50 protein-coding genes and 9 pseudogenes are annotated in these 50,486 nt (G+C 69.0%); 22 read left to right on the top strand and 37 right to left on the bottom strand.

The genetic code is table 11. The annotated features are described in order from the left end of the window. Positions 1–258, bottom strand: a pseudogene (locus AMK16_RS37690) (hypothetical protein); the annotation flags it as partial. Between the two features lie 169 nt (positions 259–427). Between AMK16_RS37690 and AMK16_RS27550 the strand changes: the two are divergent. Next, positions 428–778: pseudogene (locus tag AMK16_RS27550) on the top strand (transposase); the annotation flags it as partial. Positions 779–794: 16 nt separating this feature from the next. Here AMK16_RS27550 and AMK16_RS27545 read toward each other — a convergent pair. The 9 genes and pseudogenes from AMK16_RS27545 to AMK16_RS27510 all read right to left on the bottom strand — a co-directional run. Beyond that, a pseudogene (locus AMK16_RS27545) lies at positions 795–1,741 on the bottom strand (IS110 family transposase); the annotation flags it as partial. 190 nt (positions 1,742–1,931) lie between these two features. Beyond that, a complete protein-coding gene (locus tag AMK16_RS37685) occupies positions 1,932–2,255 on the bottom strand; it encodes a response regulator transcription factor (RefSeq protein WP_073920005.1) in 324 nt (107 codons plus the stop codon). 119 nt (positions 2,256–2,374) lie between these two features. Further along, complete coding sequence (locus AMK16_RS27535; protein ID WP_073920004.1) at positions 2,375–2,782, bottom strand: hypothetical protein; 408 nt, start codon at positions 2,780–2,782, stop codon at positions 2,375–2,377. 274 nt (positions 2,783–3,056) lie between these two features. Further along, entirely contained in the window at positions 3,057–3,425 is a 369-nt protein-coding gene (locus tag AMK16_RS27530; protein WP_073920003.1) for a fic family toxin-antitoxin system, toxin component, read from the bottom strand. A gap of 2 nt (positions 3,426–3,427) precedes the next feature. After that, positions 3,428–3,697: a hypothetical protein gene (locus AMK16_RS27525; protein WP_242438934.1), complete on the bottom strand. Its 270-nt coding sequence runs from the start codon at positions 3,695–3,697 to the stop codon at positions 3,428–3,430. Positions 3,698–3,942: 245 nt separating this feature from the next. Further along, entirely contained in the window at positions 3,943–4,548 is a 606-nt protein-coding gene (locus tag AMK16_RS27520; RefSeq protein ID WP_073920052.1) for a hypothetical protein, read from the bottom strand. A 229-nt stretch (positions 4,549–4,777) separates the two neighbouring features. Further along, positions 4,778–4,918: a hypothetical protein gene (locus AMK16_RS36345; protein ID WP_158071251.1), complete on the bottom strand. Its 141-nt coding sequence runs from the start codon at positions 4,916–4,918 to the stop codon at positions 4,778–4,780. A 132-nt stretch (positions 4,919–5,050) separates the two neighbouring features. Beyond that, a pseudogene (locus tag AMK16_RS35370) lies at positions 5,051–5,648 on the bottom strand (PP2C family protein-serine/threonine phosphatase); the annotation flags it as partial. A 10-nt stretch (positions 5,649–5,658) separates the two neighbouring features. After that, complete coding sequence (locus AMK16_RS27510) at positions 5,659–6,501, bottom strand: alpha/beta fold hydrolase (protein ID WP_073920001.1); 843 nt, start codon at positions 6,499–6,501, stop codon at positions 5,659–5,661. A gap of 58 nt (positions 6,502–6,559) precedes the next feature. On the opposite strand from AMK16_RS27510, the pseudogene AMK16_RS27505 reads away from it, so the two are divergent. After that, positions 6,560–7,049 (top strand): annotated as a pseudogene (locus tag AMK16_RS27505) (MarR family winged helix-turn-helix transcriptional regulator). A 497-nt stretch (positions 7,050–7,546) separates the two neighbouring features. On the opposite strand, the gene AMK16_RS38390 reads toward AMK16_RS27505, so the two are convergent. Continuing rightward, complete coding sequence (locus AMK16_RS38390; protein WP_242438951.1) at positions 7,547–7,843, bottom strand: hypothetical protein; 297 nt, start codon at positions 7,841–7,843, stop codon at positions 7,547–7,549. A 134-nt stretch (positions 7,844–7,977) separates the two neighbouring features. Between AMK16_RS38390 and AMK16_RS35970 the strand changes: the two genes are divergently transcribed. After that, complete coding sequence (locus AMK16_RS35970; RefSeq protein WP_143196895.1) at positions 7,978–8,160, top strand: hypothetical protein; 183 nt, start codon at positions 7,978–7,980, stop codon at positions 8,158–8,160. A gap of 45 nt (positions 8,161–8,205) precedes the next feature. Here AMK16_RS35970 and AMK16_RS27490 read toward each other — a convergent pair whose 3' ends face one another. Further along, positions 8,206–8,457 carry a hypothetical protein gene (locus tag AMK16_RS27490; protein ID WP_073919999.1) on the bottom strand — a complete coding sequence of 84 codons (252 nt, stop codon included), beginning with the start codon at positions 8,455–8,457 and terminating at the stop codon, positions 8,206–8,208. A gap of 1,478 nt (positions 8,458–9,935) precedes the next feature. Between AMK16_RS27490 and AMK16_RS27485 the strand changes: the two genes are divergently transcribed. Continuing rightward, entirely contained in the window at positions 9,936–10,604 is a 669-nt protein-coding gene (locus tag AMK16_RS27485) for an NADPH-dependent FMN reductase (protein ID WP_073919998.1), read from the top strand. An 82-nt stretch (positions 10,605–10,686) separates the two neighbouring features. Here AMK16_RS27485 and AMK16_RS27480 read toward each other — a convergent pair whose 3' ends face one another. The 5 genes from AMK16_RS27480 to AMK16_RS27460 form a co-directional block, all read right to left on the bottom strand. Further along, entirely contained in the window at positions 10,687–11,832 is a 1,146-nt protein-coding gene (locus AMK16_RS27480; protein WP_107417263.1) for a low temperature requirement protein A, read from the bottom strand. Between the two features lie 327 nt (positions 11,833–12,159). Then, a complete protein-coding gene (locus AMK16_RS27475) occupies positions 12,160–13,038 on the bottom strand; it encodes an alpha/beta fold hydrolase (RefSeq protein WP_073919996.1) in 879 nt (292 codons plus the stop codon). A gap of 113 nt (positions 13,039–13,151) precedes the next feature. Beyond that, positions 13,152–13,763, bottom strand: a complete 612-nt coding sequence (locus AMK16_RS27470; RefSeq protein WP_073919995.1) for an isochorismatase family protein — start codon at positions 13,761–13,763, stop codon at positions 13,152–13,154. Between the two features lie 195 nt (positions 13,764–13,958). Continuing rightward, positions 13,959–14,369 carry an ester cyclase gene (locus AMK16_RS27465; RefSeq protein WP_073919994.1) on the bottom strand — a complete coding sequence of 137 codons (411 nt, stop codon included), beginning with the start codon at positions 14,367–14,369 and terminating at the stop codon, positions 13,959–13,961. Positions 14,370–14,464: 95 nt separating this feature from the next. Continuing rightward, on the bottom strand, positions 14,465–15,427 hold the full coding sequence (locus AMK16_RS27460) for an NADP-dependent oxidoreductase (protein ID WP_073919993.1): 963 nt from the start codon (positions 15,425–15,427) through the stop codon (positions 14,465–14,467). Positions 15,428–15,591: 164 nt separating this feature from the next. On the opposite strand from AMK16_RS27460, the gene AMK16_RS27455 reads away from it, so the two are divergent. Further along, positions 15,592–16,101 (top strand): MarR family winged helix-turn-helix transcriptional regulator, encoded by a 510-nt coding sequence (locus AMK16_RS27455; RefSeq protein WP_073919992.1) that lies wholly within the window; start codon positions 15,592–15,594, stop codon positions 16,099–16,101. Positions 16,102–16,431: 330 nt separating this feature from the next. Here AMK16_RS27455 and AMK16_RS27450 read toward each other — a convergent pair whose 3' ends face one another. Then, positions 16,432–17,247 (bottom strand): TIGR02391 family protein, encoded by an 816-nt coding sequence (locus AMK16_RS27450; RefSeq protein WP_073919991.1) that lies wholly within the window; start codon positions 17,245–17,247, stop codon positions 16,432–16,434. A gap of 68 nt (positions 17,248–17,315) precedes the next feature. On the opposite strand from AMK16_RS27450, the gene AMK16_RS27445 reads away from it, so the two are divergent. Then, positions 17,316–17,609: a hypothetical protein gene (locus tag AMK16_RS27445; protein ID WP_143196894.1), complete on the top strand. Its 294-nt coding sequence runs from the start codon at positions 17,316–17,318 to the stop codon at positions 17,607–17,609. Then, positions 17,566–17,934, top strand: a complete 369-nt coding sequence (locus tag AMK16_RS38190; protein WP_338014485.1) for a DUF6233 domain-containing protein — start codon at positions 17,566–17,568, stop codon at positions 17,932–17,934. The genes AMK16_RS27445 and AMK16_RS38190 overlap by 44 nt, the downstream gene beginning before the upstream one ends. A 346-nt stretch (positions 17,935–18,280) precedes the next feature. On the opposite strand, the pseudogene AMK16_RS38605 reads toward AMK16_RS38190, so the two are convergent. Then, positions 18,281–19,263 (bottom strand): annotated as a pseudogene (locus tag AMK16_RS38605) (IS5 family transposase). A 142-nt stretch (positions 19,264–19,405) separates the two neighbouring features. Between AMK16_RS38605 and AMK16_RS27425 the strand changes: the two are divergent. Further along, positions 19,406–19,804 (top strand): transposase, encoded by a 399-nt coding sequence (locus AMK16_RS27425; protein WP_443333611.1) that lies wholly within the window; start codon positions 19,406–19,408, stop codon positions 19,802–19,804. Here the strand turns inward: AMK16_RS27425 and AMK16_RS36765 are convergent. Next, entirely contained in the window at positions 19,704–19,916 is a 213-nt protein-coding gene (locus AMK16_RS36765) for a hypothetical protein (RefSeq protein ID WP_199885611.1), read from the bottom strand. The genes AMK16_RS27425 and AMK16_RS36765 overlap by 101 nt on opposite strands. Between AMK16_RS36765 and AMK16_RS37665 the strand changes: the two are divergent. Then, positions 19,887–20,069: pseudogene (locus AMK16_RS37665) on the top strand (TnsA-like heteromeric transposase endonuclease subunit); the annotation flags it as partial. The gene AMK16_RS36765 and the pseudogene AMK16_RS37665 sit on opposite strands and share 30 nt — an antisense overlap. A 137-nt stretch (positions 20,070–20,206) precedes the next feature. After that, the gene (locus AMK16_RS27415) at positions 20,207–20,677 is read left to right on the top strand and encodes a ricin-type beta-trefoil lectin domain protein (protein WP_107417261.1); all 471 of its coding nucleotides are present in this window, start codon (positions 20,207–20,209) and stop codon (positions 20,675–20,677) included. 142 nt (positions 20,678–20,819) lie between these two features. On the opposite strand, the pseudogene AMK16_RS27410 reads toward AMK16_RS27415, so the two are convergent. Next, a pseudogene (locus AMK16_RS27410) lies at positions 20,820–21,472 on the bottom strand (IS630 family transposase); the annotation flags it as partial. Positions 21,473–21,518: 46 nt separating this feature from the next. On the opposite strand from AMK16_RS27410, the gene AMK16_RS38600 reads away from it, so the two are divergent. Both AMK16_RS38600 and AMK16_RS38595 read left to right on the top strand, forming a co-directional pair. Further along, positions 21,519–21,902 (top strand): IS5 family transposase, encoded by a 384-nt coding sequence (locus AMK16_RS38600; RefSeq protein ID WP_073919987.1) that lies wholly within the window; start codon positions 21,519–21,521, stop codon positions 21,900–21,902. Between the two features lie 97 nt (positions 21,903–21,999). Then, positions 22,000–22,347, top strand: coding sequence for a transposase (locus AMK16_RS38595; protein WP_443333610.1), 348 nt, complete (start codon positions 22,000–22,002; stop codon positions 22,345–22,347). A gap of 345 nt (positions 22,348–22,692) precedes the next feature. On the opposite strand, the gene AMK16_RS27395 is transcribed toward AMK16_RS38595, so the two are convergent. From AMK16_RS27395 to AMK16_RS27380, 4 genes are all read right to left on the bottom strand, one after another. Further along, positions 22,693–24,228 (bottom strand): FG-GAP-like repeat-containing protein, encoded by a 1,536-nt coding sequence (locus AMK16_RS27395; RefSeq protein WP_073919986.1) that lies wholly within the window; start codon positions 24,226–24,228, stop codon positions 22,693–22,695. Between the two features lie 66 nt (positions 24,229–24,294). Beyond that, a complete protein-coding gene (locus AMK16_RS27390; protein ID WP_073919985.1) occupies positions 24,295–25,854 on the bottom strand; it encodes an FG-GAP-like repeat-containing protein in 1,560 nt (519 codons plus the stop codon). Between the two features lie 137 nt (positions 25,855–25,991). Then, complete coding sequence (locus tag AMK16_RS27385) at positions 25,992–27,566, bottom strand: FG-GAP-like repeat-containing protein (protein WP_073919984.1); 1,575 nt, start codon at positions 27,564–27,566, stop codon at positions 25,992–25,994. Positions 27,567–27,733: 167 nt separating this feature from the next. Then, a complete protein-coding gene (locus AMK16_RS27380) occupies positions 27,734–31,132 on the bottom strand; it encodes an ALF repeat-containing protein (RefSeq protein WP_073919983.1) in 3,399 nt (1,132 codons plus the stop codon). A gap of 660 nt (positions 31,133–31,792) precedes the next feature. On the opposite strand from AMK16_RS27380, the gene AMK16_RS27375 reads away from it, so the two are divergent. Further along, positions 31,793–32,188, top strand: coding sequence for a hypothetical protein (locus AMK16_RS27375; RefSeq protein ID WP_079191754.1), 396 nt, complete (start codon positions 31,793–31,795; stop codon positions 32,186–32,188). A 757-nt stretch (positions 32,189–32,945) separates the two neighbouring features. Here AMK16_RS27375 and AMK16_RS27370 read toward each other — a convergent pair. The 4 genes and pseudogenes from AMK16_RS27370 to AMK16_RS34475 form a co-directional block, all read right to left on the bottom strand. Continuing rightward, positions 32,946–34,202 carry a DUF6545 domain-containing protein gene (locus AMK16_RS27370; RefSeq protein ID WP_073919981.1) on the bottom strand — a complete coding sequence of 419 codons (1,257 nt, stop codon included), beginning with the start codon at positions 34,200–34,202 and terminating at the stop codon, positions 32,946–32,948. Continuing rightward, a complete protein-coding gene (locus tag AMK16_RS27365) occupies positions 34,199–34,591 on the bottom strand; it encodes a toxin-antitoxin system, toxin component (protein WP_242438932.1) in 393 nt (130 codons plus the stop codon). The genes AMK16_RS27370 and AMK16_RS27365 overlap by 4 nt, the downstream gene beginning before the upstream one ends. A gap of 276 nt (positions 34,592–34,867) precedes the next feature. Further along, positions 34,868–35,590 (bottom strand): hypothetical protein, encoded by a 723-nt coding sequence (locus AMK16_RS27360; RefSeq protein ID WP_073919980.1) that lies wholly within the window; start codon positions 35,588–35,590, stop codon positions 34,868–34,870. Between the two features lie 215 nt (positions 35,591–35,805). Next, positions 35,806–36,485: pseudogene (locus AMK16_RS34475) on the bottom strand (IS5 family transposase). A gap of 18 nt (positions 36,486–36,503) precedes the next feature. Here AMK16_RS34475 and AMK16_RS37660 point away from each other — a divergent pair. Both AMK16_RS37660 and AMK16_RS36340 read left to right on the top strand, forming a co-directional pair. After that, positions 36,504–36,830 (top strand): transposase, encoded by a 327-nt coding sequence (locus AMK16_RS37660; RefSeq protein WP_242438931.1) that lies wholly within the window; start codon positions 36,504–36,506, stop codon positions 36,828–36,830. After that, a complete protein-coding gene (locus AMK16_RS36340; protein ID WP_158071250.1) occupies positions 36,827–37,183 on the top strand; it encodes a transposase in 357 nt (118 codons plus the stop codon). The genes AMK16_RS37660 and AMK16_RS36340 overlap by 4 nt, the downstream gene beginning before the upstream one ends. A 289-nt stretch (positions 37,184–37,472) precedes the next feature. Here AMK16_RS36340 and AMK16_RS27335 read toward each other — a convergent pair whose 3' ends face one another. Continuing rightward, positions 37,473–37,973, bottom strand: a complete 501-nt coding sequence (locus AMK16_RS27335) for a GNAT family N-acetyltransferase (protein WP_073919979.1) — start codon at positions 37,971–37,973, stop codon at positions 37,473–37,475. Between the two features lie 134 nt (positions 37,974–38,107). On the opposite strand from AMK16_RS27335, the gene AMK16_RS35965 reads away from it, so the two are divergent. The 3 genes from AMK16_RS35965 to AMK16_RS27325 all read left to right on the top strand — a co-directional run bounded on the left by AMK16_RS35965 (position 38,108) and on the right by AMK16_RS27325 (position 39,575). Further along, positions 38,108–38,371, top strand: a complete 264-nt coding sequence (locus AMK16_RS35965; RefSeq protein ID WP_143196893.1) for a hypothetical protein — start codon at positions 38,108–38,110, stop codon at positions 38,369–38,371. A gap of 74 nt (positions 38,372–38,445) precedes the next feature. Further along, a complete protein-coding gene (locus AMK16_RS27330) occupies positions 38,446–38,943 on the top strand; it encodes a hypothetical protein (RefSeq protein ID WP_073919978.1) in 498 nt (165 codons plus the stop codon). Between the two features lie 413 nt (positions 38,944–39,356). After that, positions 39,357–39,575, top strand: a complete 219-nt coding sequence (locus AMK16_RS27325; RefSeq protein ID WP_079191752.1) for a Helicase associated domain protein — start codon at positions 39,357–39,359, stop codon at positions 39,573–39,575. A 102-nt stretch (positions 39,576–39,677) separates the two neighbouring features. Here the strand turns inward: AMK16_RS27325 and AMK16_RS27320 are convergent, their stop codons facing one another. The 3 genes from AMK16_RS27320 to AMK16_RS36760 all read right to left on the bottom strand — a co-directional run bounded on the left by AMK16_RS27320 (position 39,678) and on the right by AMK16_RS36760 (position 42,516). Beyond that, positions 39,678–40,676, bottom strand: coding sequence for a DUF4238 domain-containing protein (locus tag AMK16_RS27320; RefSeq protein ID WP_158071249.1), 999 nt, complete (start codon positions 40,674–40,676; stop codon positions 39,678–39,680). Between the two features lie 230 nt (positions 40,677–40,906). Next, positions 40,907–41,410: a Pycsar system effector family protein gene (locus tag AMK16_RS27315; protein WP_079191750.1), complete on the bottom strand. Its 504-nt coding sequence runs from the start codon at positions 41,408–41,410 to the stop codon at positions 40,907–40,909. Further along, on the bottom strand, positions 41,407–42,516 hold the full coding sequence (locus AMK16_RS36760) for a hypothetical protein (protein WP_199885600.1): 1,110 nt from the start codon (positions 42,514–42,516) through the stop codon (positions 41,407–41,409). Before AMK16_RS36760 ends, AMK16_RS27315 begins: the two co-directional genes overlap by 4 nt. Before the next feature lie 655 nt (positions 42,517–43,171). Here AMK16_RS36760 and AMK16_RS27305 point away from each other — a divergent pair. Continuing rightward, positions 43,172–43,402, top strand: coding sequence for a hypothetical protein (locus tag AMK16_RS27305; RefSeq protein ID WP_073919975.1), 231 nt, complete (start codon positions 43,172–43,174; stop codon positions 43,400–43,402). Here the strand turns inward: AMK16_RS27305 and AMK16_RS27300 are convergent, their stop codons facing one another. The 4 genes from AMK16_RS27300 to AMK16_RS27285 form a co-directional block, all read right to left on the bottom strand. Then, positions 43,403–43,642: a hypothetical protein gene (locus tag AMK16_RS27300; RefSeq protein ID WP_143196892.1), complete on the bottom strand. Its 240-nt coding sequence runs from the start codon at positions 43,640–43,642 to the stop codon at positions 43,403–43,405. A gap of 141 nt (positions 43,643–43,783) precedes the next feature. Further along, positions 43,784–44,215 (bottom strand): hypothetical protein, encoded by a 432-nt coding sequence (locus tag AMK16_RS27295; protein WP_143196891.1) that lies wholly within the window; start codon positions 44,213–44,215, stop codon positions 43,784–43,786. 470 nt (positions 44,216–44,685) lie between these two features. Next, the gene (locus AMK16_RS27290; RefSeq protein WP_242438930.1) at positions 44,686–45,759 is read right to left on the bottom strand and encodes a CPBP family intramembrane glutamic endopeptidase; all 1,074 of its coding nucleotides are present in this window, start codon (positions 45,757–45,759) and stop codon (positions 44,686–44,688) included. Between the two features lie 748 nt (positions 45,760–46,507). Next, positions 46,508–47,386: a hypothetical protein gene (locus AMK16_RS27285; protein WP_143196889.1), complete on the bottom strand. Its 879-nt coding sequence runs from the start codon at positions 47,384–47,386 to the stop codon at positions 46,508–46,510. A gap of 129 nt (positions 47,387–47,515) precedes the next feature. Between AMK16_RS27285 and AMK16_RS35960 the strand changes: the two genes are divergently transcribed. The 3 genes from AMK16_RS35960 (at position 47,516) to AMK16_RS27270 (ending at position 50,219) form a co-directional block, all read left to right on the top strand. After that, positions 47,516–47,824: a hypothetical protein gene (locus tag AMK16_RS35960; RefSeq protein ID WP_143196888.1), complete on the top strand. Its 309-nt coding sequence runs from the start codon at positions 47,516–47,518 to the stop codon at positions 47,822–47,824. 4 nt (positions 47,825–47,828) lie between these two features. Next, a complete protein-coding gene (locus AMK16_RS27275) occupies positions 47,829–49,496 on the top strand; it encodes a trypsin-like serine peptidase (protein WP_079191749.1) in 1,668 nt (555 codons plus the stop codon). A 216-nt stretch (positions 49,497–49,712) separates the two neighbouring features. Further along, positions 49,713–50,219 (top strand): hypothetical protein, encoded by a 507-nt coding sequence (locus tag AMK16_RS27270; protein ID WP_143196887.1) that lies wholly within the window; start codon positions 49,713–49,715, stop codon positions 50,217–50,219. Positions 50,220–50,486: the final 267 nt, after the last annotated feature.

The raw sequence follows: 50,486 nt of genomic DNA, 5'->3' as shown, positions 1-50,486 counted from the left end.
GTCCATGATGTCGCGCAGGTCATGCTCGGGCGGCCGGCCGAAGTCCAGAGCCCGGCCACGCCGCTCGAATCGCCACGCGGCCAGGACCGGCTCGATCAACTCCCAGCGGGCATCGGACAGATCACTCGGGTACGGACGTCGCTTCGCCATGCTTCCGGCGTACCGCCGCGAACCGAGTGCGCCCAGGCGCACAGCCGCGATGCCGGAAGCACGCAGGCCGTCAAGGCCGAACATCATGGGATGAAACAGGAACAACACCCACCTATCCCACCCGTCACCCCACCCGCCCCACAGGCAACAACTACATCCGAGGCCACTACCGCACCGTAATCGAACATCTTGAAAACCGCCCCAAAAGCGACCAATGCAGATGAAAACGACCTCTTAGAAGTCGTTTCTTATGGCGCGATCGTTCGTTGAACGGTGCATGACGGATCTGGTTGAGCGCCTGGTGCCAGATGAGTTGTGGGTGTTGTTCCGGCGGGTGGTGCCGCCAACAGAGGTGATACGTCCGCAGGGTGGGGGCCGGCGCCGGCCGGGTGACCGCGAGGCCCTGGCTGCGATCATCTTCGTAGCGACCTCGGGCTGCACGTGGAGGCAGCTTCCGCCGGTGTTCGGCCCGAGCTGGCAGACGGTCTACCGGCGCTTCGCCCAGTGGAGCCGGGCCCGCGTCTGGGCGAGGCTCCACCGCGTCATCCTCGACGAACTCGGCGCCGGCGGCGAGCTCGACTGGTCGCGGTGCTCGATCGACTCCGTCAGCATGCGGGCCGCAAAAGGTGCCTCTATGGTTTTCGTCAAGCTGTAGCGGGTGTGGGTGGTTGGTAGAAGGTGCCGTCGCGGAGCATGGCGAAGAGGACGTCGATGCGGCGTCGGGCGAGCGCGATGAGGGCCGGGATGTGGTGCTTTCCTTCGCGGCGTTTGCGGTCGTAGTAGGTGCGTGACTCGGGTTGGGAGAGCGAGGCGAACGCGGCGAGGTAGAAGGCTCTCTTGAGCTGTTTGTTGCCTCGCCGGGAAGGATGTTCGCCGCGGATGGACGTGCCGGAGTTCCGGGTCACGGGTGCGAGGCCGGCGTAGGCGGCGAGGTGGCCGGCGGTGGCGAAGCCGGATCCGTCGCCGACGTCGATGAGGATGCGGGCGGCGGTCCTGATCCCGATGCCGGGCATTGAGGTCAGGACGTGGGAAAGAGGGTGGGCCTCCAACAGTTCCTCGATCCGGGCGGCGAGGACTTTGCGCTGGTCAAGGACGGACTGGAGCGAGCTGGCGAGGCTGGGGACGATCAGCGCGGCAGCTTCGGTGCCCGGGACGACGACGGTCTGTTCGTCGAGTGCGGTGAAGATGTCCTCGATCAGCCGCTCGGCCATTCGCGGTGCCTTGGGACGTATCAGGGTCACCAGGCGGCGGCGTCCGGCTTTGCGGATCCGGGCCGGGGAGCCGAACTGGTCCAGCAGTTTGAGCACGGCCGGGTGCTGGATCCGTGGGCCCAGGACGCGTTCCAGGGAGGGGTGGATCTGGGTGAGGAGGCCGCGGAGCCGGTTGGCGATCCGGGTGGACTCGCCCGCGAGGTCGTCGTCGAACCCGGCGATCATCGCGAGCTCGGCAACCGTCTCGTCCGCGGGATCGATCGTCCGCAGGGTGTGGGGCATCGCTCTGGCGGCGTCCGCGATGATGAACGCGTCGCGGGCGTCGGTTTTCGCCTCGCCGGGGTAGAGATCGGCGATTCCCGGCGCGCAGCGCTGCCGGGCCGGGAACTGATTCGGCGGCCTGCGCCAGCATCGGCTCCACCGGTGGACTGAGCACCATCCCCGGCACCTCCCTCACGGTCTCCCTGACTGAAGCCTCCCCCTCTAACCCAACCCCCGGTGGCGCCCCTGTGCAGAAGGAGCCGTGACTCGCATCCGGCGGGTCACGCCGACTGGCCGGATGCGGCAGAGTCAGCTGCCCTGCTGGGCAGCCCAGGCCGCGATATTGGCGCGGGAGGCGAAGCCGAGCTTGGTGAGGATGTGCTCGACGTGCCCTTCGACCGTGCGCGGGGAGAGCACCAGCTCCGCCGCGATCTGCTTGTTGGACTTTCCCTGCGCCACCAGCGCCGCGACTTGGCGTTCGCGAGTGGTCAGCGGACTGGGCTCGTCCTGCTTTGTGTCCGGCTGGGGCGAGGCGTCGGTGCCGAGTGCGTAGTCGAGTGCTTCGTCGAGTTCGAAGGACAGGCCGCGGGCCACGGCGGCCTCGTACGGCGCCTCGCCGAGTGCTTCTCTCATCTGCGAGATGCCAGCGTCGATGACGGCTGTTTCGTCCTGAGCGGAGATGTAGGAGACGGCGAAGGCGCGGCGGATCCGCTCAAGCGCTCCGACAGTAGTACTTGGTAGCGGGCGCGGTGTCACACGGTCCACGGCTCCAGGACACTCCACGTGCCCTCGACCGCCTCGAAGACCCATTCCGAGCCTTCGAAGACCTCCTGCCCGCTCCCCGGACGAAGGCTACCGAAACGCTCAGCACACAGGTCGACCTGCATCAGCCCGTCGAACCGGGTGAACTGCGGGGGATCGTAGAGCACCCCCGCAGGAGAGCCCTGGCTCTCGTCGATCCGAAATCGCTTCACGTCGACCAGGTCCAGGCACATCGGCTCCCACCGCAGGGCCTCGTCCACCACCCGAACGTCGATCACAAGTCTGACGGCCCGCCCCCGCGGATTCCATCCGAACTCCTGGTCAAGGATCACCCGGCGGACACAGGAGTCACCGAACTCGTAGCGTGCCAGCAGTGCCGCGATCCCGTCATCGGTCAACTCGTACGGCCCAAGTCTTCGAGACGGTACCGGTGCTCTGAGATCCACTCTGCTCCTTGTCGAGGTGCCCATAGTAGGAGGAACACCCGCAGCCCCCAGCCAGGCGGGCACCTGGGGAATTACGCGAACGTCCACAGCGCCCTCGAAGAAGAGACTTGCTCCGAAGAGGTACGCGAGGCGGCGGGCGAGATGCGTGTCTGCCTCGGATCACGCCTCGCCTGCCCGCCGACACCACCGGGACCGCGCCGGCCTGGGGGTGCGGCCCGGTCTGCCGTCAGCTCCAGGTGCGCAGGAGTTCGGTGATGCGGGCGGTGGTGGTACGGGGTTCGTACAGCTCGTGGGCGAGGGCGGTGAGCTGTTCGCGGTTGGGGTCGGCGGGGATGCCGCTGGCGTTGAGGTACATCACGGCGGTCGCGCAGGCGACGGTGAGGTTGGAGCGTTCCAGCCAGCGGCAGCGGCCGAGCGTGTGGACGAGGGCGGCGGCGCGGGCCTGCGGGTTGTCGTAGACGGGCTGTTCGAGGAGTTCGGCGCGGTGGCGGGCCACCGCGGCGATCGGGACGCCGAGGTCCTCTGGTGCGGGGTCGCGGTGGCCGGCGCGTTCGGCGACTTCCAGGATCCAGGTCAGGTCGACGTGCAGGGACATGCTCACGCAGCGGCGCCCCGGCCGTCACCCGAAGCCGTAGGGGTGCGCTGCGCGTCCAGCTGCTCTTCAAGGTCCTGGAGGAAGGCCCCGTGAGTGTCCAGGAGGCGCTGGGCGGCGGCCATACCGGCGGCGCGGGCGCCGGTGGTGTCCTCGGTGATCAGGCGCTGCACGTACTGGTTGAAGTCCAGGCCGCGGGCCGCTGCCGCGCCCTTCCCGGCTTCCAGCACATCGGGCTCCAGCCGAAGCTGCGTCTGCTTCTTCCCACCACTCATCCCAGCAAGGTAGCAGGGTGGTAGCAGGCGCGACAGAGCCCAACAACGGGCACCGGCCCGCAGTGCGCACCGGCAGCTCTGCACTCGGCCGCGGCTGCAGCCGCCCCACGCGCCAGGACGGCCACCCCGGCGACAGCGTGGCCGCCGCCGGCCGTACCGCGCCCTGCTACGGCGTCAGGGTGAACTCCACCAGCGTGCGCCGCAGCCAGCCGCGATCTCCAGCAGCCGGTCCCTTCGACGAGGGCTCAGGAGTACGGGCTCCACCGGCCGAAGCGGGCCATCAAAAGGATCGCGGCCTGCTCGTCCACTCCGAGCGCGGCTGCGGCCTGGGCAGTGGTCAGGCCGGCGCGGGTGCCACGGGCAGCCCAGTACCCGACTCGCTCGGCGGTGACCTCCAACCGGCGGGCTGCGCGCACCGCGGCCGCCGGGGACGTCCTGGTCAGCCGGTCGATCTCCTCCTCCAGCCGCTCCAGCAGCACGGTCACCGACTCCGGCAGCGGAATGGCACAGGCCTCGACCCGGGCGGTGTGGCCGTCCCAGTCCCGCTCACAGGCATCCGCCTGCTCATCGCCCGCCTCCTCCAGTCCTTCGCCCGCGATCGATACCCTGTCGAGACGGTGCTCCGGACCCGTCCAGCCACAGGAGCACACCGCGCGCAGTGCGGCCGCCTGGGGAATGCGCGGGGAGCTCCCGTCGTAGATGCTCCACCGCGTCACCGACCGGCCGGCCGAACCCGAGCCCGTGTCGAAATACACCGGGGCAGGGACGCTTCCATCGGCCAGAAGCACTCCGACCCGGCCCTCATGCGAGGTGCCGAACTCCTCCGTCGTCCACTTGTCCTGATCGACCACGACACCCTCCCCGTCACCCGTCACCCGGCTGCCGGGCGGGTTCCGGCCGGACCCGCCCCGCCTCCGACCATGCCGCAGCCCACCCCGGTGCGGGACCGAAGCCGCGCACGGGCGACCCAACTCCCCAGACTGTTGGCTTCCCAAGACGCCCGTCTGACCGCAGATTCCACGGCCGTGCGCGCCTGCGGCCCCGGTGAGAGGGTGCGGGCGGCTTCGATGCCGTCAGCCGTCAGCCGTCAGCGGTGACGTCCAGGAGCCGGGCGAGCTGAGCGGGCAGCGGGCCGGCCAGGACCAGGCGGCGGGTAGCCCGCAGGAGCAGCATCGAGGAGTCGGCGAAGCGGCTCCGCTGACGTCCAGGATGATCCAGCACTGACCGGCATGGGTACCCGCCCCAAACCCGTTCGTAGCGTCGAAGGGCGGGGGCCGGAGTAGCCGTCCCGGCGGGAAGGAGTACCGGCCATGGGCGAGATCAGTGTGGGCAGGGAGCGCCTGGACCGGCTGCTCACCGGCAGCCGGAGCACGTACGGGGCCCCGTCTCAGGAGGCGTTCGCGGAGCTCGCGCGTACGCACCGGTGCCGGTCCGCCGCGGAGGTCCTGCCCTTTCGGGGGTCCTCTTGCGCCCGATCTGGTCGCCCTCGGACCGCCCATTCAAATCCCCCGAGGGGCCTGAGGCGAGCATGTGCACGCGTGCCACCACCGCCTCCGCCGGCAGGCCGGCGCACTCGGCAAGTGCCCGCTGAAGCCGGGACTCGCCGAACATGGTGTCGCTCAGCGGTCCCCCGCGGGCTTCGGTGATCCCGTCCGTGTTCAGGACGCACGTCACCCAGCAAGTGTCAGCTCGGCGGTTTCGGCGGTGACGATCGGCAGGGCCCCGACGAGCGTGCCGCGGTCGCGGTCCCCTCGACCGTTCCATCGGTATGCACGGTGAGCGGCGCGAAGTGGCCGGCGCTGGTCAGCCGCAGCTTCACCGTGCTGCCCTCGCAGGCTGCGGAGGCCAGGAGCATGGTCGCGAAGTGTGCGTGGTGGGAGTTGAGGAGCGCGGTGTTGCGGAGATTCAGCATGCGCTGGTGGTCATCCGCCATCGGCAGCAGGCCGTGAAGTCGCGACGGCCTACGCGGCCCGCGGCCCCGGCAGCCCGAGTCCGTTCAGGAAGGCGCCCAGTTCGGCGTTGAAGCGGGCCGGGTCTTCCATGTTCGGGTAGTGCGCTGCGCCGGGGACCGAGACGCTCCGGCCGCCCGGGAGGGGCCGCAGCAGGCGGGCGGCCATGTCGTGGTGATCGGCGGCGTCGAGGGCGCCGTTGACGGCCAGTGCCGGTACGGCGATTCCGGCGGCGCGCCGCCAGGTGTCCGCGACGGGCACCCGGAGGTCGGGCTCGTCACCGGTGTGCTTGGCGAGCGTCCCGAAGACCATCTCCCGCAGGCGGCGGACCACGTCGGGGTCAACCTCGTCGAGTGTGCGGTGCGGACCGGAGGTCAGGCGCATGAAGGCATCCACCCAGCCGGGCAGGTCCCCGGCGGCCAGGGCGTCCTGCTGAGCGGCCAACGCGTCCAGTATCCAGGGGCTCTGGAACACCGGCTCACTCGTGCCCGCCCCGCTGACGACGAGCGCGCGGACCAGCCGGGGGTGTTCCAGCGCGGTGTCGACCGCGGTGGCACCGCCCATGGAGACGCCGACCAGGACGGCCGGTCCGGCGTCGATCGCCCGGAGGAGACCGGCGAGGTCGTCGGCGGGGCGGAACGGGCCGGTGGCGTTCGCGGAGGCTCCGTGTCCCCGGGCATCGGGGGCGATCACCCGGTAGGCCGGGCTGAAGGCGCTGATTTGTTCCTCCCACATCCGGTGGTCGAGGAACCCTCCGTGCAGGAGGACCAGGGCCGGGCCCGTGCCCTCCTCCCGGTAGGCGAGGGGGCCGTCGGTGCTCTGCCACGTTCGGAGTAATGCGGCTGCGTCGTTCATGGCGACCAAGGTGCCATCCACTCCCCCATATTGACAACCCAGGTGTCATTCTTGGTGGATGACAGACGATCCGACGCCTCGTCCCGCACCGCCCTCCCCCCAGGACGCGCTCGCCGAGCGCCTCACCGATGCCTTCGACCTCGTCGGTCCCCTCTACCGCCGGGTCCACCGCAAGGTGGAGGATGCGGCCCCCGTCGAGGGCGTGCCGGTCGGGGTGCGTGCGGTGCTCGACCTGCTCCGCACCCGGGGACCGATGACGGTCCCGGCCATGGGCCGGGCCCAGGCGCTCAGCCGGCAGTTCGTGCAGCGCATGGTGAACGAGGCGGCGGAGCGCGGGCTGGTGCAGACCGTTCCCAACCCGGCGCACCGCCGGTCCCCTCTCATCCGCCCGACGGAGGCGGGCCGGTCGGTTCATCCAGGCGGTACGCGCCCGCGAGCACGAGCTACTGCGGCGGATCGACCCGGCGCTGACCGAGGCCGACGTCGACGCCTGCGTGCGCGTCCTGGGCGCGGTGCTCGTGCTCTTCGACGACGTCGAGGTGGACTAGCGCAGGCCCCGCAGCCCCTCACGGGCCACCCGCGCACCCGGCGCCAGTGCGTCGCCAAGGGCAACTATGCCCATCTCGCCCAGGCCCTGGCCGGTGACAACCAGAACCCCCTAGCTGTTTTCGATCGCCTCCTCGACCGCGTGATCAACGGGATCGCACCGGGAGCCTGACGACGTACTCAACCCGCCCGAAACACCGCAAGATGCGGGGGGCCAGGACGGCTACCGGAGAGCAGCAGGCCGTCGGCAGCGATCCGGTCCCGGGCCGGCAGCGGCCACCGGGCGGCCCGTACCCGGTCCGTCCACGCCCGCAGGCCCTACCGTCCGGGCGTGGGAGCCTTCGCCGTCACCGCGCACGCCCCGCGCCTCCGGCCGGGGCGTCCTGCTGCCGGTGAGCGGGGATCGCGGCTTCCGCCGGGCCAGCGCCGCGACCAGGTCTCCCATGGTGGCCGGCTCGCTCGCCGACCCTGTGTCGGCTGTGCTCCGCAGGGCGTTCGTTCAGACTCCGGTCGCGGATCTGGCGCTGTAGGTCGCGGTGCATATGGACGCAAGCAAGTAGCTCCAGGATTGTTCGGGCAACACTTCCGTCATCGACAGGCGCTGGGGAAGCGTGACCGCGGTGGCGGCCAGTCCGTGGTCGCGCAGCTGGGACAGGGCGGCCGCGGTGGGCAGCTCCCGCAGGTCGTAGGCGGCCGCGGCGGCCGCGCAGGCGTCGCTGGGGGCGATCCATCCGTCGGCCGTCGCCAGCGGGTAGCGGTAACCGGCCGGCGGGCGGGGGTCCTGGCCCCGGGCCACCCGCCTCAGGGCGGGGCCGGTCAGGGTGTCGGCCGCCCCGAGCAGGGAGTTCAGTCAGGTCGCGCCGTGGTGGTTCATGAGGGAGTGATGCGTGCCAGCAGGGTGCGGAGGGCAGCGGTGCGGGGGTGCGCCCGGTGCAAGTACCGTTCGCACCCGGCCAGCGCCCGGCCCGCCTCGCCACGGGCCTCGTCGCCGCGCCTGAGGGCGTGGTGGGCGGCTACCCGGTGGAGTTCCAGGTGCCCGACGGCGTGCGGGGGCGGCTCGGGGCCCGCCTCCGACGCCTCCGCCAGCGCCTCCTCGTGGCGGCCCAGACTTGACAGCTCGCCGCCCTCGCGGCACGCGCCCACGGCCGCCAGGACCCGTCACCCCTGCCCGAGTTCGAGACGCTGATCGCAGAGGCCGAAAGGACCTTCGACCTCCACCACAGCCTGCTGGACCTGCCGCCCACGTCTCTGTCCGGCACGGTCGACGGAAGTGTCGGCGCTGATCTCCGCGACCAGGTCGGGCCGGACCAGGGCGGTGTCGAGGACGTCGCGAGTGCCCCAGGCCGAAGAGAACGTCGCACCGGTCCATGGATGGCCGGTGCCGGCCGGAGTGAGATGCTCGGCGAGCATGCGGACCGCGTCGGGCGCAGCGGGACGGTGCGGCCGACGGGACGGAAGCATCCGGTCCGACAGCCTTCCCCGGCCAGGCGGGCGTGGGCGCGGAGAGATGTAGACGCCGCCTCGGTACGAGCCGTCCAGCGCCCGTGTCGGGCAGGTGCTTTTTAGAGCATGCCGAGTCCCCTGCCGTCCGGTGACGCCCATCACGCAGCCCAGCCTTGACCGCCTATCGTTACCGATATATCGTTGACCTATCGCGATAGCTTCGCGAGCTATTCATTAACGAAAGGTGGTACGCATCATGCGTCCCGAATTCACACCCCAGAACACGCACCAGTGCGGCCCCGGCGTCACCGGCCCGGCCCGCGCACACCACGACCATGACCGCGGCGAGAACCTGCACGGGCGCCGCATACGGTCCAAGGGCGCCTTCGGCGCCTGTGCCCGACCTGAACAGCACGACCGTCCCGGTCCGCGAACCCCGCGCTTCAGCGGCGGACGGCCGTACGAGCAAGGATCCGCAGCTCCGCCCGAGGTTCGGGGCGAGGCCGATGAGCAGTCCCGATGCGGGCGTTCCTTCGCAGGCGCTCCTGCCGAGCACGGCGCAGACGCACAGCGGCCCGGCGATGGCTTCGGTCCTCGAGGGCGCCGAGGTGGCGGCCGCGGTCCGATGTCGCCCACCGGGCGCGGCAGGCGTGCCGGGCGGCCCTGCCAGACGGGCCATGACAGGAGCTTCCCGGGGCAGGGCCGGGCACGTCGCCGGCCCTGCGCTCGGCGGGAAGCCGTCCAGAGCGTGGCGAGCGGTCAGCGTGGCCGCGGTGGTCGCGCCACGCACCAGACCGGCCGAGGGCCGTGGGCGCGGCGAGATGCCGGTTCTTGCGAGCATGCGCCGTCTTCGTTCGGCGGGGCTGCGCGCAAGCGTGGTAGCGGGCCCTTCGCCGGTCTCTTCGGACCGGGCGGGCGCGGCCCGGCCGCGGCAGGCGGCTGCTTCGGTCGGCGCGGCCCGCGTCGCCACGGTGACGCAGGTCCGCTGTGCGCGGATCGGTGCACCGTGGGGTCGAACCGTCGCGTCGGGCGGGGCCGCGCGCGGCAGGCCGCCGGCGCGGTAGGCCCGGACCAGGGCCCCATCCAGGGCGGCTTGATGTCCTGGACCGAGGGCAGGCCGGATCGTGGTCCCTTCAGAAGCGTCGGCCGTGGACCGCGGCGTCGAGAGGGTTGCGCCCGCTAGCGACAGCCGCAGCCTCGCCTCTCCTTTCAGTGCCGCACCGAGCTCTGTCGGTGCGGCACTGCCATGTGTGAAGGCTGTCCCGACGAGAACGTCACCGGCGGCGTTGCGAGGAAACGGGTTTGATCGGAGCTCACTCGACGGGGACGCGCAGCACACGAACACTTCGCAAAAGCGGATGAAAGTGCACGTCCGGTGTCAGGATGCCGCGGGGTGCAACGTTCAAGCCCCGAGCCGGGTTCGTACGTCGAAGGAGAGTCGTCCCATGACCGCTGTATCGCCGCAGGACAGGCCCGAGCCTTTGCGGATCCTGGTGCTGAGCGCCTCCCTGCGCGCGGAGTCCTTGAACACCAGGCTGGCTCTGCTGGCCGAGCGGCTCATCACCGGCTCTGGTGCCGTCGTGGACCGCGCGTCCCTGCGCGACTTCCCTCTGCCGCCCTACGACGGCGATGTCGAGGACGCCGACGGCGTACCGGCCACGGCGGCCGATCTGGGCCGGCGCATCGCCGAGGCGCAGGCGTTCCTGATCGCCGCCCCGGAGTACAACGCTTCCATTCCTGGCGCCCTGAAGAATGCGCTGGACTGGGTCTCGCGGCTGCGGCCGCAGCCCTTCAAGGACCGGCACGCCCTTCTGCTGTCGGCCTCGCCGTCCCTGGTCGGCGGCAACCGGGGGCTGTGGGCGCTGCGGGTGCCGTTGGAGCACCTGGGTACCCGCGTCTACCCGGACATGTTCAGTCTCGCTGCCGCCCACCAGGGCTTCACCGACACCGGCGACCTCACCGATACCGGGCTGCAGGACCGGCTCGCCGAAACCCTGCAGACGTTCCTGGGACTGGTTGAGGCCGACACCCGCTACGTCTGCCTGGAACGCCGCTGGTACGAGTTCCTGGGCGACCGCACCGGAGCCCCGGTCACTCAGCGCGCCGAAGACTGACCTCCAGGCGCACCCTGCCACCCCGCATCCCCCGACGCGGTGTGCTGATGCGGGCCGCACCCCTGCCGGGGTACGCCCGTGATTACAGGAATGCCTTCCGCCGGGTGGTGCGGTTGGCGTTGTAGAGGGAGAGGGCCAGCAGCACGGTCATGAGTAGCCCGGTGGCCAGGTACGGCTCGGGGGTGAAGGGGGTGAGCAGGACCAGGAGGGCGACGGCGGGGTGCAGGAGGGAGCGGGCCGCCTTCGAGCCGTGGGGGCGTACATGGAGCAGCCAGGTCACCGTGACGAAGACGGCCACCGCGGTGGAGAAGACCCAGGCGCCGGCGAAGGCAGAAATGTGGCCGTGGCCGTCCAGGAGGGCTGCGCCGATCTCCAGTCCGGTGCCGACGGCGGCGGCGGAGCCGAGGACGAGGTAGTGGCCGTAGCCCCAGCGGAACGCCTGCCGGTTGTCGGTGACCAGGCCCTCATCGTTGGGGCGGGCGAAGTACATCCACCACATGGTGAAGACGGTCAGCAGGCCGCCGAGGGCGAGCAGGGACAGCTGCAGGAGGTGGGCCCCGTCCAGGGCGTGCTGGACGGCGATCGTCGCGGACTTCACGGTCTCCCCGAGCACGATGAGGGTGAACAGGCCGAAGCGTTCCGCGATGTGCTCGGGGTGCCAGGCGCTGGGGGCGTCCCGTTCGCTGATCACGGGCACCAGGAGTTCGCCGGCGACCAGGACGATGAAGAACCACAGCTGCCAGGCTTCCGGCATCCACAGCCGACCGATCCAGCCCGCCTGCAGCACGCTGATCCCGATCGCGTAGCGGCGTGCGACGCGGGCGCGGGCCGGGTCCGGGTCTTCTACGGCGGCGCGGATCCACTGGCTGACGGAGCTGATCCGCATGATCGCGTAGCCGATGGTGATGACGGTGAAGTCGCCTGCGAACGCCTCGGGTACGCCCGCGGCCAGGACCAGGGCGCCGGCCATCTGGACAAAGACGGCCAGGCGGTAGGGGACGTCGTCGGTGTCGTAGGCGGAGGCGAACCAGCTGAAGCCCATCCACGCCCACCAGATCGCGAAGAACACCGCCGCGTAGTAGGCCAGCCCATGGGCCGCATGGCCCTCCAGGACCTGCTCGGCGAACTGGATCGATGCCTGGGAGACCGCCACGACGAAGCACAGGTCGAAGAACAGCTCCAGCGTGGTTGCGGTGCGGTGCTCCTCCCCCGGATCGCGGCCCCGCATTGTACGACGCAGAACGTGCGCGGCAGGCTTGGGCAACGACATGAGCGGGCTCTCTCTCACGACAGGGGACGGCGGCAGCCCGGTCCGGTACCGGTGGGCTGCTTGCTCCTACCGAACAGGCCCAGGGCCATCGATCGGGACTGGCCACGCCGCAGGCCGACCGGCCGGCTGCGCACGTCAGCGGATGACCTTCTGCCGGGGGCTGGCCACGCGGTGGCCCGCCACGCCTGGTTCTGCCGCGCGAGCCGGCGCCCCCAGCGTGGTGACCGACTCCGAGGCGCTAGCACCCATGGGTGGGCGGCGACCGACGGCCGGGGGCCGTGCGTATCAGCCGAAGAACTGCATCAGTTCGCGGGTGAGGTCTTCGGGGCGTTCCTGGGAGAGGTAGTGTCCGGCGCCCTTGAACTCCACGTACCGCACGTCGGCGGCTTTGCCGTCGAGGAGGGCGGGGACGAAGCCGAAGTTCATCCCGCCCAGGCCCAGGACCGGCATGGTCAGCTGCTTGTAGGTGCGGGCGTCTTCGATGTCGCGCCCGAAGGTCTGGTACCAGGCGTTGGAGGCGCGGACCGCTCCCGGCTGCTCGTAGGCGGCGGCATAGATCTCGCGGCTGGTCTCCTCGATGGCGTCGGGGTCGAGGGCTTCGAGGCCGATGAGGTAGTCGATCAGGAGCCGGTAGCGGCCCGCCAGGAGCTTTTCGGGCAGGTCGTCGACCTGGTTGAAGGCGAACCACCACAGGTGCGGCTGTCCGGGCTGGGGCAGCATGCGCATCTCGTTGAAGACCTCACCGGGATGGCCGACCTCCCACAGGGCGAGCTTGCTGGTGGCTTCGGGGTGGTTGGCGGCGAAGGCGTAGGCGACCATCGAGCCGATGTCCTCGCCCGCGATGTTGACCTGTCCGTGCCCGAGGTGGCGGACCAGCTCGTAGATGTCACGGGCCATCGTCTTTTTGTCGTAGCCGCCTTCGGGCTTTGCCGAGTCGCCCATGCCGCGGTAGTCGACCGCGATGACCTCGTACCGCTCGGCGAGGGCGGGCATGACCTTGTGGAACTGCCACCAGGTCTGGGGCCAGCCGGGCAGCAGCACCAGTGGCTCCCCGCGGCCGCCGGTGACGTAGTGCAGGCGGGTGCCGTTGACGTCGGCATAGCGGTGCTCGAACCCTTCCAGAGCAGGTCCGGCCGGGGTAGGCGTGGGGGTGGGGGTGGTCATGTCGTGTCCTTGCCTTTGCCCGATCGGGGAGTCCGGGCGGTGTTGAACGTGGGGGGTGGGGGGCCGGGCCGCCCGCCGGGGGGAGGTCGGGCGGCCCGGCGGCTTGGGGGTGCCTACATCTTGTCGAGGTGGCTGATGACCTCTTCGAAGGTGATCTGGATGAGCTTGCCGCCGGCCTCGGTGGACCAGTCGACGCCGAGCTCGGCCACCAGCTGGTTGGTGGAGGTCGTCACGACGCCGTAGTTCTCCCAGCGTCGGCGTGCGGCGTCCTCGCCGATGGCGTTCGGGGAACCGCCGGCGTCCTGGACGACCTGCACGTTGAAGCCCTCCTCGACCATGCTGATCGAGGGGTAGACGATGCACACGTCATTCGTCAGGCCGGCCATGATGATGTTCTTGCGACCGCCGGCGGCCTTCAGAACCGCATTGCGGTAGTTCTCGTCGTGCCAGGCGTTGGCCATGCCCGAACGCTTGATCCGCGCTTCGTACGCCTCGGGCAGGATCTCCTGCATGTCGGGGATCAGCGGTCCCTGGGCGTGGTCCTCCTGGCTGGTGGTCAGGACCACCGGCATGTCGAGAGCCTTGGCGATCCGGGCCAGGGCGCGGGCGTTCTGCACGATGGTGGTGCGGGAGATGTTGCGGCAGAAGTCGAGCGTGCCCTGCTGGTGGTCGATCAGCAGCATGACCGAGTCCTGCGGCGTGAACGGCGTGAACTTCTCAGGCATGACAGTCACCTCTCATCCGGCTGACGGGCTTGTGGAAGGACCCGCCGGCAGTGCTTTTGCAGTGGCTAGGGCCGGGCCGGCGGTAAGGCTGTGACGCCCTTGGAAGCGCCGTGCGTATCGCGTCGATGACGTCCGTGGTCCGGCAGTCGGCAGCCTTGGCCACGCCACGTGGGGCAGCGTTTCTTCGGCGCGGCCTCAGGCCGGAGCGGGGCCTGTCATCTGCTGGAGGGCGCCGAAGAAATCCTCGACGTGCCAGGTGGTGCTGATGCGGTCGGCGGCGATGTGGTGGATCTCCATGGTCATCATCTCGATGTGCCGGCCGGTCGGGGGCACACCGAGAAACTCCCCGGTCTGACGGCCGGAAAGTCGGGCGCGGACGGCGGCGGTGTCGCCGGAGACGACCACCTCCTCGACCGTGTACCGGAGGTCCTCGAAGACACTGTGCAGCATGCGCAGAGTCTGCTTCTGACCTTCCGGGCCGCCGGGGTTGCCGGGGACGGGCGGCTGAGGAGTCCAGTTGGTGGCGAGTGTTTCGTCGAGGAGGTCGGGGTTGTCGGTGTCGAACGCCTCGTAGAAGCGGCGGGCAAGTTCTTCGGCGCGGGTCATGACGTGCTCCTTGTGCGGTATCGGTTTCGTGAGAGGCGAGGCCAGCCCGGCAGGCACTTTCGGCGGTAGGCGGCATGCCGGCGGCGGGGATCGGGTCAGGCCGTGGTGATCACGAGCTTTCCGCGGACGTGGCCGCTGGTGGAGGCCGTGTGGGCTTGGTCCATGGCGGTCAGCGGGAACGTGGTCGTCTCGGCCACGCACAGTGCGCCGGTGGAGACGAGTCGGCCCAGTTCGGCCATGTCCTCGTCGGTGGCCTGGTAGTTGAAGTTGACGGCGCGCACGCCCGCTTCGACGAGCGCGTCGGGGTCGGCGGCGAAGACGGTGCTGGCCAGGCGCCCGCCCTTGCGCAGTAGCGGGGCGATCTTCTGGGCCACCACCTCGCGGCCATCGACCAGGTCCAGGACCGCGTCGATGCCCTCCGGGTGTGCGGTGCGGACCGTGTCGGCGACGTCCGTGGTGCGGTAGTCGACGACCTCGGCTGCGCCGAGCCGGCGGGCGTAGTCGTGGTCCTCGGCGGCGGCGACCGCGATGACGCGGGCGCCGCGGGCTGCGGCCAGCTGCGTCACGTAGGAGCCGACCCCGCCGGTCGCGCCGACCAGCAGGAGCGTCTCGCCTTCCTGCAGGTCAAGCCAGCGGGTCAGGGCCAGGGCGGTTCCGCCGGTCATCGGCAGCGCCGCCGCCGCAACCGGGTCCAGGCCCTCGGGGCGCACAGCCAGAGCGGCGATGTCGGGGGATGCGGTCATGTACTGGGCGTAGGAGCCGTGCGGGTGCGCGGCCGCCGTGCCGGGACGGCGCATCCCGAAGACTTCCTGGCCCACCTCGAACGCCGCCCCGTCACCGGCGGCGCTGACGCGGCCGGCGACGTCGAAGCCGAGGGTCAGCGGGAAGGGGAACTCCGCGCCCGGGCGGGCGAAGGCCCCTCCCGCCAGTTTCCAGTCGATCGGGTTCACCGCTGCGGCGCGGACCTCGATCTGCACCTCACCCGGGCCCGGCTCGGGAACCGGCAGGTCCCGCACGGTGGGGGTCTGGCCGAAGGAATCGATCGCGAAGGCATACATGGTGATCCTTTCCGCCGTTCACGACGGCTGCGGATGCGACAGGCGACGGCCTTGAACAGGCACCCGACACAATCCATAGACGGCTATGCTTCTTTTATGAGCATAGGCGTCTATGGAATAGTGTCAAGTGCATCCCGATCATCACGCGAGGACACGAGGTGGCCATGGCGGCACGCACACCGGACCAGGCGGCTCCCACGCCCGGCCCACCGGCCCGCTCAGAGGCGGAGTCGATGGTCTGCTACACCGTGAACCACGCAGCGCGCCTCCTCGGCCAGGCCATCACCACACGCCTCGCGGCCCTCGGCGCCTCCCCGGGCCAGCTACCCACCCTCCTCGCCCTCTACGAGCGGGACGGGCTCACCCAAAGTGAGCTCGCCCGCCACACCGGCGTCGAGCAACCCACCATGGCCGTCAACCTCAAACGCATGGAACGCGACGGCCTGATCACCCGCCGCCCCGACCCCACCGACGCCCGCCGCGCCCTCGTCCACCTCACCGACCAGGCCAAAGCGGTACGCCCCGAGATCCAGGCCCTGCGCGCCGGAATCGACACCGAAGCCCTCACCGGCTTCACCCCCGACGAATACACCCAACTCGCGGGCCTCCTCGACCGCCTGGTAGCCAACCTCCACACCCTTACCAGCCAACCCGGCCAACAACCCGCCCCCTGAACCCGACCGCCCGCCCCCGGGCACCACAGCCCGGCGTCCGGCGGGTTGCGGGCGGCACCACCGCACCGGTGCTCCCGGCGAAAACGCCGGGAGCCGGAGGCGGCACGACCCGACCTCTGGAGAGGCGCTGCGGCGAGCCGAGAACGGCCTCCCTGCCCCGCGGTACGTGGGCTGCAACGCGCTGGTGCAACGCGGGCACCTGGGGTGACGTGGGCCGGGCCGGCGTCTGTCCAGGTCAGGGGTGCAGCTCGCAGGTGTTGCGCTGCGCGCGCTGCAGGTGTGTCGCAGCCCTCCGGCTAGCCGACGGCTACGTGCGCCGGGGGCATCGGGCTACACGGTGTCGTCGTCGCAGTCGTCGACCCAGCGGGCCAGAAGGCTGAGAGCGCCCAGGCGTTCCAGGGCATCCTGGGCGTCCATGGCGTCGGTGCCGTGGGCGGAGGTGTTGCGGATGGTCAGCTGCACGCCGGGGGCGAAGAGCCGCAGCCCCTCGTTCATCGCCTTCACCGTCTGGTTCACCGGATCCCCGGGCCACCGCAGCTTCGGGTCCCCGGCCTTCGGCGGCGCGGAGGAGAACACCTGCTGCCAGAGGCTGGTGGCGGGCACGTCATGGCGGCCGGTACGGGCCTGGACGTGCGCGACGAGCGCCTCCGCCGCCGAGGCGACGGCCTCGCGGTAGTGCTCGTTCCTCCAAAGGCGGGAGGCCGCACCCCACACCAAGGGGTGGAATTGCTCCACGCCGGAGACGGAAGGTGCCTCCGCTTCGGCTCTGCGCTCCATCGCCTCCAGGCGGCCCAGCATCTGATCGCACGCGCCCAGGACGTCGTCTGCCTCCAACACCGGCTTGGGCAAGGTCATGGACGCCCAGGTGGCGATGGGGTCGATCTTGCCGTGCCCTTCGACGTGGACGTACGCGTTCGTGAGGCCGGGGGCGTAGCTGGCGCGGCCGGCCGCCAGAGCCACCTTGGAGCGCAGTTCCTTGATCTCTATGGGGTCGGCGTCGTCCCGGGGGATCTCTGCCGGGGCCAGGCCGCGGGCGAAGTCCCGGTTGGTCACATGAAGGGAGAGGAACTCCTCCAACGCGCTCTTGAAATCGGCGACCGCTCGTGCGGTCGCCTTCAGGTACTCGGGGTCACGGACTGCATCCATGGCGCATCCTCACACGACGGCGTGCGGTGTGGCACCGCAATTCGAACACCTGATTGAATAAGTGGGTGATGTCCTTCCGTTTCCCCGACGACCTGATCAGCCTCAAGCGCCAGCAGATCCGCGCCTACAACCAGCTCGCCCTTCGCCCCACTGTGGGAGCGGCCGAGCTGCGACGGGAGCTGATCCGGTTGTCGTGCCTGATCAGCTCCCACCCGTACTGGGCGCAGCGCGGCTGGAGCACCGCAGGGCAGGTAGAGCTGTTCCGCGCGGCTGAGAGGGGGCCGGAGGGGGTGCGGGAGCTGAGCGTCCGCTGGAACGGTGAGGAGTTTGTCGTCACCGATCCCGGGCTGCGGTCCTCGTGAGCGACCTCGAGGCCCGCCTGGAGAGCTGGCGGGCTGTTCGGACGTGGCTGGGCTGGCAGCAGAAGCTGGCAGAGCGGGCGATCAGCGAGCTGGAGGCGGAGCTGGCCGCCGAGCCGGCCCGCCGGCCCCCGCCTCAGCCGCCGGACTGGAAGCTCGAATCCATCCGGACCGGATCCGGACCAAGGCGCTGCGCGTCCACGTTGGGGACTGCGCGATGAGCGGCGGCAAGCCCCTCGGCGGAGAGGAGGCCCGCCGGATGCTCGCCGAGGGCGTCGAGCCCTGCCCCTACTGCAGCCCCGAGAACGCACTCGGCATGACCGGCTGACCGCCAACCTCCAGGCTGCGGGTGCGTTCGGAGGTAAGGGGTGCGGCCTGAGGGCTGTCCCGCAATCCCCGGCGGGCGCACGACGCCGGCTACAGCGCCTCGCCGCGTTGTCGGAACGCCCCGATACGCCCAGTATGAGGGCGCCCCTCCGCCTTGCGATGCACCGCATCTGACGCCGTGCGCTGGTCTACCGGGGATTACGGGACAGCCCTTAGTAGCGGTAATCAGGGCCGTGGACGCCTGCCCCATGGGCCGGGCACGTCCGCCACCCGGAACATCGACAAAGTCGCCGCGACCTGCCGACGACTCTCCGACTCAGGACACTAGGGCCTGTGTGAGGTTGTGATCAGTCGGCGGCTTTCAGGAGGTCGTCGATCCAGATCATTGCGGCGCGGAGGTGGAGGCCGGCGAGGTAGCTTTCGGGTGCCTTGTCGTAGCGGGTGGCGATGCCGCGCCAGGCCTTCAGCTTGTTGATCACGTTCGACCGTGTTCCGTTCCTTGTAGAGATCGACGTCGTAACTGACGGGCCGGCCGCCTTTCGTGCCCTTCTTCTTCCGGTGGGCAGCCTGGTCCTTCTTCTCCGGGATGACTGCTTTGATTTTGCGTTTGCGCAGGTAGGCGCGGTTGCTGCGGGATGAGTAGGCCTTTGTCGCCGGCGACCGCGCCGGATCTGGTGCGGGGGCGGCCGGCCGGCAGACGAATCAGCACCTTCTCGAGCACGGGGATGAAATGCGGGCTGTCCGCGGCCTGTCCGGTGGTCAGGATGAACGCGAGCGGACGGCATCTGCGGTCCGAGGCGAGATGGATCTTGCTGGTCAGTCCGCCACGGGACCTGCCGAGCAGGGCTTGGTTCAGACGGAGCTGGCGTCGGCGTCGCACGCGTCGACGCTCGGCCTGTCCGTTCTGTTCCTCCGGGCCGCCCCTTTTTACCGGCCCTCTTCCTGTTCCCGCGCAGCCTCTTCCAGGGCCTCCCTGAGGCCCTTGCCGACGCGCATCCCGGCGGCGTCGTGGTGGGCGCGGACCGTTGTGGAACCCACGCTGACCAGCGACAAGTCGGTTCTCTCTGCGCGGGCGGCTTCGGCGATCACGCCTTCCAGCAGCGCGGAGAAGACGCCGGCGTGCCGCCAGACCCGGAAACGCCCGTAGACGGTGGCCCAGGGACCGAACTCGGCAGGCGTCTCCCGCCACCGGCCGCTGGAACGGAACCGCCAGATCACCCACCCCCTCGAACTGTTCCCGCAGCCGCTCGGGGTACGGGCCGTACCTGCCGATCAGCAGGTACGGCTCGATGAACTTCCACTGAGCATTGGTGAGTTGCCTACGCGTCACGACCAATGTCCTACCGGGTCCCGCCCCACCGAGAAGGCTAAACCCAGCAACTGATCACGACACCACACAGGGCCTAGGTCGCTCACCTGGGCATTTGCCGGACACGGGGGCGGCCTTCGTCTGATCATGTGCTCCGACCAAAGTGCACGTGACCAAGACGAAGGCCGTGAGAGTGAGTCTGCTGCCTGATGCTGTCCGGAGGGAAGCGTTCGCGGAAGCGTCACGCTCCCGGGCCGAGTTCTATGAGTGTCTGACCGCCCGGCGTGACGAACTGTTCGAGCTGACGGACGCGCCTGCTGTGCGTCGACGGGCCGGTGGGGTGTCGCCGGTGGACCTGACGCTGGTGCCCGAGCATCGGCGTGGGCACGGAGCGTTGTACGGAGCCCTCAACCATGGCCGGATCGACGTCGACAGGTTGCGGTCCCTGCTGGCCGACATGTCTATGCCGCGCTTCGATGGTGGTCGCCTTTCGCAGTCCGGGACGTCGCACCGCCGAAGGCGTAGGTCATCGCGTTGGCGACTTCTTGGTGCCCGTCGGTGAGGGCGATGTCGTGGAGCCGTTGGCCGATGCCGTCCATGGCTGCGGGGTCGGCGATCAGCCGCACGGAGCCGGCGACGTCCGCGCTCAGCAGCCGTTCTGGCTGCACTGGCACGACGGACAGCGTCCGCGTCGGCATGCACCGGACTACTTCGTACGCCTCGCGGACGGGCGGGCGCGTGTGGTCGACGTCCGGCCCGGTGACCAGATCGACGAGGCGTCTGCGGAGGCTTTCGCAGCGACGGAGCGGGCCTGCCGGGCGGTGGGCCGGCAGCGAACAGCGCAGCGCGCCCGTGCGCCCAGACGCTGGGTCGGTCAGGCCAGTATTCCCGGGCAATTAGGCATGCCCAGGCCGCGCAGATAGCCTACAAACGATCACAGACACGCCAAACTGAGGGGCTCCCCTTGCAAAACCTGGCTCGCACAGTCAGCACAGCCGGATTCGTCCTAGCTCTCTCCTTGGCCGCCCCCCTTCAGCCAGCCCAGGCTGCAAACGCCACCGCCATCCAGAATCTCAAGACGGGCCGCTGCCTAGACAGCAACGCAGCTGGCGAAGTTTACACTCTTCCCTGCCAAGGCGGCAACAACTACCAGCACTGGGATACCTACCAGGATGGGTCGGGGTGGTGGAAGCTGCGCAACACGGCGACCGGAAGGTGTCTCGACGCCAACGGGCGCGGACAGGTCTACACCTTGCCTTGCCAGAGCGGGAACGATTACCAACTCTGGGAATGGGACGGGCCGGACGGCAGCGGGGCCAGTATGCACCTACTGCACGTACAGGATGTTCGCTCTCTGGACGGCAACGCGCAAGGCGGTGTGTACACCTTGCCCACCCAATGGGACAACGGGTACCAAATCTGGAACCCAAGATGAGCAGTAGGCCCATCGCCGCGCACCATTAGTGAGGTTTTCAGGGTGGGATGGGTGGGTCCCGACGGACACCCAGACCTGGTAGGTGGGCTGCGCGGGCAGGAGCCGGTCCGGCTCCTCGGCTGTGCCGACGATGGGGACATTTGATGGTCAGGCCTGTGGCGGTGAGGCAGCCGCCGATCAGGTGGGGCCGGAGCTGGATCCTGCGTAACTCGCGGCGGAGTGTGCGGTCGAGGTCGTCGGGTGTGTCGAAGGCGATGTTGGCCATCGCTCTGCGCACGAGTGACCAGACCGCCTCGACGGGGTTCAAGTCCGGTGCATAGGGCGGGAGGCGGATGGTGGTGAGCCAGTCGTGTTCGGCCTCGTACTGCTTCAGTCCGGCGGCCAGGTGGGTGTTGAGGTTGTCCCAGACCACCACGATGGGGCCGTCGAGCTGGATGTGCGCGCGGACCAGGAGGTCGCGGTAGTCCTTCCAGGAGAAGCTCTTGCGGGCGCCCTTGAGGAGGAGAGGGGTGCGGGGCCGGTGGATGAGGCGGCTCTTCTCGCCGGGTTTGTAGCAGCACAGGGCGGCGACCGAGGTGCCGCGGCGGGAGCGGACGCGGATGACGGAGGTGTGTCCGCGCCACCCCAGGTACGGGCGACCGGCGGCGTCATCGAGAAGCCGGCCTCGTCCTCGAAGACGAGGCATGCCCCGGACGCCGCCGCGAGGCTTTTACCTTCGGCCACACCCTCCTTCTTCCATAGATCGACGGCGTGCTCGTCGCGTCCGAATGCCCGGCGGGCGGGTGCCTGCCAGGACTAGGGTCTGTCGTCAAAGTGATCTTGTGTTGTGGATCACGGTTGGGTGATACGTCGCCATGAACTGTCCGATGCCGAGTGGGAACTCATGCAGCCGTTGCTTCCTCAGCCCGCGCTGGGGCGGCCACGGCTGGACGACCGGACGGTCCTCAACGGGATCGTGTGGAAGTTCCGCACCGGGGTCGCCTGGCGGGACGTGCCCGAGCGATACGGCTCGTGGGCCAGCCTCCACACCCGGTTCCGCCGGTGGGCGGCGGACGGAACCTTTGACCGGATGCTCCAGGCCGCGCAGGCGCAAGCGGACGCGGCGGGAACCGTTGACTGGCTGGCGTCGGTGGACTCGACCGTCGTCCGGGCCCACCAACACGCGGCCGGGGCCCGAAAAGGGGGCTCCGCAGCCCGGCTCTCGGACGGTCCCGCGGCGGGCTGACCAGCAAGATTCACCTGGCCTGCGACGGATCGGGCCGTCCGCTCGCCTTTGATCTGACGGCGGGAACACCAACGAGTGCACCCAGTTCGCCGCCGTGATGGATGCGATACGGGTGCCCCGCCTCGGTCCGGGCCGACCCCGGACCCGGCCGGACCATGTCATCGGTGACAAGGGCTATAGCTCCATGGCGATCCGGACCTGGCTGCGGCGCCGCGGTATCACACACACGATCCCTGAGCGGTCGGACCAGGTCCGCAACCGTGCCCGGCGCGGCAGTCAAGTGGCCGCCCGCCGGCCTTCGACAAGCAGGTCTACAAGCATCGCAACGTCGTGGAACGCCTTCAACCGCCTCAAGCAGTGGCGCGGCATCGCCACTCGATACGACAAGGCCGCCCAGTCCTACCAAGCAGCCATCACCCTCGCATCGCTCCTCATGTGGGCATGACACTTTGACGACAACTCCTAGTACTCCCCCGGCGCATGATCTGCTGCAGCCGCTCCTCGTCGCACTCGGACGGGGTACGCCACCGCGCCTCCACCTGCCGGACCGGATGGCGCCCGACACCCAACCGGTTCGGCGGTCCTGACCGCGAGCAGCAAGCCGGTGAACCTTCCCGGTCACAGCATTGAGTGGCCTGACAACCGGGTACTCACCTGTTCTTCAGCGGGCCCTGACCCACGTCGCCTCGACGATAGGTCCGTGAGCATTGCCTACAGCCGGTCCAGCGCGATCAGGCGCTCGCGAGATCCAAGGGCTGGGCTCCTGGGATTCACGGTCCGCGCGGGGGTATCAGCCGGCCGTGGAGGCTGTGCCGAGGTCGGTCCAGCCTCCGGCGCCGTCGCCGCCGTTCCAGACCCGCACGGTCGAGGAACCGTCGGCCACGGTCCGGATGTAGTCGCTGTGTCCGTCGCCGTCGAAGTCTGCGAAGGCCACCTGCTGGTGCTCTGTCGTCGTACCCGCCGTGACGGGGCCCGCGGGGACGGACCAACCACCGTGATAGTCGCCGCCGCGGTTGAGGTAGGTGTCCACCGCGCCGTCGGCGCGGACAGCGGAGTAGTCGGCGTATCCGTCCCCGTCGAAGTCCGTCCACCGTACGCGGGTCGGGTCCGTCGTCCCGCCCGTGGCGATGGTGCCGCGGTCCTGCCAGCCTCCCCGGCCGTCGCCGCCCTTGTTGAGGTAGACGGTGACGGGGCCGTCGGGCCGGACCCACGCGTAGTCGGTGCGGCCGTCGCCGTCGAAGTCCACGAAGCGGACCTGGCCCGCGTCCCGGGTCAGGCCGGACGCCACCTTGTCGGCGAGGTCCCAGCCGCCGTGGCCGTCCCCGCCACGGTTGAGGTAGACCGACACCGAGCCCGTCTCCGAGATCAGGACGTAGTCGGCACGGCCGTCTCCGTCCCAGTCGGCGAAGCGCACCCGCGTGCGGTCAGTGGTCATCCCCGTCGCGATCTGTCCGAGGTCCTCCCAGCCGCCCCGGCCGTTACCGCCGCGGTTGAGCAGGACACGCACCGTGCCGTTGTCCTGGACCAGGACCCGGTCGGCGCGGCCGTCGCCGTCCCAGTCCGCCCAGCGCAGCCGGTCGGCGCCGCCCGACTCGGTCCCTGCCCGGCCTCGGTGGGTGCGGACTGCAGTGCCGTCCGCGACAGACCGGTCGATGCCTTCGAAGAACGCGTCGCCCATCTTCCGGTATCCGGCGTCGTTGGGGTGCAGGCCGTCGACCATCTCTCCGCGTACGAGGCCCGGGGCGTCGACGTAGCGGACCTTGGCCCCGGCCTGTGCCTTGGCCGAGACCCACTGCCGCACGGCGGTGTTGAACGCCGGTACTCCGGGCGGTCCGGAGATGGGGATCAGGCCCATTACTACGACGGTGACACCGGGGCGCGCGGCGAGGATCTCGTCGGTCACGGCTGCGAGCCGGGCAGGTGCGTTGGTCTTGTCGGTTCCGCGGTCCAGGTCGTTGATGCCGTGGTGCAGGAGGACGACGTCCGGTTCGGCGCCGCGCACCCAGTCGGTCACCTTGCCCCGGAAGTCGTTGATCATGGTGGCGCCGTGGGCTTCGTTGTCCGAGTCGGGCCCGGAACCAGACTGCCTTGACCCGACGAGATCCGCGCGGAAGCCGTTGTGCGTCTGGGACCTCTGCCACAGCTGTAGGCGGTAGCCGGAATTCGTCGAGCTCTGGTACCCGTCGGTGATCGAGTCGCCCAGCGGCATAACGCGCAGGACCGGGGGTGCGGGGTTGACGGCGGCGGCTGCGGGGGCTGCCGTCGTAATGGTCGCCCCGGCACCCAGGGCGGCGGCCATCGCGAGGGTGGTGATGGTCTGCGGCATGGATCGTTCTGCTTTCTGGTGGTGGTGACTGCGTCGGGCGGGATCGGCTGCGGGGGCGCCGGCGGATCAGGGGCGGTCGGGCAAGGTGCCGAGGTTGATCCAGCCGGCCGGGAAGGGGTCGCCACCGTCGAAGGCGTAGAGGACGGTACGGCCGTCGGCCTGTTGGAGGAGGTAGTCGGCGTGGTGGTCGGCGGTCAGGTCCGCGAGCTGGACTCGTGTGTGGTCGGTGGTCACTCCGGATGCGGTACGGCCGGCCGACTGCCACCCGCCGTGCTGGTCGCCGCCGCGGTTGACGTAGGTCGTCAGGCTGCCGTCGGGGTTGACGGTCCAGTAGTCGGCTCGTCCGTCACTGTCGTAGTCCGCGAGCCGGACGCGGGTGCGGTCGCCGGTGGTGCCCGTGGCGATCCGGCCGAGGTCCGTCCAGCCGCCGGCTCCGGACCGGTCACCGCCGCGGTTGAGGTGCACGTTGATGGCCCCTCCGTCGGCGATGGTCCAGTAGTCGGCCCGTCCGTCGCCGTCGAAATCGGCGAAGCGCACCTGCTGGTGGGCGGTGGTGGTGCCGCCCGCGATACGGCCGATGTGCTCCCAGCCGGCGGGACCGCTGATGTCTCCGCCGCGGTTGAGGTAGGCGGTGACGCTGCCGTCGGGGGCGATGTAGAGGTAGTCGGCGCGCCCGTCGCCGTCGAAGTCGGCGAAGCGGACGCGGGTGCGGTCGGTCGTGACTCCGGTGGCGAGAGGCCCTGTCTCCTGCCAGGTACCAGCTCCGGCGCCAGCGCGGTTGAGGCGGGCCCGGACTTCCCCCGAGTCGGCGATGGTCAGCTCGTCGGTGCGCCCGTCGCCGTCGAAGTCGGCCCAGCGCAGGCGGGCCGTCCCGCCCGACTCCGTGCCGGCCCGGGGGGCCTGCCCGGGCCGCGTCCAGCCGTCCGCGATCGCCGTACGCAAGGCCTCGTCGTAGGCGGTCGCCATTTTGCGGTACCCGCCGTCGCTGGGGTGGAGACCATCGGGCAGCTCGGTGGGTAGGTCAAGGCGCGGGGGCTCCGCATAACGCAAGTGCCTGCCGGATGCGGCGCGTGCGGCCACCGCTTCTTGCAGGGTGGCGTTGAAGACGCGTGTGCGTTCGGTTTGTCCGCGGGTGTCGGTGAGGAGTCCTTGGACGATGACGGTGACGCCGGGCCTGTTGGTGTCGATGCGGTCGATCAGCGCGGTCAGTTCGGCTGATGCAGCGGCGGGGTCAGCGCTGTGGGAGTTGAGGTCGTTGATGCCCAAGTGGAGAAGGACGACATCCGGCGCCGCTGCCGCCTGCCACCGGTCGATGCCGTCGCGGATGGCCTTGATGGTGTAGCCGCTGTGGCCTTCGTTGTCCGGGTCCCGGGTGGTGCCGGAGGAGACGGATCCGACAAAGTCGGGGGTGTAGCCATTCTGAGCCGTGATCAGGTCCCAGAGCGGGGCACGGTAGCCGGCCCGGCCGCTGCTGCCCTCGCCTGCGGTGATCGAGTCGCCGAGCGGCATGATCCGGATCAGCGGTGGCGCGGGCTGCGGCACGGCAGTGGCCGGTGCGGTGCTCAGGCCGAGTGCGGTGGTTGCCCCGAGGATGAGGGCGGTGGCCAGGGACATGCGGCGGTTCATCGCTGATGTGGTCTTCCGGGGGTTGCGGAACGGTGGGGCTCCGTGTGAAGGGTGTGGCAACGGGCGACCGCCTCCTGCTCTGCCGGCGGGCGGGCAGGAGGGGGTCGGTCCCTTCGTGCTGCGGAGGCTGGTGCGGGTCAGCTGCCGTTGATGACCTTGCCGAGGTCGATCCAGCCGTTGCCCTTGTCTCCGCCGTTCCAGGCGAACACCGTCGCACTGCCGCCGGCCCCGGCAAGCACGTAGTCGGCGTGGGTGTCGTTGTTGAAGTCGGCGAACTGCACCATGGTGTGGTCGGTGGTCAGACCGGTGGCGATCTGACCGACGACGCTCCAACCGCTGTTGGGAACGACGTCCCCGCCGCGGTTGAGGTAGAGGTCGACCTTGCCGTCGGGCTTGATGAGGAAGTAGTCGGTCTTGCCGTCACCGTCGCTGTCGGCGAAGCGGACGCGGGCGCGTTCGCTGGTAGACCCCGTGGTGACCTTGCCGGGCGAGGGCCAACCCTGGCCGCCGAGGACGTCGCCGCCGCGGTTGAGGTAGGCGGTCACACCGCCGTTGTTGTCGAAGGCAAGGTAGTCGCTGCGGCCGTCGCCGTCCCAGTCGGCGAATCGGACCTTGGTCGGGTCGTCGGTGACCCCGAGGGCGACCTTGCCGATGTGCTTCCAGCCGCCGCGTGTGTCGCCGCCCCGGTTTAGGTATACCTCGACCGAGCCGTCGGTGTTGATCAGGAAGTAGTCGGCCTTGGCGTCGCCGTCGAAGTCAGCGAACCGCACGCGGTTGCGGTCGTTTGTCAGGCCCGTGGCGACGGCGCCCAGAGACTGCCAGCCAGAGGGGCCGGCGGGGTTGCCTCCGCGGTTGAGCCAGACGGACACGGCGCCGCTGTCGGCGATGCTGAGATAGTCCGGCTTCCCGTCGCCGTCGAAGTCGGCCCAGCGGATGCGGCCGTTGCCGCCCGTCTCGTTCACCGCGCCGCGGCGTGGGATTGTGACCTGTCCGATCCAGGTGCCGAGGCCGTCGACGCGTGCGGCGATCGCACCGGTGCGGGTCTCCGTCGACGGAGTTCCCAAGCAGCCGCCCTGCCAGGAGCGGCTGGCCACCGCGGAGACGGCCCCGGCGGCGGTCAGCAGCGGGCCGCCCGTATCGCCCTTGCAGATCGCGTCGGTACCCTTGCCGGTGACGGACAGGGTGGTGGCGGTCGTCGCGTTCACGGTGAACTGTCCGGTGTGAAGCTGGTCGGTTACCCACTCGGTCTTGGTACGCCCGAAGCCGGCCGCCGTCACATCCGTGTTGGCGACGGGAGCGGAAACGGCGATCTTGGCGGTGGTGATGCCGTCGGCGGGGGTGGCCAGACGGACCAGCGCGGCGTCACGGTCGTCGCGGGGGGCGATCTCCGTGATCTCGAGGACCCGGCCGTCGCTGAGCGTTGCGGCGGCGGCGAGAGCGGGCTTGCCTGCCGATACGGTGCTGCCGGGCGTGGCGGCGAAGCAACTCGTTGCGGTCAGGACCCAGGAGCGGTCGACGAGTACGCCGGTGCACCCCCGGCTGTTCGCCTCGTCGCCGAGACCGATCTGTACGGCGTAGGGGTGCTGGCTGGCGGCGACGCCGGGTCCGGTCACCGCCAGGGCGGGAGAGGCCGGGGTCATGGCCACCGAGGCCACGGCGGTGGCGGCGAGGAGGCCGGTGATGCACGCCGGGCGGGGACGGGGTACGGGCATGATATTCCTTCGGAGCTGGGCCCCGGCACGGGATGTGTACGGGGGTGCCGACCAGGGATCGGCGCGTGGTGTCTGAGGTACGGCCGCCACGGCCACAGGCGCGGCGCCGGGAAGGAAGGGCGGCGGCGGCGCGCCACCCCTTGCCGGCGGTCCGGCCGTCCATCGGGTCAGTGGGAGGCGCTGAGCCAACTGGTGATGGTCGTCGCGGCTTCGCTGCCCGCGTCGTAGAGGCCGTCGAAGCGGTCCCGGAGCCTGCTGGAAAGGACCTTGGTCGGCACGGAGTGCAGGGTCTTCTCGATCAGCCGGCCCTTGCCGAGGGTGATGACGCTGAGCCCCGTGAGGGCGAGGGATTTTTTGAACTCCGCGCTGTTCCATCCGTAGCCCATCCCGTAGCTGACGGTGGCCGCCACGTCGAGGGCGATTGTTGCGCCGCTGGCGTACCCGCTCGCAGCCAGGAGGAAGGGGGCGGCGGGAGCGGTGACCCCGGCGAGTGTGGCTCCCGCGCCGGCGAGGGAGAAGCCGATGCTGATCATCCCCCCCTTGATCGCCGCTTCGTGGAAGGCCTGGGCCCATACCTTCGCGGTATTGGTCTCTGCCGTCTTCACGGAGTCGTGCTCGGCCGCGTCCGCCAGGTTGATTCCGGCAGCCTTTGCCGTACGGATCTCCTCGGCCGCCTTCGCGGCAGCCGCGGCAACCTCCGCCTGCCGCTTCTCCAGCGCGATCTGCCGTGCGGAGCTCGCGGCGGCCGCTGCCGTACGGGCGTCCTGGCCGGCCTGGATGGCGGAGCCGCGCGCCGAGACGGCGGATGCCTGTGCGGAGGTGGCGGAGGCGACCGCGCTGCGCGCCGACTCGAACGCCCGGTTGGCGGAGTAGGTTGCCGAACGCGCCGCGCCGCGGGCGCCGGCAGCCGCCTGCTTGGCCTTGTCGGCCGATACCCGGGCGTTGTGGGCCGACTGCTCGGCCTGGTCGGCGAACCCGGCGGCCTGTCGGGCAGCGGTGGCGGCGTTCACGGCCGCCTGCTTGGCCTTGTCTGCCCACTTCACCGCGTCCGCGGCGGCGTCGCGGGCCTTGGCCGCTGCTTCCTGGGCGCGGGCGGCGTCCTCCTGGGCCTTGTTCGCGATCTTCGCGGCACCAGCGATGGTGCCCTGCATGGCCGCGATGTGCGTGGCAGAGTCGTGGTCGAGCTGCGCGGTCTTGTACTGGGCGTTGAGTATGAAGTTGCGTCGTGTCCAGGCGGGCCCCTCCATCGCCACCTGCGCGAAGGCCTGCGTGTAGGGGCCTGCGGTCCCCAGGAGGGTCGCCGTCGCGACACCGTCGTCCTCCCGCAGTGCCTTCTCGCAACCGCCGGAGAGGAATTCGTACACCGCCTCGGCCGACCCGTCGCTCAGCGCGGCGCTGGCTGCGCTGGCCACCGCGCGTCCGAGGTTCTCGTTCATGATGCGGGCGACGATGACCCGGTTGTCCGTCGCTGCGGCCTTGACCGCGCCGGTGGTGAGGAACTTCGCCCCAGCCTCCGGGTCCGAGCTCGCCAGTGCCGTGGTCGCGGCGGCGGCCACCGCTTCAGGTGAGGTCCTGGCAACGAAGAGGACGGATTCCCTGTCGTCCTGCCGTTGGGCGACCAGGCGGTCGGTCTCGATCCACGCGTGGACATCGGCGTCCCCGCCGGCGACTGCGAACCTCGCCGCCTCCTGCGACCAGGAGCCGCGTGAGCCCATAAGGACGACGGCGGCCTTCCGGCCGAGTGCCGCCGCTGTCGTGGTGTCTCCGGCCCTGAGAGCGGACTCTGCCTGGGCAATGAGGTTCTTTGTCTCCTGGGAGGTCTGCTCGGCCTGCGTCCGCTTGCGATCGGTCTCGGCCCGGTCCCGTGCTTCTTCCTGGAGGAGCTGGCGCATCTCCTCGATGGCCCGCTGCTTCTCCTGGTCGAGGCGCTGCCATTCGGCCTCGCGGGCGGTGCGCTCGACCGTGACAGCCTGTGCCACGGCCTCGGTGGCGAGGTCGGCCGCCTTGGTTGCCTCGTTGGCGAACTGGGTGGATTTGTTGGCGTGGTCCACCGCCTGGCCCGCGTACTGGGCGGCCCACTCAGCGGCGGCCGCGGCCTTGTCCGCATGTGCGGCAGCGCTGTTCGCGTGGTCGCGGGCAGTCCGCGCAGCTGCCGCGGAGGCGCTCGCCAGGCTCTGTGCGGTCCCTGCGGCGTTGGTGGCGATCGTGGCGTTCGCGCCGGCGATCTGCGCCTGGCGCTTGGCCTCGGCCGCCTGTCCCTGCGCCGCTCCTGCGGACGTTGCGGCGGATGCGGAAGCGCTCGCGGCTGCAGAGGCGTTGCGCGCGGCGGATGCGGCGGCGGCGCCGGCACCGGCCGCCCGGACCGAGGACTCGGCGGCGTAGCCGGCGGCCTGGGCCGCGTCGCGCGCCCTGGCCGCGGCGTTGCGAGCGGCCACCGCAGCGCTCTTGGCGGCGTCGGCCATGCCGGCGTCCTTGGACGCGGCGATCGCGGCGTTGTACGCAGCGGCTGCTGCGGAGCCGGCGCTCGCGGCCGCCTGGCTGGCGGCTGCGGCCGCGTTGGAGGCGCGGCGCGATGCCTGGACGGCGGCATGAGAAGCGTTGATGGCCACCCGGGCCGAGTTGGCGGCCCCCTTCGCCGCGTCCCCGGCCTTGCGGGCTGCCTGGCCGGCCTTCGCCACATCGTTCTGTGCGGCCTGGGCTTCGGCTGCGGCTTGTTCCGCGGCCTGCTTGGCCTTGGCGGAGGCTTCGATGGCGCGGGCGGAGGCTTCCTCTGCCTGTTTCGTCTTGTCCTCGGCCTGCTTGCCCTCCCGCTGGACGACGGCGACGAGTTCCTCGATCTTCGTCCGTTCCTGGTCCCGGGCTCGGGCGATGTGCTGGCCGGTCTCCAGGAACCACTCCATGTCCTCATCGGTACCGGACAGGGCCCGGTCACCGTACTTCTGCACTTCGGGGCCGGCGTTCGCCATGAGCGTGGTGACCTCGACGCGCATGTCCTGCAGCCACGCCGGGTACTGCTTCGTGTCGAGGAAGCTCTCCAGGCCGGCCTGGGATCCGTCGTTGAGGGCAGCGTTGCCCGCACGGTTGACGGCCTTGCCTCCCACCGCCATCACCATGGCAGCGCCCACGCGCAGGTCTTCCAGGAGGCCCTTACGGTAGCCGCCGGCGATGTACGCGGCGATCGCGGCGTCGCCGGCCTCGAACGCGGCGGCGGCATCCCGGCGGATGCCCTTGCCTCCTGCGGCGAGGGAGCTCATGAGGGCGACCCGGTTATCCTCCGCCGTCTCCACGGCGAGCTGGACATTCAGGAACCGCTGCACGTCGGCGTCCGTGCCGGTGAGCGCGGCCACGGCAGCGGCCCGTACAGCCTTGCCGCCCAGCATCCACGCCTTGACGACCTTGGCCCGCTCGGTGTCAGGCAGCAGGAACGGGTCAGGGGCATCGTCCTCGGGAGGTGTGTCCGCCCAGGCGGAGGAGGGATTGAGTACGAGGCTGGAAGTGGTGACTACGGCCGAGGTGGCCGCGATGGCGCCGAGAATGCGCCGCCTACTCCAATAGATGGTGTCCAAAACGGTCCTTCGCTATCGGCGCCTGGCGCGCCACAAAACAATGCAGTGCGGTCCAGAGCAGCAAGGAATGAAGCCGCGTCTTACGTGTCGGGATCCTGGTGATCGGACGGTGCCCGGCAGGCGCGCAGCATCACCCTACGCGACTCGACCATCTTTATCCATACGCGAGTTGAGTCGAAATCAACTGTGGTTGTTTGCGATGCTGCTGGATGCCGATTCGCCCCCCGCTCAGCACCGCAAATATGGACGTAACGACACTTATGGATAGAGTCCTGCCGCTTGAAGGGCACGCGATGTGATGCACACCACGCCTTTTTACTCTGTCTCGCGGTGGGGCGCCTCGGCCGATGCGTCGCGATCCCCCGTCATCCGCGTTTTATGAGCTTGCTTTATCTGCTGGCCGTCCGGTTAAGATCCCGTTGGAAGTGGGGGACTTCCACGAGGGAGCAGCCCGTGCAGCTACGTCCATTGGGATATGCAACGGGCCTTCACCTGTGCAGCACACACCTGTTCCGGCGAAGCCGGCAATCCATGCTTGGGGAAAAAATGAAGGAACGCAGGACATTCGTGCGCGTGATGGCCGTGGTTGCCGCGGCTGGCGCTCTGTCATGGCTGGCGGTCGATAGCTCGGCGGGCGGGGGAGGCGCGGCAGCGCACGCGATGCAGTCGGTAGCCGAGGAAGGCCCGGGCTTTGCCATCGAGGACTTCGGCTACCCCAACGCCGACAAGATCCTCGCCGAGAAGAAGATCGTCCTCAAGCGAGGTGACGGCCACATCGTCCTCGCGGAGTGCGGCACACCAGGGCTGTTCGAGGTCTGGTCACGCGACGTGGAACGGGTCTGCTTCAAGGTCTCCGGCTCCAAGGGGTACCTGGCTCTGGAGATCCCTTCCGTCTACACCGTCAAGAGCAGCGGATACTCCGCTCACATCGATATGACCACCGGCACGCAGGAGCAGTCCTTCGACATCCCGAAGGACGTCTGGACATCGGTGGGCGAGAGCACCGACCCGCAGACGCGCGACTTCACCCTCATGGAGATCCGGACCAGCAGGTAGGACGCCGGCATCGAGAAGGGCGGCGCACGCCAGGCAGACCTCGACAGGCGACGGACCCTGGTCCGTCGGTAGCGGTGCGCGGGGCAGGGCGTCCGCGAGCCGCTCCGCGGGGTCCCGGTACTCGGCCTTCGTATCCTGATACGCGGTCACTGCTCGCGCACTCTGCAAAGTCTCTGCCTTCGTGCCGCGGGCGCGGGGGCGCCGGATACGCGGGCCGAAACGCGCTCCGAACACAAAAAACAGGAACCTTGCGGTGAGGACGCAGGTGCCGGCGGCGTGCGAGCCGGTTGACGCCGAGCCGTTCCAACGCCTTCGCGCGGTCACCGAGGTCCAGGGCCTGGGGCGCGAACGGGCCGAAAAACCGGTAACGGATGTGGCGGGAGACAGGCCTCGGCCCGTCGTACGAGCCACCCGGCCGGTACGCGGCTTCGCCGCGGACGGCGTGGCGCCTGTCAGGCCGGCTGCTTTTCGCAGTAGGACTGCGACTTCAAGATGTGGCTCTCGCCTGCGCGCGGAAAACCTGCGCCCGGTGCCTGGCCGCGGCGGCCTCCACCGCGCTCCAGGAGCGCGAGGAGCAGTCGGCTTCACCACACACGACGGACGCGAAAGGACCCTACCGAACCCCCGGCACCGCACACCTGAGGCTACCCAGTTCAGCCGCCGCACGGCATCACAGGAGCAACACAGAGCCGTTCACTTCTACGCCGACGCCGCGGGCCCCGGCCAGGGTTGGCGGCCATCCGGGACCGCTGCCTCGTTACCGGGCTCCGGCCGGCCCCAGCGACGCGGAGGCGGGCCGCGGACTTCGCCACGTCTTCATGGCCCGGGACATCCGGGTCATGAGTTCGCGCTGCCCGGACTCGGCCGCCAGCAACGCGGCCGCCGCCCGGGTACTTTGCTCCCTTCCCACTGGTGTCCTGCGGGCACGGTCGGCAGCCGCGGCCTGGAACATGGCCGCGAGGCCGAGGACCACCGCATCCCCCTCGTCTGCGCCTCGCTCCGCCGCCTCACGCCGAGCGTCCTCGCGCACGTCATCGTCGCAGTAGGCACGCAGTCTCAGCATCTCGTCGCGGATGCCCGTCATGCGGTACACCAGCAACTGCTCGGGGCTGAAACGCCAAGGCGCGGCGGCAAGAGCGCGCCTCCCCTTGGCGTCGTCGGGCGACCGGACTGTTCGCCAGAGTGGTCCGAGGGACGCGAAGGCGCACCACGGGCGCCACACTCGCTCTATCAGCCACGGCGCGAACACCGGCAGCAGGAACCCGATCATGCTCGCAATGGCGTTGAAGGGGATGAAGCGTTGCGCGACCTCGTTCAGCGCGTCCCAGTCGCCTCCCGACCAGCGACGTAGGACGGCTCCGAGCTTGAGCACGCCGAAGGCGGTGTTGGCCAGGAACGCGAAAATCAGGAAGGACAGCCCGATCCGCAGGGATCGGACGGTCACGGACGCACGGGTATCCCGTGCTCCCCGAACCTGCTGGCGCATGCGCCGCGCCCATGTCCAGCACAGAACTGCCGTGGCGCAGGCCGTGACGGTGTGCGTGAGCAGGTACAGGACAATCATTTCGCGGATGTAGGGGGTGGTCGCATAGTAGGTGTCGAAGTCTTTGGTCCGCTCGACCGGTGCCTCCCCCAGGGAGAAGCAGACCACGATGGCCGCGGCAACCGGGCAGCAGGTCCACGTCCAGACGCGGATGCGGCGCCGCGTGCGGGTATCGGCTGTCGAGTCCGCGCGCCAGTTCTCCATCAGCACCAAGCTGGTGCATGAGTAGGCCGCCAGGATGCAGTACACCAGCGGCGCCGAAAAGTTGCTGATTCCGGTGAACCGGTTGAGCGCCACGATAGTGGGCGGCGCGGAGAACACGTGCGCGGCCCCGCCCAGGGCGAGCAACCCATTCACGCCGCGGACCATCGGCCTGCGCCACCCCCGCATCAGCGCGGGAAGTTTGGCCAGCAGGACCACACCGATAACGGCGGCCGCCATGTAGTTATTGACGCCCTCGTCCACGGTCATCCTTCCAGTGACGCCCAAATCCGGCCGGCTACACCGTCGGCGGGTCTGCCCCCGACACTGCCGTCAAGGTATGGCCGGAGCTTGGCGGCCAGCATGTGGCCGAACCTCTCAGCCCGCCGTTCCTCGTCCTGGTCGGGATTCGTTCGCGCGGCAACGTGGGCAACGGCGTCCTCGACCCTCCACCGATCGCCGAGCATGCGCGCGGCGGCTACCGCCCCCGCGGCGCTGCCGTGATGACCGCAACGTCCCTCCTTGCGGTGCCACAGTTCATGTCCCATGATCACGATCTGGTGCAGAGGCGAAGTGTTCGCCTCTACGACGATCAGGTCGTGGTCACCCATGTCGAGCCAGAGCCCGCTGACCGTGTCGGGGGGAAACGGCTCAAACATCAGTCGCACCTCCCGCCCCCCGCTATCGGTCAGGTACGAGCACATCCTCCGCAGCAGCGCGTCCGGTCCATCCTGGACCCGACCGTCCGCCCCCACGCCTACGGCGGCTACTAATTCGTCACGATGACGCTTCATGTCGCGGGAGATTCCCACCGCGTCCCCCCTGTCCCCTCCGTGGACGTACCGGCACCCCGAAACGTCCTTTCCCATACCAACAACAGGTGGCCGTAGTCTCCCCGAGGCCGTGACCCACACCGGTCAATCTGCCACGGGCAGCTAACTATCCGCGTCCGCCCGATTCTCCCGCGCGCGTTCCTCGCGCGAGCGCCTCGCGATGGACTCGATGAGCGCGATGATGGGCTGGGCGGTGTCCTCCGGCACATCTGCCAGAGCGCGCGCCGCGTAACCGACAATCCCAAGCTCGGACCTCAGGTACCCGGTGGGATCGGCCTCTTTGAGGGCCGCGAGGTCCTTGTCCTGGCGCTCCACCGTGCGCTCCAGGAGATCCATGTGAATCTGCTGTAGCACCCGGTCCAGGGCCCTCGCCGGCGGATCCACCAGGAATTCGATCCGCTCCCCGAAGAAGGCAGCGATCCCGGCCGCATGGTCGAGGTTCGGCGCCTTCCCCGTCTTGATCATCTTGTCGAGCCACTGCGCACTCGTACCTGCCCCCGCCGCGATCTCCGCGAGCGTGTAGCCAATGCGGCCGCCGCCCTCAAGCGTCCTCAGGCGAGTTCGTCTCAAGAACAGGATCCTTGCGACGATCTGCCGATGACGCTCCTCTACCGGATCCACGGGGCCACCCCCTGTCGCGGCGGACGGGAGCGGCTCACCGCGCAGCAACGCTTCGACGTCCTGGACCGGGAGCCCCGAGGCGTACGACAGCCCGCCCTCCCCCTCGATACGCAGTACGTCGGCCCGCTCGCGTCCGGCCCGTTCGGCCAGAGAGACGATCCGCTCGACCGTAGCCGCAAGATCGAGAGATGTGTCCTCACCCACGCTGACTCCCTCCCCTTGATCCCGCCTGGCGTACCGAAAGCGCGGCGCGACGGCATGCTCCGCTGATGTCAACCGAAGATTACCGGCATCAACGGGAACTCGGGCTTCACCTCACGGCTGACGACCACCAGGCCTCCCAGCACCTGCGGCGAGATGCCGTGCAAGCACACTCGATGGGGTAACGGGGGCGGGGCGGCTAGGCCGTTTCCTTTGGATCATCTCGCTGACCAGATGAAGATGGCGGCGAGGTGGAGTCCGGCGAGGTAGATGGTGGCGGTCTTGTCGTAGCGAGTGGCCAGGCCGCGCCATTGCTTGAGCTTGTTGATGCAGCGTTCGACGGTGTTCCGTTGCTTGTAGGCCTCGCGGTCGAAGGCCGGTGGCCTGCCGCCGCGGCTGCCGAGACGCTTGCGGTTGGCGGCCTGGTCGGAGGGCTGTGGGATCACCGCCCGGATCCCGCGCCGACGGTCGGCAACGGCTGTCGGCGGCCAGATGGATTTTCGTGGTCAGTCCGCCGCGGGACCGTCCGAGGGCATGGTCGGCGGGTCGCCGGCCGGAACCCCTTTTGACGGGCCCCGGCGGCGTGCTGATGAGCCCGGACGATGGTGGAATCGACGGCGACGACCCAGTCGAGGTCCCCTTCGATGTCGGCCTGGGCGATCAGCGCGGTGAAGACCTTTGCCCAGGTGCCGTCCGCGGCCCACATGCGCAGGCGGTTGTGGGCGCCCTTCCATGAGCCGAAGTGCTCGGGCAGGTCCATCCACGGAGTGCCGGTGCGGTACTTGAAGGCGATCGCGTCGATCACCTGCCGGTGATCCCGCCATCGCCCGCCCCGCCTCGGTGTCCGCTCCGGTAGCAACGGCTCGACCCGCGCCCACTGCGCGTCAGTCAACGACACACATCAACCAACGATCAGATGATCCGAAGGAAACGGCCTAGCAATCATCAGCAGGACGGATACAAGGCACACCTCGTAGTCGAGCCCGAGACCGGCCTGTTCACCGCCGTCGCGCTGCGTCCCGGCTCAGGGGCCGAAAATCAAGAGGCGGCCGTTGGCCTGGACCTGCTCGACGACGAAGAAACAGCCGGTTCACGCCTTCGGCGACACCGCCTACTCCACCGGCGACGCCTGCCGAGCGGGCCGGGCACCGGCTGTTCCTCAAGCCTGCCCCACTGCGGGCGGCCGTTCCCGGCGGTTTCACCCTCGACGACTTCGCCATCGACACCGCCTCGGCGACCGTGACCTGCCCCCAAGGGCACAACGTCACGCTCTCCGGTCCCGGCGGCCAGCACCATCAGCGCAGAGCCACCTTCAAGGGCCTGTGCACCGGATGCCCCCTGCGCGAGCGGTGCACCAAGGCCGCAGCGGGCCGGGTCCTGACCATCCGCCCCCACCAGACCAGCAGGCGGCCGCCCGCCAGCAGGCCGCCACCGACCCCGACTGGCAAGCCGACTACCGCCGCTTGGGGCCCCCGTCGAACGCGCAGTCGCCTGGATCGTCCACCCAGGCAACCGCAGGCTCCGATACATCGGCACCATCAAAAACGACACCTGGCTCCACACTCGAGCAGCCGCCCCTCAACCTCCGCCGACTGATCAACCTCGGACTCACCCACACCAACGGCACCTGGCACCTCGCCCCAGCCGGCACCTGAGCACGAGGGCCTGCCCGGACTCCGGCCGGACAGCCCCCCATCAAGATCTTCATCAGCCTTCTAGGTCTCGTGGCAGGTGAGCGGGATCGGCCCGACCGGGGCGGGATGGCGGGCGTGTTCACTCTCCACCCGCGCGAACCGGCCCGCTATCCGGCCCATCAAGAACTCGAACGCCTAAGCGAGCGGTAGCCGCAGCCTTCCCGCAGTCAGTCCACCAGCAGGAGCACGGTCTACCGCTGCAGTATCAAGTCGCGCTGATACCGCGGGCCTGTCTTACCACCGAGATCGGCCGGGTCGACCGGGTCAACCAGGACAAACCCGGCCTTGATCAGTACCCTCTGGGACGCGACATTCTCGTGGGAGGTGCCCGCCCAAAGGGTGCGCAACCCGTGCCGTGCCACCGCCAGCCGGCACAGTTCCCGGACGGTCGCGGTCGCCACGCCGCGGCCGGCGACGTGCTGCGCGACCCGGTAACCGACCTCAGCAGTGCCGTTCTCGAGGTCGTACAGGTTGAACCGGCCCAGAACCGAGCCGTCCTCGGCAACGAGCACGTAGAAGGCGCAGATGCCGGCTCCCTGCTCGGTCAGCAGGGCGCTGTACCGGTCGGTGAACCTGTCGAAGAAGTCCTTGCCGCGGTCGGGGACCGAGGCAGCGAAGTAGGCGCGGTTCGCCAGCTCGAAGGCCAGGACCGCCGGGGCATGGCCGGCATGCAGCCGCTTCAGCTTGGGCACTGCCCGACCCTAACCGGATGGTGCGATCAGATCATCTGAGTTTCCGCCGGCGGCAGACAATCCCAAGAGGTCGCCGCGGACGTCATCTACATCCCAGTTCGCTGAAAATCGCCTCCACGGGCTACGCCGGCGGTGTGTCTGGCGGCCCCCTCCTTCGCAACTTCGACGGCAAGCGCGGAGACGCGATCGGCGTCATCGGTGGATGGAAGACAGGCGGCACCATCGACGACGAGTCCTACTCCTCCCAGTTCGACGCGGACATCATCCGCGTCTACAACCAGGCAGTGAACGACTACGCGCCCGACAGCCGCAGCAGGCTTCGCGGCCGCGGCAAACGGCGCTGTCCGTCCGGACGACCCCTGTGCCAACGTGTGTGGACCAGAGCTGTACCGACGTAGCCACTAAATCCTCCTGACGGTGGGGGCTTCGCCTGGACCGGAGCCCCCCCACTGCACGAACCAAGGACACCGCCGTGCGCATACCGAAGCTCCTCGTCCTCCTGGCTGTCGCCACCGCTCTCGCCGGATGCACCGGGCAGGGGGTTGACCCAGCCCCCGAGGCGGTGTCGGAGCCGGACGACGCCCTGCAAAGTGCCCAAGCGGCCCTGAAGGACGATCACGCCTCAGCGCAACGTGTGCGGTTCGGTTCTCCCCACGTCGGTTCGGGCATGAACGAGAAACTGGAGACGAGCGGCGAGAAGCCCTACCGTCTCGATATCGTCTGCGACAGCACGGACGTGCGTAAGGTGACGGTCTCCATCACCCGGGAAGCTTCGAAGAAACAAGTCGACGTCACCTGCGCGGGTACCGCGCGCAAGCTCCCGGCACGCATCACCTTCCCCGCCGGCCCGCCCGTCACGATGACAGCCGCACCAGCGTCCGGCGACCCCATGGGCCTTATCGTCTGGGAGCTCAACACCCTCGACCCCACGAAGGTGCAGGGCTGTGCCAACGAGATCGTGGGCTGCTGACGAGCCCAAAGGAGCGGAGAGGCGTACCGCCGCATGTTCTGCGGAGCTGAAGCGTGAGCTACGAGCTCATCTGGACCTGAAGAATTCTCAAGCGCCCAGGACCTGCCCGGTACATCTCCACCGTGAGCATCGCCAAGCCACCCGTTCATGCTCATGCTCATGCTCATGCCGAGAGTCGTCCAACATGGGGTCCGCTCCGCTCCCCCACCCTGTCTTTTTGGGCATCCATCGATGTCTCCCTTTCGAAACTCGATCCGACTGGCTCATCTTGTCTGCACTCAAGGGTGAACTCTGCGCATGGCTGCTGAGCCTGTGGGCACCTCCCATCCATCCTGGCTACGGGTTAGCACCAAGAGCCAGCTCATGGGGACCACAGGCGCTCACGCTGTACTCGCCAGCGTCGAGATATCGGGATGCACTACGTCGCCGCAGCCCAGTACTTCGCCCGCGAGGGCCACCTCACGGTGCCCCGCAAGCACGTCGAGACCATCACCCTCGGCGGCGACGGCCAGGCCCAGCGGGACGTCCCGCTGAAACTCGGGACGTGGGTCGACAACCAGCGCCGCCGGGCCGCCACGCTGTCCCCGGAGCGGATGGAGCAACTCTCCTCGATCGGAATGCGCTGGGCTTAGTCGAGTGTCAGTAGGTTCCAGGGCTCGCGATCGAGTGGCGCGGCGCGGCGGCTCCGCCGGTGGACCCGCGCAGTGGTGGGCCGGCCCGGCCCACCAAAGGTCTCAGCGACGGGTGGTGTACATGTGCAGGATGTCGCCCATGGGCTCTTCCGTGCCGTCGGACTTCTTCCGGATGCCGGGGGCCGTGTTGAAGCGCAGCGTGGGCCCCCGCCTGCTCAGTTGGACCTTGTCGAGCGCGGTGTGCCGGTCCGGGTGCCCAACGATGACCTGCTCGCAGCTGTCCGTGAGGTCCTGGTTGCAACTGATCACTCGGCTGAGCTTGACCTCTTCCGCGGAGGTGCCTTGGCCGGGGATGAGCACGAGCTGGGCCGTGGGACTGACCGGGAACCTAATCTCATGAGCGCCCTCTAGGCCGAACCCTTGGTAGGTGTCACTCCGGGTTTCCGGGCGCCAGAGTACGAGCGGGGCGTCGGAGGTGAGGAAGTTCGGCTTGCGGCTGGTCTCGAGTCGCCAGTGCCGAGCGCGGTACTGCGGGAGGCACACCCGGACGGAGCCGAGCGTCACGGCAACCGCTTCGTCGTGAGTGGTGTCGTTGCCGTCGTTCATCGCTCGCGCACCGTGGTAGTAGTCCCAGGCGCCTTGGGCTTCGGCCGCCCGTGGTGGGTGACCGAGATGCTTGTGTGTGAGGTACTTGGTCATCAGCGCCAGGTCCACCTCGCGTCCGTTCGCGTAGGCGGTGACGTTGCGTCCGAAGAGCGGGCCCGTGCGCTGCCGCGGGGTCCGGGCCATCTGCACAGCCAGGTAGAGGCAGAGGAGCTCGCGGTCGTCGGTACCGACGGCCGGAGGCATGCCCGTCTCGTCTATTCGGCGCAGGGCGTCAAGGCCCTGCGCCTCCAGGCGGCTGAGCTCATGCTCGATGGCCGTGGAGGGCATGCCGTTCTCGTCGGTCATCGTGTAGAAGCCGGTCTCGGCTGCGACGTTCTTGACGTTGGCGAGGTGCGTCTTCGGCGGGCATCGGCGCCTCACCCTGACCATGTCGCCTCGCCCGAATCGTGCCAGGTAGCTCTGAGGCACATAGTGGTGGAGTTTCGGTGCAGACACGAGACTCAGCGTAAGCGGCCCGGCGGCGAGCAACCTCGGAATTTCCCGGCACGTAGACGACATAGCCGCATGACGTGGTCGTTCGCGAGCCGATGCTGACAGTGAACCGGAGGACATCCCGCCGGACGACCGTGGAATCGCGTGGGCCGCGCACGCGCCTCAGTCGGTCAACCTCAAGGCCCACGTCGACGGGCCGCACGAATTCCGCGCGGCCCGTCGTTGTGGCGCAGTCAGGCGATGACGCCCGCGATGAAGACGATGAACGCTCCCACGCCGAAGCAGACGAAGGAGCACTGCACGTAGCGGTGCTTGCGCCAGGCGATCTCGCTCATCTTGATGAGCTGCTGGCTGAGCACCGGCAGGACGTCGGTGTGCTGCAGGGCCGTCGCCAGTTCCGTGACCTCGCGGTGCCGGAGGTGCCCGAAGTAGATGAAGTGGTTGGGTGCTTCCGCTTCGAGGTCCTTCGACGAGCGGAGCCGGGGGACGACCACCAACATGGCCCAGACTCCGCCGACCAGGATGATGACTGTGCCGATCCACAGCGGCACACGGGCGCTCCAGCCGTGAAGATCAGCGAACAGGCGGTCGTCTGCCGACAGCGCGATGATCCCGGCCGTGGCGGCGGATTCGAGGGTAAGGGCGAAGGACGCCTTGGCATCGACCCGGGCCGTCCAGTCTCCGAGCGCGCCGTGGATCCGCCAGGCGGTGTCCACCGCCTCGGAGGGCGCGGTCATACGGACCACCAGTAGCTGGAGCGGTAGATCGTCATCCATTCACCACCGATCTGGGGCCTGTAGGAGTTCCACATGTCCACCCCTTTGCAGAGCTTGGAGTCCTCGTTGAGCCACCCGTAGACGTCGGCGGTGATGTACGTCCTGTATCCGTAGCCCGGCTCGCGGATGTCGCTGAGTTTGGCGGCCACGTTCGGAGCTCGGCCGATCGAGACGAGGTCGCTGCTGTCCCGGACACCGGCACGAGCGATGAACGCTTCGCCTGACGCGATGCCCACACACATCTCCGGGACGAAACCGCCGCTCTTCAGTTCCGGCAGCTCGGCGTACAGGGCTGACTTGACGATCTCGTCGATCGCGTAGTGGATCTGGAGCCCGACCTTCGCGACATCCGAGTTCTTCGAATTCCCGATGAAGATTCCCATGACGCGGTCACCGTCGTAGCTGCGGATCTCGCCGCCCTGCCGCTTGATGATCGTGGACGCTGTCCGCAGAGAGGCTCGGATGACCTTGCCGGCGATGTCGGCCTGGGCGCCGCCCTTGCCCGGCGCACCCCACGTGCCGGTAGCGGGCAGCGGGACCTCCGTCGCGTACGAGGCGATCGCGCCGATACCGGCCGGGGCGTCGACGGCGGCCTGCGCGGCCGCCTTGGCTTCGGCCGGCTCCCCGGTGAGCAGCCGGAGGTCGGGCTTGGGGCGGAGCATGGCGATGACGGTCTCGTTGACGGCCATGGGGTGGGTGGCCCCGCTGGAGCCCGCACCGCGAGCGGTGGAGCCCATCTCCGTGAGCGGGCGTCCGAGCTCGTAGGAGGCGGCTTCCAGGCCCTTGGTGGTCAGGTTGCGCAGCGTCTCCCCCACCCGGGTGGTGCCGCCGTTCTCGGCGAGACCATGCTTGCGCAGATCGGAGAGCGCACCCGCGTGCGAGGCGGTACGGGCAGTCTTGCGCTCGGAGGCGGTCGCCTTCATGGTGTGCCGGTAGGTCAGGTGCGGTGCAGCGATCCGCTGGATCTGATCGGCCGTAGCCACCTTCAGCACCCCCAGCACGCGCAGCACATCGCCCCGCAAGTCATTCGAGGATCCCGCCGGATTCGTCAGCCGCTTGCCTGCCATCAGCCCCGCCCCTTCGCCGTACGCGACCAGCTGCACCGGTCGGCCGCAAGCCGAACCTGCCTGGTCCGGGAGGGCGCCGGGCCCCCCTGGAACCCGATGATCTCCTCCCACACGGACAACAAGAGGGGAGAAGAGGGGTGTGACGTCGTAGTCTTCACGCTGATTCGCGTGCCCCAAGGAGGAACTGAAGTGCCCCCTCAAGGAGCCCACTTCCGCTTGCCCAACCAGTGCAGGGCTTGCCCGCGTCCAGCCCGGCGCCCGGCGGGGCCGGCGGCCGGGTGCCGTCTGCCGGGTGGCAGTGGATCGTCGCCATCGTCGTGTCTCCTTCTCGTCATTCACCGCCCCACACCGGGGCCGAGGAGGGAGAGCGTGCAGGGGGACCCCTTGACCGTTGTCTGACGGTCGCCCGTCGCAGGGCAGGTCAAGGGGAGATGCGGCGTTCGCGGCCGTGCGGTCGACCTGGTCAAGGGGGGCAGCGGGGGGAGCCAGCGTCGAGTGGGGCGCTGGTCAAGGGGGTCCGGTAAGGCCCCTTGTCCGCAGGGTCTGTCCATTTCCGAGGGGAGGAGAAATCTCGGGCCGCTGTCCACAGGCGGATTCCTTCAACCTCAGGGGGTCGCCGTGATGCCCACGGCGGCTGACAGTTGAGGAGACCTCCATGCCGTACCTGATACCAGGCCGCACCCCGCTCACTCCGGAGGAAGTTGACCGCGCTTTCGACTACCTCCTCGCTCTGCAGATGGGCGGCGGGAACTACGCCTCCGGCCGCACGCCGGCCACTCCGGAGCTGGCCTGCCTACTGCTGCGACTCGCCGAGAACATCGTCTTCCCCGGGCATAGCAAGGTGGCGGAGCAATTCTTGGGAGTATTCGTCGGGGGCAGTCCGTGATCAGCGGTGCAGGAAGCCGCCTACAACCGCCAGTGATGTGCCCAGGCCAAGGTGCGCGACGATCAGCAGCACCCACTCCATGGGGGGCATACGCCACCGGCTGCGGGCTGTCAGCCGCCACTCGTACGTCGCGGAGCCGATGGCAAGGCCGAGCAATGGAGCCCAGAGGAAGGCCCACCAGGACCAGGTGTCAGTGAGGCGGAGCAGCAGGGACAGTGCGCCGATGAGCGCCGCAGTCACGAACCAACCTGGCTTCTGCTCCCTTTCGCCGGCGTGCGGCACGGCTGAAGAGGTGTTCAACGTCGCATGTCCTCTCGGGTTCGCGGATGGGATGCCGCAAGAGGCGTGCTGCAACCGATCAATGAGAGATCAGTTTGTTTGTCAGTGGAACATTTCCCAGATGGTGTAGAGGTTGTTGGCGGCGTTCATGGCAGCCAGCGGAGCCTTCCAATACCAAGAGAGGCCGTTGTACCAGGCCTGGAATTCGCTGAACTTTCCGCCGACGGCCTTGGCGAAGCCGGGGACCTTCTTGAGCAGCTTGACAAGCCCGTCGAACTTGCCGGCGGTAGCGGCCTCGCCGTTCGCGATCGACTGCAGCTCGGCGCGCTCGGCCGCGGTGTACTCGACGGGGGAATTCAGTAGGGCGGCGGCCAGCGACTGGACCGCCTGCTGCTGCTCCGGCGTGGTCACCGAGATGGTGGGGGCAGGGGTGACAGAGGGAGCCGTGCTCGCCTGAGCGGCAGTGCCGCCGAGGCCCAGAGCAAGTGCCGCGAGTACTGCGACGCCCCCGATGCGTAACGTATTGCGCTTCACGTATTCTTCCTTTGCGTTATGCACAAAGGGGTGCGGAGATCAGGCGCCTGTTCGTGGAGCCGTCGGCTTGGACACTTTCGGCCCCGAACCGCGTCTGACTCCCCCCCCCCGTGCAAGTTGACTTTAACCGCGTCAGGTCGACCTGGTCCGGGTCAACTTGATGCGTTCATTGCGAACGTAACGCACCAGTCTGATCTTGCCCATATCGGCGTGACTCAAGTCACACGGCGCATTTCGGACGCGGCCCTCAGCTCGTGGATTTCTTCGTTCCGCCCGCGCCGGTGGTTGCTATCAGCGGCTTACTCCGGAGGACGAGCGGATTTCCGCTCCTCGGCGAATCGAGAGATGGCTTGAAACGCCGCGCCGTGTTCTCCGGTTTCTGACAGGAGCACTGCGCCCCTTCCATGCCGTCTGAGTACTCGCCGGAGCCGCGACAAGGGCGGACAAGTGCCTGGCGGGCGGGGCAGCCGTCAGCTTGCACGACCGCCGCGGGGGCCGAGGCCCTCTGGTCGGCGCGAAGCGACACCACGGGCACTGCTCAGCCGTGCCACCAGCAGGCAGTATGCCGGCGCGCTCACCAGCTCCAGGATCAGTGCCTCCCAAGGCGCGTCCGCCGCGGTGCCCGTCTCTGCCAACTGCCCCAGCGCCAGCGCCAGCCCATAGGACAAGATGTTGTTGGCCGCGTGCATGGCGATCACGGCCTCAAGCCCGCCGGTCCGGATGACGAGCCACCCCCACCACAGCGCCGAGTACAGCAGGAGAAAGAAGCCGCTCCAACTGCCGAACCCGTGGGCCAGGGCAAAAAACACCGAGGCAATGCACACCCCCGGCCACGGGGAGCGCAGGAACCCGCCGAAGAACTGCACGATCCAGCCCCGGAAGAAGAACTCCTCCGCGGCAGCCTGGAACGAGATGAGCACGGCGAGGAGTACCAGCCCGAACAGAAACCTGCCGAGCCCTGGGGCGTCCCCCTCGAAAACCTCGTCTCCCTCCTCCATCCAGCTCCACAGCGCCAGAACGCCCAATTCCAGGGCCATCAGAGGGAAGGCCACGCCGGCACAGATCCCGAACCAAGCCCACCGCACCCCACCCGTCACCGCCGCCACTGTCCCCGCCGGACGGTCGCCGCACCACCGCGCGGCCAGCAGCACCGCTGGTATACCGGTCGCCAGCGCGAACAGCCCCACGGCTTCGTCGGCCAAGGGGTTGACCAGCAGTCGGGTGCTGCCATCAGGGGCGAGGTCCAGGCCCACGACCGCGGCCACCTGCATGCTGACCCCGATAGCCACGACGAACCCTGCGACCAGCAGCCCGAACACCGCAAGGGCCTCGCCGAGCCGCCGCGGCCACCGTTGCCGACCATTCCTGGCCTGCTCGTGGTACTCCGTTCCGGCCGGCGCCGGAACGGGTCCCGGCCGCGGTCCATCGGGGTTCAGGGCCGAGCCATTTTGCCCTGGCCAGGACGAGTACGTCGACAGGCTGCCCCCCGGCGGGGTGCCGGGCTCGAAGTTCTGCGCCCGGTCTGGTTCCGGCATCTCCGACATGGCCGAAGCCACCATCCTCTCCTTTGCCTCCCCGGTGAAAGGGAGGTCCTGTGGCATAGCGCCGTTATCGAATCCTGCGCGATCACGTCCCGCTGTGGCGGTGGTTGCGGGACGAAGGCGGGCTCCTCGGACTCACATGGCTGCGTACCAGCGTGATCGGCGGACACGTGCAGGTTCTTGCCTGAGATGCGCACGACACTGGCAATGCAGTAGGTGCTGTCACCGCAGACCCCGGTCTCTTGGAAAGGACCGACCCACCGTGGGCAGGGCGTCGATTCGCATGGTCGCCGGTGTCCGCTGGCGCGGCTGCGCGGCATGTCGCCCAGGCCGGCGATCCGGTGCTCGACAAACCTGGCCCGCCAACGACCCGCCGACGACGCCCACCTGACGAGCTTGACAAAGGCACAGGGGCGCCTCCGGCCCTCTGCGATTGGACGCCTCCGTCGGTCGACAGCTTCAGGGAGGAGCTGCCAGACAACAAATGAACCGTTTGGCAACGGCTTTGCCCATGTCCCGAGGTCAGTTTGAGCATCCAAGCAGCCCGACCGGCCCGGGTCTGGGGTTCAAGTCATTTGTGGAATCGTTTCAGCCACGGTGAACGACGCACTTAAATCGCCGACTCGACTGCTCCCAGAAAAAGAACCGTGCCCCCTTCTCATGGCTTGGCAGGAATAACCGGAACGCGCACCCGACTCGTGCACCGCACCTACCACTCGTTTCCGAAGCGCGCGATACCGCAGCTACACAATCACGAAAGAGGATGGGCGCGCCGCCTCCGCTTCAGGGCATACGCCCCTACGGCAAGCGCGGCAGCACAGATGCCTGCCGCCAGCCAGGAAGCCGGGCGCTTGCCCAGGTCGGTCAGCGTAGGGGCAGGGTCATGGCAGTCAGGGGCCGCGGGTTCCACCCGCAGCCGGGCCCAGACCTTTGACGGCATCCCCTTCTCTCGCCAGACCACCTTGTACAGACCCGGCTTTGCGTCGCACCTGATACGGACGACGGCGGAGACCTTCTTCGCTCCGTACATGACCACTGGTCGCGTGAACGCCGACGAGGTCAACGTGACGCCTCCGTCGCCGCCCATCCCCAGGCCGTCGGTGGCCGTCATCTCGCCGCCGGCCCGCACCGACCGCACGTCCCAAGGGGTCGCGGGCCACTCCACATCCGCGGGCCAGTGCTCCTCCTGGGGCTCGGGCGGCAGCTCGGAGACCCGTCTCGCGCACGCCACGCGCTCCGTCTCTTCAGCCGGAGCCACCCGGACGCTTCCCCAGAGCCGCGTGACCTCGGAGGGGTTCCGGTCCCCGCCTGATCCGATGCGCACCTCGTAGGACCCGGGCGCAGCGGTGCAGGAGATCGTCATGACCGCGGTGACGTGTGGAGCGTTCATCCTCATCCGGCCATCGGCCGTGAATGCTTCGGAGAAGACCCTGTCGCCGTCGCCGGCGGCGTCCTGCAGGCCCACGGAGACACTGACCTGCTCTCCAGGCCGAACCGACTGGTCGGCGCCACTTGGAAGCGGCAGTGGCACATCTGTAAGCGGAGCGGCCTGCACGCCCTCCGCTCCGAGTGACATGAACAGCGGAATCGTCAGGATTGCCGCGCCGATCCATGCCCGTAATCGCTTCATTTGTCGCCTTTCTGGATTCGTTGACGATCTTTCACACCACTGCCTACTCTGCCCTCTTCGTCGAACTGACGCACCAACACACTGCGATGCCAGGCGTCATCACTCAGGAAGCAAGTCATTGAGATCAAAATGGTTGACCGCACTCGCGCTCGGCGCCAGCACCGTGCTGCTTACCGCCCCCGCCGCCCTGGCGGCGTCGGCCGCTCCCTCTCCGGTCGGCACGAGGCTCCCCTCACCCTCACCCTCGGCCTCATCCTCCACACCGAGCAGCCCTTCGGGCTTACCCCGCTCCACGCCCTCGCCCTCGGCCTCGGCCTCGCAGCTTCCCCTTCCGGCCGCACCACCGGTATCCGCTCCCCCCTCTCCCTCCGCGTCCACCCCCAAATCACCCCCTGCTTCACCGGCCTCAACCGCGGACGAGCAGTACTGGACGGCTGAGCGGATGGCCCAGGCCAAGCCCATCGACGCCGCCCGCGGCGCCGGGCCCACCAAAGCTCCATCAGCACCCGACTCGACAGGCGCTGCACGGGCGGACACGCCCCACGCCGCGCATTTCGACGGCCTCCCGATGGTGGGGACGTTCTTCTTCGACGGCACACCGGTCGGTGGAAACGCCACTTACTGCACCGGCAGCGTCGTGCGAAGCAAGGGAAAGAGCCTGGTGCTAACCGCGGGTCACTGTGCGAACGGCCTTAACGCGGCCAAGCACCGTGTCTTCGTGCCGCAGTACCAGTTCCTCAAGATCCCGGCCAACCAGCCGTGGGGACTCTTCGCGGTCGGCGATGTCTATAAGGACGACCGTTACCCCACCAGGGGCCAAACGAAGGCTGCCGAGTCGGACCTGGACTTCGCCTTCGTCACCGTCGCCCCAAATGGCAAGGGCGCGGTTGAGGACGTCGTCGGCGCCCTCACTTTCACCACCTCGACGTCGTACGACCACAACGTGACGGTCGTCGGCTACCCGGCCCAAGCCAGCGACAACAGCCAGCACAAGGCCATCCGCTGTGATGTGCCGACCCGTCGGCTGTACGGGTTCCGGCAGATGCAGATGGAGTGCGGCGGCTACTACGGCGGCGTCTCCGGCAGCCCGTGGATCAAGGGATACAACGCGGCTGCCCGCACCGGCCAGGTCGTCGGCAACATCGGCGGATACAACGGCGGCGGCAACGACGCCAACGTCGACTGGATCTCGTACTCGCCGCTCTACGGCAAGGATGCCCAGGACCTTTACAACGACGCCAACAACGGCATCGGACCGGAGAATGTCCATCGCAGTACCTACCAGCCTCCGACGGACGGCCCCGTCCTACCAGGCAGCGGCGACACCTGGAAGCACGCCAAGCAGATTTCCGCCGGAGACTTCTCCGGCACAGGTCACAGCGATCTGCTCGTCATCTGGACCGACGGCGAAGTCACGCTCTACCCCGGTGACGGCAACGGCGGCTTCCGCCCCGAACGGCAGCTCCTAGCGCCCAACGCAGGCTGGAAGCCGGTCGCAACCATAACCGCCGGCGACTTCACCGGCTCCAACCAGTTCGATCTCATGGTCCGCTGGGACGACGGCAGGATGACCCTGCACGGCGATGTCGGCTCCAACGGCCTTGGCGCCGGCGTCGAAATGGCTCCCTCAGGGTCCATCTGGAGCCACGCCACCCAGATAGCCGCCGGTCGCTTCAACGCCGCCACCTACGTGACCGACCTGATGGTGCGCTGGTCCGACGGCGAGCTCAGCCTGTTCACCAACGTGGGCGCCGGCAGCCTGGGCCAGGAATACAAGCTCAAGGACCCCAACAGCACCTGGAAGGACGCCACGCTGCTGACGTCCGGGCAGTTCGCCGGCAACCAGAAGTGGGACCTCATGGTCCGCTGGTCCAGCGGCGAGCTCGACAACTACGTCGGCACCACCACCGGCGGCCTCGGTGGCGAGCAGCGCATCCACGGCCCCAACAAGACGTGGACCCACAGCGTGATCATGACCACCGGGCAGTTCACCAGTGACGGCCTAACCAACGACCTCATGATCCGCTGGACCGACGGCGAAACCACCATGTACCAGGACACCCGCATGAACAGCCTCGGCACCGAGCGGATGATCTCCCCGCCGGCCTGACCCGCCCTGATTGCCCCTGCAAGCACACCAGGCACCACCGTGGGATCCAAACCCAACCGGATCACCGGCGCACCCCTTTGCATGCTGGTGGCTTCACAGCACAAGGAATGCAGCAACACTGCGATTACCCCGTGAGAGCGGCACGAGGAGTTGCTCGGGCGTCGCGGCATACTGGTGACCGAAACGTCGTACATCGCGCGGCCCGGGCGGAGGGTGGTGCGCACCACGACCCCGGGTGCGCTCAATGGTAAGGACGACGTCCCGATGGCCGGCGACTGGAACGGCCACGGTACCGACACCGTCGGGTACTACCGCCCCTCGAACGCCACGTTCTACCTCAGTGACTCCAACACCCAGGCCAACGTTGACCACCAGGTGAAGTTCGGCAACCCGAACGAGATACCGATCAAGGGCGACTGGAACGGCGACGGCACGGACAAGGTCGGCATCCATGCCCGGCCGAATCCAGCTTCTACGGCGCGGCCAAGGACTCCGACACCGTCCTCTACAGCGGCCGCTTCGGTGACCCCACCGACATCCCCCTCACCGGCCAGTGGTAACCACCACCCCCTGACAGGAACCACCGCCGGGCACCGTACCCGCCTGCAGCAGAGCGGCAAGTACGGTGTCCGGCCCAGGCCTCTGACCCTGCCGCTCGATGTCCTCGCCGGAGCCCACGGAGCTACCGAGCACACAGCCGAGACGGCCGCCCGGGCCGGCTGACCCGGATGATCACCAGCACCGTCGCCCCGCATCTGGCCCACCTCACCGAGGACGTCCCCTGGCCGCGCAGGTGATAGGCCGGAGGGTGCCCGCCGGACGTAGATCGGAACTTGCTGTCCAGCAGTCGGTCCCCCTGGACCGGCCGCGGCGACGTTGGACCCCTGCGGCGCGCAGGAGTGTGGACGACCGGCACGGGACCCGGGGGCTCCCGCCGTCCTGCCGCCGCGGCCCGCCGCCGCCGTTGCACCGGACAGCTGTCCGATGCGC

Origin of the sequence: Streptomyces sp. CB00455 (assembly GCF_001905445.1) — a bacterium.
Lineage (GTDB): Bacteria > Actinomycetota > Actinomycetes > Streptomycetales > Streptomycetaceae > Streptomyces.
Note: the sequence above shows the minus strand (reverse complement) of the source record. Positions and strands in the feature narration are given on the sequence as shown.

What these genes read in the sequence shown, in the direction of transcription:
- AMK16_RS27325 (WP_079191752.1), top strand. Translation starts at nt 39,357, where the DNA reads ATGCACTACGTCGCCGCAGCCCAGTACTTCGCCCGCGAGGGCCACCTC.
- AMK16_RS27375 (WP_079191754.1), top strand. Translation starts at nt 31,793, where the DNA reads ATGCAGTCGGTAGCCGAGGAAGGCCCGGGCTTTGCCATCGAGGACTTC.
- AMK16_RS27470 (WP_073919995.1), bottom strand. Translation starts at nt 13,763, where the DNA reads ATGCCTGAGAAGTTCACGCCGTTCACGCCGCAGGACTCGGTCATGCTG.
- AMK16_RS27510 (WP_073920001.1), bottom strand. Translation starts at nt 6,501, where the DNA reads ATGAACGACGCAGCCGCATTACTCCGAACGTGGCAGAGCACCGACGGC.
- AMK16_RS27445 (WP_143196894.1), top strand. Translation starts at nt 17,316, where the DNA reads ATGTCCTTCCGTTTCCCCGACGACCTGATCAGCCTCAAGCGCCAGCAG.
- AMK16_RS27455 (WP_073919992.1), top strand. Translation starts at nt 15,592, where the DNA reads ATGGCGGCACGCACACCGGACCAGGCGGCTCCCACGCCCGGCCCACCG.
- AMK16_RS37685 (WP_073920005.1), bottom strand. Translation starts at nt 2,255, where the DNA reads ATGAGAGAAGCACTCGGCGAGGCGCCGTACGAGGCCGCCGTGGCCCGC.
- AMK16_RS27365 (WP_242438932.1), bottom strand. Translation starts at nt 34,591, where the DNA reads ATGTTTGAGCCGTTTCCCCCCGACACGGTCAGCGGGCTCTGGCTCGAC.
- AMK16_RS27525 (WP_242438934.1), bottom strand. Translation starts at nt 3,697, where the DNA reads ATGAGTGGTGGGAAGAAGCAGACGCAGCTTCGGCTGGAGCCCGATGTG.
- AMK16_RS27460 (WP_073919993.1), bottom strand. Translation starts at nt 15,427, where the DNA reads ATGTATGCCTTCGCGATCGATTCCTTCGGCCAGACCCCCACCGTGCGG.
- AMK16_RS27450 (WP_073919991.1), bottom strand. Translation starts at nt 17,247, where the DNA reads ATGGATGCAGTCCGTGACCCCGAGTACCTGAAGGCGACCGCACGAGCG.
- AMK16_RS27480 (WP_107417263.1), bottom strand. Translation starts at nt 11,832, where the DNA reads ATGCGGGGCCGCGATCCGGGGGAGGAGCACCGCACCGCAACCACGCTG.
- AMK16_RS27485 (WP_073919998.1), top strand. Translation starts at nt 9,936, where the DNA reads ATGACCGCTGTATCGCCGCAGGACAGGCCCGAGCCTTTGCGGATCCTG.
- AMK16_RS27390 (WP_073919985.1), bottom strand. Translation starts at nt 25,854, where the DNA reads ATGAACCGCCGCATGTCCCTGGCCACCGCCCTCATCCTCGGGGCAACC.
- AMK16_RS27290 (WP_242438930.1), bottom strand. Translation starts at nt 45,759, where the DNA reads ATGTCGGAGATGCCGGAACCAGACCGGGCGCAGAACTTCGAGCCCGGC.
- AMK16_RS27305 (WP_073919975.1), top strand. Translation starts at nt 43,172, where the DNA reads ATGCCGTACCTGATACCAGGCCGCACCCCGCTCACTCCGGAGGAAGTT.
- AMK16_RS27530 (WP_073920003.1), bottom strand. Translation starts at nt 3,425, where the DNA reads ATGTCCCTGCACGTCGACCTGACCTGGATCCTGGAAGTCGCCGAACGC.
- AMK16_RS27475 (WP_073919996.1), bottom strand. Translation starts at nt 13,038, where the DNA reads ATGACCACCCCCACCCCCACGCCTACCCCGGCCGGACCTGCTCTGGAA.
- AMK16_RS27370 (WP_073919981.1), bottom strand. Translation starts at nt 34,202, where the DNA reads ATGACCGTGGACGAGGGCGTCAATAACTACATGGCGGCCGCCGTTATC.
- AMK16_RS38595 (WP_443333610.1), top strand. Translation starts at nt 22,000, where the DNA reads ATGGATGCGATACGGGTGCCCCGCCTCGGTCCGGGCCGACCCCGGACC.
- AMK16_RS27465 (WP_073919994.1), bottom strand. Translation starts at nt 14,369, where the DNA reads ATGACCCGCGCCGAAGAACTTGCCCGCCGCTTCTACGAGGCGTTCGAC.
- AMK16_RS27385 (WP_073919984.1), bottom strand. Translation starts at nt 27,566, where the DNA reads ATGCCCGTACCCCGTCCCCGCCCGGCGTGCATCACCGGCCTCCTCGCC.
- AMK16_RS27490 (WP_073919999.1), bottom strand. Translation starts at nt 8,457, where the DNA reads ATGCTCGCCGAGCATCTCACTCCGGCCGGCACCGGCCATCCATGGACC.
- AMK16_RS27315 (WP_079191750.1), bottom strand. Translation starts at nt 41,410, where the DNA reads ATGACCGCGCCCTCCGAGGCGGTGGACACCGCCTGGCGGATCCACGGC.
- AMK16_RS27395 (WP_073919986.1), bottom strand. Translation starts at nt 24,228, where the DNA reads ATGCCGCAGACCATCACCACCCTCGCGATGGCCGCCGCCCTGGGTGCC.
- AMK16_RS37660 (WP_242438931.1), top strand. Translation starts at nt 36,504, where the DNA reads ATGATCCGAAGGAAACGGCCTAGCAATCATCAGCAGGACGGATACAAG.
- AMK16_RS27275 (WP_079191749.1), top strand. Translation starts at nt 47,829, where the DNA reads ATGGCCCAGGCCAAGCCCATCGACGCCGCCCGCGGCGCCGGGCCCACC.
- AMK16_RS27285 (WP_143196889.1), bottom strand. Translation starts at nt 47,386, where the DNA reads ATGAAGCGATTACGGGCATGGATCGGCGCGGCAATCCTGACGATTCCG.
- AMK16_RS35960 (WP_143196888.1), top strand. Translation starts at nt 47,516, where the DNA reads ATGGTTGACCGCACTCGCGCTCGGCGCCAGCACCGTGCTGCTTACCGC.
- AMK16_RS36760 (WP_199885600.1), bottom strand. Translation starts at nt 42,516, where the DNA reads ATGGCAGGCAAGCGGCTGACGAATCCGGCGGGATCCTCGAATGACTTG.